General features: G+C 69.3%; 50 protein-coding genes and 4 tRNA genes. 37 read left to right on the top strand and 17 right to left on the bottom strand.

Annotated elements, in window-relative coordinates; all coding sequences use genetic code 11:
* Window positions 1-129 precede the first annotated feature (129 nt).
* Window positions 130-1,551 (bottom strand): sensor histidine kinase, encoded by a 1,422-nt coding sequence (locus ACWCRB_RS24860; RefSeq protein ID WP_450998131.1) that lies wholly within the window; start codon window positions 1,549-1,551, stop codon window positions 130-132.
* Between the two features lie 165 nt (window positions 1,552-1,716).
* Window positions 1,717-2,928 carry a sensor histidine kinase gene (locus ACWCRB_RS24855; RefSeq protein WP_450998130.1) on the bottom strand — a complete coding sequence of 404 codons (1,212 nt, stop codon included), beginning with the start codon at window positions 2,926-2,928 and terminating at the stop codon, window positions 1,717-1,719.
* A gap of 254 nt (window positions 2,929-3,182) precedes the next feature.
* Between ACWCRB_RS24855 and ACWCRB_RS24850 the strand changes: the two genes are divergently transcribed.
* From ACWCRB_RS24850 to ACWCRB_RS24790, 13 genes are all read left to right on the top strand, one after another.
* The gene (locus ACWCRB_RS24850; RefSeq protein ID WP_235475583.1) at window positions 3,183-3,569 is read left to right on the top strand and encodes an NADH-quinone oxidoreductase subunit A; all 387 of its coding nucleotides are present in this window, start codon (window positions 3,183-3,185) and stop codon (window positions 3,567-3,569) included.
* Entirely contained in the window at window positions 3,560-4,180 is a 621-nt protein-coding gene (locus ACWCRB_RS24845; RefSeq protein WP_450998129.1) for an NADH-quinone oxidoreductase subunit B, read from the top strand. Before ACWCRB_RS24850 ends, ACWCRB_RS24845 begins: the two co-directional genes overlap by 10 nt.
* Window positions 4,177-5,355, top strand: a complete 1,179-nt coding sequence (locus ACWCRB_RS24840; RefSeq protein ID WP_450998128.1) for an NADH-quinone oxidoreductase subunit C — start codon at window positions 4,177-4,179, stop codon at window positions 5,353-5,355. Before ACWCRB_RS24845 ends, ACWCRB_RS24840 begins: the two co-directional genes overlap by 4 nt.
* On the top strand, window positions 5,352-6,320 hold the full coding sequence (locus ACWCRB_RS24835) for a complex I subunit 1/NuoH family protein (protein ID WP_235475580.1): 969 nt from the start codon (window positions 5,352-5,354) through the stop codon (window positions 6,318-6,320). The genes ACWCRB_RS24840 and ACWCRB_RS24835 overlap by 4 nt, the downstream gene beginning before the upstream one ends.
* Window positions 6,320-6,901, top strand: coding sequence for a NuoI/complex I 23 kDa subunit family protein (locus ACWCRB_RS24830; RefSeq protein ID WP_450998127.1), 582 nt, complete (start codon window positions 6,320-6,322; stop codon window positions 6,899-6,901). The genes ACWCRB_RS24835 and ACWCRB_RS24830 overlap by 1 nt, the downstream gene beginning before the upstream one ends.
* The gene (locus ACWCRB_RS24825) at window positions 6,898-7,593 is read left to right on the top strand and encodes an NADH-quinone oxidoreductase subunit J family protein (protein WP_450998126.1); all 696 of its coding nucleotides are present in this window, start codon (window positions 6,898-6,900) and stop codon (window positions 7,591-7,593) included. Before ACWCRB_RS24830 ends, ACWCRB_RS24825 begins: the two co-directional genes overlap by 4 nt.
* Entirely contained in the window at window positions 7,593-7,991 is a 399-nt protein-coding gene (gene nuoK / locus ACWCRB_RS24820; protein WP_235475577.1) for an NADH-quinone oxidoreductase subunit NuoK, read from the top strand. The genes ACWCRB_RS24825 and nuoK overlap by 1 nt, the downstream gene beginning before the upstream one ends.
* Window positions 7,988-9,982 carry an NADH-quinone oxidoreductase subunit 5 family protein gene (locus ACWCRB_RS24815; protein ID WP_450998125.1) on the top strand — a complete coding sequence of 665 codons (1,995 nt, stop codon included), beginning with the start codon at window positions 7,988-7,990 and terminating at the stop codon, window positions 9,980-9,982. The genes nuoK and ACWCRB_RS24815 overlap by 4 nt, the downstream gene beginning before the upstream one ends.
* 6 nt (window positions 9,983-9,988) lie before the next feature.
* Window positions 9,989-11,566 carry an NADH-quinone oxidoreductase subunit M gene (locus ACWCRB_RS24810; protein WP_450998124.1) on the top strand — a complete coding sequence of 526 codons (1,578 nt, stop codon included), beginning with the start codon at window positions 9,989-9,991 and terminating at the stop codon, window positions 11,564-11,566.
* Window positions 11,563-13,086, top strand: a complete 1,524-nt coding sequence (locus ACWCRB_RS24805) for an NADH-quinone oxidoreductase subunit N (RefSeq protein WP_450998123.1) — start codon at window positions 11,563-11,565, stop codon at window positions 13,084-13,086. The genes ACWCRB_RS24810 and ACWCRB_RS24805 overlap by 4 nt, the downstream gene beginning before the upstream one ends.
* Before the next feature lie 163 nt (window positions 13,087-13,249).
* On the top strand, window positions 13,250-14,113 hold the full coding sequence (gene htpX, locus ACWCRB_RS24800) for a zinc metalloprotease HtpX (RefSeq protein WP_450998122.1): 864 nt from the start codon (window positions 13,250-13,252) through the stop codon (window positions 14,111-14,113).
* Window positions 14,110-14,505: a YccF domain-containing protein gene (locus ACWCRB_RS24795; RefSeq protein ID WP_235475572.1), complete on the top strand. Its 396-nt coding sequence runs from the start codon at window positions 14,110-14,112 to the stop codon at window positions 14,503-14,505. The genes htpX and ACWCRB_RS24795 overlap by 4 nt, the downstream gene beginning before the upstream one ends.
* Before the next feature lie 131 nt (window positions 14,506-14,636).
* Window positions 14,637-15,215 carry an SMI1/KNR4 family protein gene (locus ACWCRB_RS24790; protein WP_450998121.1) on the top strand — a complete coding sequence of 193 codons (579 nt, stop codon included), beginning with the start codon at window positions 14,637-14,639 and terminating at the stop codon, window positions 15,213-15,215.
* Between the two features lie 51 nt (window positions 15,216-15,266).
* Here ACWCRB_RS24790 and ACWCRB_RS24785 read toward each other — a convergent pair whose 3' ends face one another.
* Window positions 15,267-16,535, bottom strand: coding sequence for an APC family permease (locus ACWCRB_RS24785; RefSeq protein WP_450998120.1), 1,269 nt, complete (start codon window positions 16,533-16,535; stop codon window positions 15,267-15,269).
* A gap of 199 nt (window positions 16,536-16,734) precedes the next feature.
* Between ACWCRB_RS24785 and ACWCRB_RS24780 the strand changes: the two genes are divergently transcribed.
* A complete protein-coding gene (locus ACWCRB_RS24780) occupies window positions 16,735-17,001 on the top strand; it encodes a GlsB/YeaQ/YmgE family stress response membrane protein (RefSeq protein ID WP_450998133.1) in 267 nt (88 codons plus the stop codon).
* Between the two features lie 104 nt (window positions 17,002-17,105).
* Here the strand turns inward: ACWCRB_RS24780 and ACWCRB_RS24775 are convergent, their stop codons facing one another.
* Window positions 17,106-17,594, bottom strand: a complete 489-nt coding sequence (locus ACWCRB_RS24775) for a YajQ family cyclic di-GMP-binding protein (protein ID WP_235475569.1) — start codon at window positions 17,592-17,594, stop codon at window positions 17,106-17,108.
* 235 nt (window positions 17,595-17,829) lie between these two features.
* Between ACWCRB_RS24775 and ACWCRB_RS24770 the strand changes: the two genes are divergently transcribed.
* Both ACWCRB_RS24770 and ACWCRB_RS24765 read left to right on the top strand, forming a co-directional pair.
* Window positions 17,830-17,911, top strand: a tRNA-Tyr gene (locus ACWCRB_RS24770).
* Between the two features lie 101 nt (window positions 17,912-18,012).
* Entirely contained in the window at window positions 18,013-18,246 is a 234-nt protein-coding gene (locus ACWCRB_RS24765; RefSeq protein WP_235479945.1) for a hypothetical protein, read from the top strand.
* A gap of 40 nt (window positions 18,247-18,286) precedes the next feature.
* On the opposite strand, the gene ACWCRB_RS24760 is transcribed toward ACWCRB_RS24765, so the two are convergent.
* A complete protein-coding gene (locus ACWCRB_RS24760; protein ID WP_450998119.1) occupies window positions 18,287-18,943 on the bottom strand; it encodes an SDR family oxidoreductase in 657 nt (218 codons plus the stop codon).
* Between the two features lie 65 nt (window positions 18,944-19,008).
* Window positions 19,009-20,250, bottom strand: coding sequence for an amidohydrolase family protein (locus tag ACWCRB_RS24755; protein WP_450998118.1), 1,242 nt, complete (start codon window positions 20,248-20,250; stop codon window positions 19,009-19,011).
* A 300-nt stretch (window positions 20,251-20,550) separates the two neighbouring features.
* Between ACWCRB_RS24755 and ACWCRB_RS24750 the strand changes: the two genes are divergently transcribed.
* The 8 genes from ACWCRB_RS24750 to ACWCRB_RS24715 all read left to right on the top strand — a co-directional run bounded on the left by ACWCRB_RS24750 (window position 20,551) and on the right by ACWCRB_RS24715 (window position 26,306).
* A tRNA-Thr gene (locus tag ACWCRB_RS24750) sits at window positions 20,551-20,623 on the top strand.
* 46 nt (window positions 20,624-20,669) lie between these two features.
* Window positions 20,670-20,742 (top strand) — tRNA-Met (locus tag ACWCRB_RS24745).
* An 88-nt stretch (window positions 20,743-20,830) separates the two neighbouring features.
* On the top strand, window positions 20,831-20,995 hold the full coding sequence (rpmG, locus tag ACWCRB_RS24740) for a 50S ribosomal protein L33 (protein ID WP_003948671.1): 165 nt from the start codon (window positions 20,831-20,833) through the stop codon (window positions 20,993-20,995).
* Between the two features lie 98 nt (window positions 20,996-21,093).
* A complete protein-coding gene (locus ACWCRB_RS24735; RefSeq protein ID WP_450998117.1) occupies window positions 21,094-21,558 on the top strand; it encodes an FAS1-like dehydratase domain-containing protein in 465 nt (154 codons plus the stop codon).
* Window positions 21,558-21,986: a MaoC family dehydratase gene (locus ACWCRB_RS24730; RefSeq protein ID WP_450998116.1), complete on the top strand. Its 429-nt coding sequence runs from the start codon at window positions 21,558-21,560 to the stop codon at window positions 21,984-21,986. Before ACWCRB_RS24735 ends, ACWCRB_RS24730 begins: the two co-directional genes overlap by 1 nt.
* Window positions 21,987-22,709: 723 nt before the next feature.
* The gene (locus ACWCRB_RS24725) at window positions 22,710-23,270 is read left to right on the top strand and encodes a TetR/AcrR family transcriptional regulator (RefSeq protein ID WP_450998115.1); all 561 of its coding nucleotides are present in this window, start codon (window positions 22,710-22,712) and stop codon (window positions 23,268-23,270) included.
* 113 nt (window positions 23,271-23,383) lie between these two features.
* On the top strand, window positions 23,384-24,847 hold the full coding sequence (locus ACWCRB_RS24720) for an MFS transporter (protein WP_450998114.1): 1,464 nt from the start codon (window positions 23,384-23,386) through the stop codon (window positions 24,845-24,847).
* Window positions 24,848-25,250: 403 nt separating this feature from the next.
* Window positions 25,251-26,306: a UDP-N-acetylmuramate dehydrogenase gene (locus ACWCRB_RS24715; protein ID WP_450998113.1), complete on the top strand. Its 1,056-nt coding sequence runs from the start codon at window positions 25,251-25,253 to the stop codon at window positions 26,304-26,306.
* Between the two features lie 33 nt (window positions 26,307-26,339).
* Here ACWCRB_RS24715 and ACWCRB_RS24710 read toward each other — a convergent pair whose 3' ends face one another.
* Window positions 26,340-26,972 carry an NAD(P)-dependent oxidoreductase gene (locus ACWCRB_RS24710; protein WP_450998112.1) on the bottom strand — a complete coding sequence of 211 codons (633 nt, stop codon included), beginning with the start codon at window positions 26,970-26,972 and terminating at the stop codon, window positions 26,340-26,342.
* A 110-nt stretch (window positions 26,973-27,082) separates the two neighbouring features.
* On the opposite strand from ACWCRB_RS24710, the gene ACWCRB_RS24705 reads away from it, so the two are divergent.
* Window positions 27,083-27,724 (top strand): TetR/AcrR family transcriptional regulator, encoded by a 642-nt coding sequence (locus ACWCRB_RS24705; RefSeq protein WP_450998111.1) that lies wholly within the window; start codon window positions 27,083-27,085, stop codon window positions 27,722-27,724.
* Between the two features lie 111 nt (window positions 27,725-27,835).
* Here the strand turns inward: ACWCRB_RS24705 and ACWCRB_RS24700 are convergent, their stop codons facing one another.
* Together ACWCRB_RS24700 and ACWCRB_RS24695 are read right to left on the bottom strand one after the other, a co-directional pair.
* The gene (locus tag ACWCRB_RS24700) at window positions 27,836-28,876 is read right to left on the bottom strand and encodes an adenosine deaminase (RefSeq protein ID WP_450998110.1); all 1,041 of its coding nucleotides are present in this window, start codon (window positions 28,874-28,876) and stop codon (window positions 27,836-27,838) included.
* A 144-nt stretch (window positions 28,877-29,020) separates the two neighbouring features.
* Complete coding sequence (locus tag ACWCRB_RS24695; protein WP_450998109.1) at window positions 29,021-30,247, bottom strand: pyridoxal phosphate-dependent aminotransferase; 1,227 nt, start codon at window positions 30,245-30,247, stop codon at window positions 29,021-29,023.
* Between the two features lie 307 nt (window positions 30,248-30,554).
* On the opposite strand from ACWCRB_RS24695, the gene ACWCRB_RS24690 reads away from it, so the two are divergent.
* The 11 genes from ACWCRB_RS24690 to ACWCRB_RS24640 all read left to right on the top strand — a co-directional run bounded on the left by ACWCRB_RS24690 (window position 30,555) and on the right by ACWCRB_RS24640 (window position 44,781).
* A tRNA-Trp gene (locus tag ACWCRB_RS24690) sits at window positions 30,555-30,627 on the top strand.
* A gap of 109 nt (window positions 30,628-30,736) precedes the next feature.
* Window positions 30,737-31,024, top strand: coding sequence for a preprotein translocase subunit SecE (secE, locus tag ACWCRB_RS24685; RefSeq protein ID WP_327695295.1), 288 nt, complete (start codon window positions 30,737-30,739; stop codon window positions 31,022-31,024).
* 77 nt (window positions 31,025-31,101) lie between these two features.
* A complete protein-coding gene (gene nusG, locus ACWCRB_RS24680; protein WP_450998108.1) occupies window positions 31,102-31,962 on the top strand; it encodes a transcription termination/antitermination protein NusG in 861 nt (286 codons plus the stop codon).
* Window positions 31,963-32,120: 158 nt separating this feature from the next.
* Window positions 32,121-32,555, top strand: a complete 435-nt coding sequence (gene rplK / locus ACWCRB_RS24675; RefSeq protein ID WP_020132675.1) for a 50S ribosomal protein L11 — start codon at window positions 32,121-32,123, stop codon at window positions 32,553-32,555.
* 84 nt (window positions 32,556-32,639) lie between these two features.
* Window positions 32,640-33,365 carry a 50S ribosomal protein L1 gene (gene rplA, locus ACWCRB_RS24670; protein ID WP_369036424.1) on the top strand — a complete coding sequence of 242 codons (726 nt, stop codon included), beginning with the start codon at window positions 32,640-32,642 and terminating at the stop codon, window positions 33,363-33,365.
* 136 nt (window positions 33,366-33,501) lie between these two features.
* On the top strand, window positions 33,502-34,413 hold the full coding sequence (locus tag ACWCRB_RS24665; protein ID WP_450998107.1) for a hypothetical protein: 912 nt from the start codon (window positions 33,502-33,504) through the stop codon (window positions 34,411-34,413).
* A gap of 57 nt (window positions 34,414-34,470) precedes the next feature.
* Window positions 34,471-35,298, top strand: coding sequence for a LolA-like protein (locus ACWCRB_RS24660; protein WP_369036426.1), 828 nt, complete (start codon window positions 34,471-34,473; stop codon window positions 35,296-35,298).
* A 361-nt stretch (window positions 35,299-35,659) separates the two neighbouring features.
* Window positions 35,660-36,190 carry a 50S ribosomal protein L10 gene (rplJ, locus tag ACWCRB_RS24655; protein ID WP_389352540.1) on the top strand — a complete coding sequence of 177 codons (531 nt, stop codon included), beginning with the start codon at window positions 35,660-35,662 and terminating at the stop codon, window positions 36,188-36,190.
* Window positions 36,191-36,299: 109 nt separating this feature from the next.
* Window positions 36,300-36,686, top strand: coding sequence for a 50S ribosomal protein L7/L12 (rplL, locus tag ACWCRB_RS24650; RefSeq protein WP_389352542.1), 387 nt, complete (start codon window positions 36,300-36,302; stop codon window positions 36,684-36,686).
* Window positions 36,687-37,304: 618 nt separating this feature from the next.
* The gene (rpoB, locus tag ACWCRB_RS24645; protein ID WP_450998106.1) at window positions 37,305-40,787 is read left to right on the top strand and encodes a DNA-directed RNA polymerase subunit beta; all 3,483 of its coding nucleotides are present in this window, start codon (window positions 37,305-37,307) and stop codon (window positions 40,785-40,787) included.
* A gap of 94 nt (window positions 40,788-40,881) precedes the next feature.
* Window positions 40,882-44,781 (top strand): DNA-directed RNA polymerase subunit beta', encoded by a 3,900-nt coding sequence (locus ACWCRB_RS24640; RefSeq protein WP_450998105.1) that lies wholly within the window; start codon window positions 40,882-40,884, stop codon window positions 44,779-44,781.
* A gap of 72 nt (window positions 44,782-44,853) precedes the next feature.
* Here ACWCRB_RS24640 and ACWCRB_RS24635 read toward each other — a convergent pair whose 3' ends face one another.
* Genes ACWCRB_RS24635 through ACWCRB_RS24605 form a run of 7 tightly spaced genes read right to left on the bottom strand, consistent with a single transcriptional unit; the run spans window position 44,854 to window position 52,507 of the window.
* Complete coding sequence (locus tag ACWCRB_RS24635; protein ID WP_450998104.1) at window positions 44,854-45,414, bottom strand: hypothetical protein; 561 nt, start codon at window positions 45,412-45,414, stop codon at window positions 44,854-44,856.
* Window positions 45,414-46,520: a hypothetical protein gene (locus tag ACWCRB_RS24630; protein WP_450998103.1), complete on the bottom strand. Its 1,107-nt coding sequence runs from the start codon at window positions 46,518-46,520 to the stop codon at window positions 45,414-45,416. Before ACWCRB_RS24630 ends, ACWCRB_RS24635 begins: the two co-directional genes overlap by 1 nt.
* A 33-nt stretch (window positions 46,521-46,553) precedes the next feature.
* Window positions 46,554-47,738: a hypothetical protein gene (locus ACWCRB_RS24625; RefSeq protein ID WP_450998102.1), complete on the bottom strand. Its 1,185-nt coding sequence runs from the start codon at window positions 47,736-47,738 to the stop codon at window positions 46,554-46,556.
* A gap of 26 nt (window positions 47,739-47,764) precedes the next feature.
* Complete coding sequence (locus tag ACWCRB_RS24620) at window positions 47,765-48,991, bottom strand: hypothetical protein (RefSeq protein ID WP_450998101.1); 1,227 nt, start codon at window positions 48,989-48,991, stop codon at window positions 47,765-47,767.
* Window positions 48,992-49,045: 54 nt separating this feature from the next.
* Complete coding sequence (locus tag ACWCRB_RS24615) at window positions 49,046-49,990, bottom strand: phage distal tail protein (RefSeq protein WP_450998100.1); 945 nt, start codon at window positions 49,988-49,990, stop codon at window positions 49,046-49,048.
* Between the two features lie 25 nt (window positions 49,991-50,015).
* The gene (locus tag ACWCRB_RS24610) at window positions 50,016-51,302 is read right to left on the bottom strand and encodes a tape-measure protein (protein WP_450998099.1); all 1,287 of its coding nucleotides are present in this window, start codon (window positions 51,300-51,302) and stop codon (window positions 50,016-50,018) included.
* The gene (locus tag ACWCRB_RS24605) at window positions 51,299-52,507 is read right to left on the bottom strand and encodes a phage tail protein (protein ID WP_450998132.1); all 1,209 of its coding nucleotides are present in this window, start codon (window positions 52,505-52,507) and stop codon (window positions 51,299-51,301) included. The genes ACWCRB_RS24610 and ACWCRB_RS24605 overlap by 4 nt, the downstream gene beginning before the upstream one ends.
* A gap of 650 nt (window positions 52,508-53,157) precedes the next feature.
* Between ACWCRB_RS24605 and ACWCRB_RS24600 the strand changes: the two genes are divergently transcribed.
* Window positions 53,158-53,877, top strand: a complete 720-nt coding sequence (locus ACWCRB_RS24600) for a hypothetical protein (RefSeq protein ID WP_450998098.1) — start codon at window positions 53,158-53,160, stop codon at window positions 53,875-53,877.
* A gap of 16 nt (window positions 53,878-53,893) precedes the next feature.
* Here ACWCRB_RS24600 and ACWCRB_RS24595 read toward each other — a convergent pair whose 3' ends face one another.
* Window positions 53,894-54,322: a hypothetical protein gene (locus ACWCRB_RS24595; protein ID WP_450998097.1), complete on the bottom strand. Its 429-nt coding sequence runs from the start codon at window positions 54,320-54,322 to the stop codon at window positions 53,894-53,896.
* Between the last annotated feature and the right edge of the window lie 61 nt (window positions 54,323-54,383).

The following is a 54,383-nucleotide window of genomic DNA, read 5'->3' as shown; positions in this document are numbered from 1 at the left end:
CCCCGCCCGCCCCGCCCGCCCCGCCGGCGGCCAGCCCCCCGCCCCCGGGGGGGGGGGGGGCCCCCCCCCCCCCGGGATGGGAAGGGGTAGGGGCGGCGGGGGCGAAAAAAACCGCCCCCGCACCACCGCTCACCCCCGCCAAGGCAACTCCGCAGTAACCCGAGTAGGCCCCCCCACCGGAGAATCCACCACCAAAATCCCATCCACCGCATCAAGCCGCCCCGCCAACCCGGCCAACCCCGACCCGCCGGAGGCATCCGCCCCGCCCACCCCGTCGTCCACCACCTGCAACATCAACCGGTTCTCCACCCGCCACACATCCACCGACGCCGACGTGGCCGACGCATGCTTGCTCACGTTCTGCAGCAACTCCGACACCGTGAAGTAAGCGATCCCCTCGATCGCGGCAGCAGGCCGCTCCACCAGATCCACCTCCACCTGCACCGGCACCGCACACCGAGAAGCCACCGCCGACAGAGCAGCGTCCAGCCCCCGATCCGTCAGCACCGCCGGATGAATCCCCCGCGCCAGATCCCGCAGCTCCTGCAACGCCGTCTTCACCTCACCGTGCGCCTCGTCCACCATCCGCGCCGCGGCCTGCGGATCCTCCGTGAGCTTCTCCTTCGCGAGCCCCAGATCCATGGCCAGGGCCACCAGCCGCGCCTGCGCCCCGTCATGCAGATCCCGCTCGATCCGCCGCAGATCAGCCGCCGCGGTGTCGACGACGACCCCCCGGTCGGACTCCAGCTCGACGACCCGCGTCGCCAGCCGCGACGGCCCGAGCAGCCCCTGCACCATGACCCGGTCGACCAGGGTCAGTGCCCGCACGATCCAGGGCGTGGCCATGGTGAACAACAGCCCGATCAGCGCGGTCACCGTGACCTCGAACGGGTTGTCGAGGTAGATCCGGTGAGTCTCGTCGCCGTACAGCTGAAGGCCGTCCTGCCCGCCGTACATCGGAAAAACCCAGAACCACAGCGGGTACGTGAGCAGCGCCCACCCATAGACCCAAAAGATCACCGCAACCAGGAACGAGAACATCGCCCAAGGCAGATGCAGCACCGAGAACAGCAGATGCCGCCACGAGGTACCGCTCTTGAGCACACCCCCCATCCAGGCCGCCGCCCCCGACTTCCGGGTCCGCACCGGCTCCGGTTCGGCCACGTCGGCGCCGATCAGCGCCCGCGCCATCTTCCGTTCCAGCACCCCGAACCCCCGGCACCCCGCCAGGCCCACGGCCAGCACCGGAATCCCCAGGAAGGTGATCAGCAGCCCCGCACCGGTGGAGGCCATGGTGACGGCGTACGTGAACACCAGCACGCTGACCGGCAGGCTCAGCAGCACATACGCGAACTCACGCCAGCTGCGCGCCTCGACAGGCGCCCGCAACGCGGCCGGCAACCGAAACCGCCGCCCCCGCCCAGGCCCCTGATCCTCCGCCATTCCCCGCCCCCACTCCCCGAAGCCCCCGGCACCCCCGTCGCCCGTCCCGTGGAATCCGGCCCCGGGCCCGCCCTGCTGCCCGTACCCCTGTCCGTACTCCATGGCCATCGCCCCAGTCCGTCCTACTAGTCCTACGAGTCCCAGTCGGCGCGCCCGCCGCTGCCCTGTTCGCCTGCCATCAGCCTGCTCGCCCCGACCCGCACGGACCATGGAGCACGTAGGCGTCTTCCCCCGGGGGTTTTCCCTACCAAGACCCTGAAAAGAAAGCCCTGCCTACGACTGCTCGACCCGCTCCCGCCAGGGCAACTCGGCCGTGACCGTCGTGGGCCCGCCCTCGGGCGACTCGATGACGAACAGCCCGTCCACCGCGCCCAGCCGGTCCGCGAGCCCCGCCATCCCCGTACCGCCGTCCAGCCGCGCACCACCGCGCCCGTCGTCCCAGACCTGGATCAGCAGCCGGTCCTCGGTACGCCACACGTCGACGGAGGCGCTCCGCGCCCCGCTGTGCTTGCTGATGTTCTGGAGCAGCTCGGAGACCGTGAAGTAGGCGATGCCCTCGATGGCGGCGGCAGGCCTGGCCGGCAGATCGGCCGTGACCTGCACCGGCACCGTGCACCGCGAGGCCACCGAGGACAGCGCCGCGTCCAGCCCCCGGTCCGTCAGCACCGCCGGATGGATCCCGCGCGCCAGATCGCGCAGCTCCTGCAGCGCGAGCTTCACCTCGCCGTGCGCCTCCTCGACCATCGCCGCCACATGTTCGTCGGCCTGGCCCTCCAGCAGCTTCTCCTTGGCCAGCCCGAGCCCCATCGCGAGGTTCACGAGCCGGGCCTGCGCCCCGTCGTGCAGATCGCGCTCGATCCGCCGCAGATCGGCGGCGGCCGTGTCGACCACGACCCCCCGGTCGGACTCCAGTTCAGCGATACGGCGTTCCAGCTCGTCGGAGGGCGACAGCAGCCCGCGCACCATCGCCCGGTCCACGTTGGTGAGCCCCCGCGCCACGAACGGCAGCACCGGCCACAGCACGAACAACGACACGAGCACGACAGTGAAGGTGAGGACGGCCCACGGGAGCCGCACGAAGTCGTACAGGATGGTCCGCCAGCCGACCGGGTCCTTCAACGCCATCCACAACTGCCCGAAGAACCCGAGCTCCTGGCCACGGGCGCCCCGCCCGGCCAGCGGCAGCGGACTCGGCTCGTCCACCCGCACCCCGAGCAGCACCCTGGCCCGCGCCCGCTCGATCCGGCCCAACTGGCGCGCGCCCATCAACCCGGCGGCGAGCAGCGGGACGCCGATCACCGTGAACGTGAGGAAGAACCCCGTCGACACCACGGTCACCACATACACAAAACCGAACAACGCCATCGGCAGGTTGGCCAGGAGATGGGCGATCTCCTTCCAGGTGTGCGGGTCGAGGGCGAAACGGACAGGGGGCAGTCGGTCGCCCTCGGTTCCCGCGCTGGTGGCGGTGATACGTGCGGTCATGTTCGCCAGCCTGCCCGCCGCCGCGCCCCGGCGCCATGAGGCGGACCGCCCGCCGACCCGGGGGAAAACCCCACCTTGCACATCACTTCGGGCATGGCCATGTGTGACGGGCTGCTTACGGTCTCTTTAGCAGGCCCTAGACTCCCGTCCGTACAGATCGCCGAACGCCAGGGGCGAGACGTGACGAGGCCAGGGAGCGAGGGACGGAAGTGCAGGCACCGACCGCTACCGCCACGACGGAGCACACTGAGTACATGGGGTACATCGCGGCGTCGGAGTACTTCCAGTCCTACTCCGTCGTCGGCCTGCTCGCCGTCGTGGGCGTGCTCTTCGTCGCCGTCGCCTTCGGGGCCGGCCGCCTGCTGCGCCCCGTGGTCCCGACCCCCGAGAAGCTCATGACGTACGAGTGCGGTGTCGACCCCGTCGGCGAGGGCTGGGCCCACACCCAGGTCCGCTACTACGTCTACGCCTTCCTCTACGTCATCTTCGCCGTCGACTCGATCTTCCTGTTCCCCTGGGCCACCGTCTTCGCCGCCCCGGGCTACGGCGCGACCACCCTCGTCGAGATGTTCATCTTCCTCGGCTTCCTGGCTGTTGGCCTGCTCTACGCATACAAGAAGGGCGTCCTGACATGGACGTGACGCCAGAAACGAATTCACGGGAATCGGTTCCCGTTCTGCTGCCGGAGCCGAAACGGCTGGGCGCCCTCGCCCGCCTGGCCCCCGAACCGATGAAGGTGGTCCTGAACTGGGGCCGCCGCTACTCGCTCTGGGTCTTCAACTTCGGCCTCGCCTGCTGCGCCATCGAGTTCATCGCCGCGTCCATGGCCCGCCACGACTTCATCCGCCTCGGCGTGATCCCCTTCGCCCCCGGCCCCCGCCAGGCCGACCTGATGGTGGTCTCGGGCACGGTCACGGACAAGATGGCCCCGGCGGTACGCCGCCTCTACGAACAGATGCCCGAGCCGAAGTACGTCATCTCCTTCGGCGCCTGCAGCAACTGCGGCGGCCCCTACTGGGACTCCTACTCCGTGACGAAGGGCGTCGACCAGATCATCCCGGTCGACGTCTACGTCCCCGGCTGCCCGCCCCGCCCCGAGGCCCTCCTCCAGGGCATCCTCAAACTCCAGGAGAAGATCGCCCGCGAGTCCCTGGGCGAGCGGTACGCGTCCGCCCAGTCGACCCGCCCGTCCCCGGCCGCACTCCAGAGCCCCCTGGTGCAGCCGCCGGCCGCAGGGGAGTCGAACAGATGACGGCGACCGGCTGGCTGCCCGCCCCCACCGAGGACCTCTTCGGTACGGAGGCCACCGCCGAGGAGTCCTACGACGTCCTGACCGTCGACGTACCCCCGACCTCCTGGACGGCAGCCCTGGAAACAGCGCGCGACCGTCTCTCCTGCACCTACTTCGACTGGCTCAGCGCGGTCGACGAACCGGGCACCGGCTTCCGCGTCGCAGCCCACGTGGTCGCCCTCTCCCCGGTCCGCCGCCTCCTCGTACGCACGACAGTCCCGCACGAGTCCCCCGTACTCCCTTCCCTCGTGGACGTCTACGCGGGCGCCGCCTGGCACGAGCGCGAGACCCACGAAATGTTCGGCGTACGTTTCGAGGGCCACCCGGGCCTTGACCACCTCCTCCTCCCGGAGACCTTCGAGGGCCACCCCCTCCGCAAGGACTTCGTACTGGCGGCCCGCGTCGCCAAGGCCTGGCCGGGCGCCAAGGAACCGGGGGAGTCGGAGCACGGCGGCCCCAAGCGCCGCCAGATGCTCCCCCCGGGCGTCCCCGACCCCAACGAATGGGGCCCCCTGAAGGGCCAACTCCCCCCGGCCCCGACCCGCCCGGCCCGAGCAACCGCCGGCCGCACGCCCGCCGACCGCCCGGTACGCCGCACCCGCACGGCCTCGGAAGGCTCAGCAAGCCAAGCCCCGGCGGGCCAAGCCCCGGCAAGCCAAGCCCCGGCGGGCCAAGCCCCGGCAGACCCGGCAAGCCAGCCCCCGGCAGACCCATCCCCGGCATCCCCGGCGGGCCAGACCCCGGCAGGCTCGCCCCCGGCAACGGAGGGCACCCCCACGGAGGCCGCCCCGCCGGCCACCCCCCGCCGGTCGCGCAGCGCAAGCCAGGGCTCGGCGTCGCAGCGCCCCCAGACACCGCCGACCGAGGCCGCCGCTCCCGAGCCCCCGCCGACAGAGGCCCCCAAGCCACCCCCCACGGCGGACGCCCCTTGGCACCACGCCCGCCCCGCCTTCGACGAGCCCACTCCGAAGGCCTCCGAACCGACCGACACCCCCGAACCGACCGAGGCCCCTGCACCGGAAGCCCCTGCACCGGAGGCCTCCGCACCAGAAGCACCCGCCCCCGAAACCCCGGCCCCGGACGACCCCGCCCCCGAAAAGGGCACCCCCGAGAACCCCTCAGGAGGCTCGCAGTGAACGACGCGCTCGACGTCGCCCTGCGACTCCTGATCGTCTTCGTCGTCTTCCTCACCTTCCCCCTGATCGTCGGTCAGACCGAGCACAAGGTGATGGCCCACATGCAGGGCCGCCTCGGTCCGATGTACGCCGGTGGCTTCCACGGCTGGGCCCAACTCGTCGCGGACGGCGTCAAGTTCGCCCAGAAGGAAGACATCGTCCCGGCCGGAGCCGACCGCCGTATCTTCCAACTGGCCCCGGCCGTGGCCCTCCTCCCGTACCTCCTCGTCCTCCTCGCCATCCCGATCGGCCCGGGCGAGGGCGCCGTCGGCGAGGTCGTCGACGCGGGTATCTTCTTCGTCCTCGCCGTCATGGGCGTCGGCGTCCTCGGCTCGCTGATGGCCGGCTGGGCGTCGGCCAACAAGTTCTCCCTCCTCGGCGGCCTGCGCACCGCCGCCCAACTCCTCGCCTACGAACTCCCGATGCTGCTGACCGCCGCCTCGGTCGCGATGGCCGCAGGCACGGTCTCGCTCCCCGGCATCGTCGACGCGTTCGAGTGGTGGTGGCTGCCCTGGCAGATCGTCGGCGCGATCGTCTTCTTCGTCGCCGGCCTCGCCGAACTCCAACGGCCCCCCTTCGACATGCCGGTGGCCGACTCGGAGATCATCTTCGGCGCCTACACCGAGTACACCGGCCTCCGCTTCGCCCTCTTCCTCCTCGCCGAGTACGCCGGGATCGTCGTCCTGTGCGGCCTCACCACCGTCCTCTTCCTGGGCGGCTGGCACGGCCCCTGGGCTGCCGACGGCCTCGGCTGGGTCTGGACCCTCCTCAAGACAGCCGTCCTCGCCTTCGTCGTCATCTGGCTGCGCGTCACCTACCCCCGTCTGCGCGAGGACCAGCTCCAAAAGCTCGCCTGGACCCTCCTCGTCCCCCTTTCCCTCGCTCAGATCGCCCTCACCGGCATCGTCAAGGTGGTGATCTCCTAGTGGCCCCCATCCCTGGCTCAGGCCTGGCCAAGGGCCTGGCCGTCACCCTCCGCACGATGACGAAGAAGACCGTCACCGCGCAGTACCCGGACGCCCAGCCCGACCTCCCGCCCCGCAGCCGCGGAGTCATCGGACTCTTCGAGGAGAACTGCACGGTCTGCATGCTGTGCGCCCGCGAGTGCCCGGACTGGTGCATCTACATCGACTCCCACAAGGAGACCGTCCCGGCCGCCGCTCCCGGTGGCCGCGAGCGCAGCCGCAACGTCCTCGACCGTTTCGCCATCGATTTCTCCCTCTGCATGTACTGCGGTATCTGCATCGAGGTGTGCCCCTTCGACGCCCTCTTCTGGTCCCCGGAGTTCGAGTACGCCGAGACCGACATCCACGAACTCACCCACGAACGCGACAAGCTCCGCGAGTGGATGTGGACGGTCCCGGCCCCACCCGCCCTCGACCCCGCAGCCGAGGAACCGAAGGAGATCGCGGCGGCCCGCAAAGCGGCGGAGAAGCTGGCGGCCACCCAGCCCGAGCCGCAGGAGTCCGGACCTCAGCAGCCCGAACCGCAGGAGGGGAACTCGTGAGCCTTGCCGCAGCCGCCGCGACGGCAGCACGCACCACGACCGCCGCCTCCGACACCCACGGCTTCCTCTCCCCGACCGGCGTCGAGATCGCCTTTCTCCTCGTCGGCCTGGTCACCTTCGGCGCCGCGCTCGTCACCGTGACCACCCGGCAGTTGGTGCATGCCGCCCTGTGGCTGGTGGTGACCCTCGGCGGCCTCGCCGTCGAATACCTCCTCCTCACAGCCGAGTTCATCGCCTGGGTACAGGTCCTCATCTACGTCGGTTCCGTCGTCGTCCTCCTTCTCTTCGGTCTGATGCTCACCAGGGCCCCCATCGGCCGCTCCCCGGACGCCGACTCCGGCAACCGCTGGGCCGCCCTCGCCGTGGCCCTCTCCTCGGCCGCCGCCCTGGTCTGGGTCGTCGTCGACGCCTTCCGCACGACCTGGATCGACCTGGACGGTGCCGCCGCCGGCTCCACCGCCGTCACCGGTGCGAGCCTCTTCCAGAACTGGGTCCTGCCCTTCGAGGCCCTCTCCGTCCTTCTCCTCGCGGCCCTGGTCGGGGCGATCGTCCTGTCCCGCAAGACGAAGGCGGAGTCGAGCTCTCCCCCTGTGAACTCCCGAGCCGCGACCGGTAGTTCCCCCTCTGTCCCGGATTCCCGGAATCACCCGATCGAGCGAAACGACCCGGCAGAGCAGGAAGGTGCCCTCTGATGCACCTCGCCTATCCCGCCGTGCTCTCCGCCCTCCTCTTCTCCACCGGCCTCTACGGCGTCCTCGCCCGCCGCAACGCGATCCTGGTCCTGATGTCCGTCGAGCTGATGCTCAACGCCGTCAACCTCAACCTGGTCGCCTTCGACGTCTGGCTCAGCAGGACCGCCCGCGAGACCCTGCACTCCGGCCAGGCCCTCACCCTGTTCACCATCGCCATCGCGGCCGCCGAGATCGGCATCGGCCTGGCGATCGTCCTCGCCGTCCACCGCAACCGCGGCACCGCCGACATCGACAAACTCCGCGACACCGCCGAGCCGCACGGCCCCGACGAAGCCACCGGCACGGACGCCGCAGACGGCACGGAAACGGAAGACGAGAAGGCTGAGGCCACCGCGTGACCACGACCACCCTCGCCGTCCTCGTCCCCCTCCTCCCGTTCCTGGGCGCCGCAGCAGGCCTGCTCCTGGGGCGCACGGCTCCCGGCTTCGTACGCCCCCTCGCCGTACTGCCCACCCTCGCGGCGCTCGCCCTCGCCGTGGTCGTCGCCGTACGCCAGGGCGGCGACCGGGCCGTCGACGCCGCCACCGAGCTGACACCCACCGGCTCGGTCCCCGTCGAACTCGCCCTGCACATCGACGGCTTCGCCGCCCTCGTCGCCGTCCTCGTCGGCCTGGTCGCGACCTGTGTGCAGATCTACTCGACGGGCTATCTGCGCGACGACCCGCGCTACCCCTCGTACGCCGCTCTCGTCTCCCTCTTCACCTCCGCGATGCTGCTCGTCGTCTACTCCGGCGACCTGATGGTGCTGCTGGTCGGCTGGGAGATCATGGGCATCTGCTCGTACTTCCTGGTCGGCCACTACTGGGAGACCCCGGAGGCCCGCGCCGCCTCCCTCAAGGCCTTCCTCGTCACCAAACTCGGTGATGTCCCCTTCCTGATCGGCCTGTTCGCGCTCGCCACCGACGCCGGGTCCTTCCGGATCACGAAGATCCTCGGCACCGTCGCGACCGGCGGCCTCGACCACCCGACACTGGTCGCCCTGCTGCTCCTGGCCGGCGTGGCGGGCAAGTCGGCGCAGTTCCCGCTGCACACCTGGCTCCCTGACGCGATGGCGGGCCCCACCCCCGTCTCCGCGCTGATCCACGCCGCGACGATGGTCGCCGCCGGTGTCTACTTCGTCGCCCGGCTCCTCCCGGTCTTCGCGGCCTCCTCGGCCGCACTGGTCGTCCTCGCCGTCATGGCCGCCGTCACGATGGCCGGCTCCGCCCTCGCCGCCCTCGCCCAGGACGACATCAAGCGCGTCCTCGCCTACTCGACGATCGGCCAGCTCGGCTACATGACCGGCGCCCTCGCCGTCGGCGACCGCGGTGCCGCCGTCTTCCACCTCCTCACCCACGGCGCCTTCAAGGCGCTGCTGTTCCTCGCGGCCGGCGTGATCATCCACGCAGCCGGCACCAACTCACTGGCCGCCATGTCCCGCATGGGCAACCTGCGCGCCCGGGTCCCCGACGCCTACTGGACGATGACCGTGGCGCTCCTCGCGCTCGCCGCGATCCCGCCCTTCAGCGGCTTCTTCTCCAAGGAGTCCGTCCTTGGCGCCGCCGAACACGTCTCCACCGGCCACGCCGAGGGCATCCCGGGCGCCGCCGGCTGGATCGTCCTCGTCGCCGGTCTGGTCTCGGCCCTGCTCACCGCCGCCTACGCGACCCGCCTGTGGCTGCTCGCCTTCCGCGGCCGCGGCGCCGAAGCCCCCGACCACGGCAGGCAGCCCGTCGCGATGACCGCCGTGCTCTGGGTGCTCGCGATCCCCTCCCTCGCCCTGGGCGGGTTCGCCTACGGCAGGCTGCCCGACTGGTTCGACGGCCACGACCTGACCCCGACCCTCACCACGTCCGTCCTCGGCACGGGAGTGGCCCTGGTCGGCGGCATCGTCACCTACGGAGCCTGGCGTCACACCACGGCCCTGGCGGCCCGCGTCTCCCTGGGCGCCGTCGCGGCCCACCCGGACGCGGACGGCGGCCTGGTCGAGGCCGAGGCCATCGCCACCCACACCCCCGCCTACGGAGACATGGCCGGCGCACCCGACCCGGCGGACCCCGGCCGACTCCTGCTCGGCCCGCTGCACCGCCACGCGGCCGTCGGCTTCCACCTGGACGCCCTGTACACGGCGCTGTTCGTCCGCCCGGTCCAGGCCGGCGCCACCCTCGTCCGGTTCCTCGACCGAGAGGTCGTCGACACCTATGTACGCGGCGCGAGCGCCGTGCCCCGCCTGCTGGGTGCCGCCGTACGGCGCGCCCAGACCGGCAACGTACAGACCTATGTGAGCGCGCTGCTCGCCGGCACCGTCGTCCTGGTGGTCGCCGTCCTCCTCGTCGCCACGGGAGCGTGAGCAGGCGTGATCGATATCAACGAGTCAGTGATGCAGTTCCTTCTGGCATTCCTCGTCGTGGGCCCGCTCATCGGGGCCGTCGCCGCTCTCCTGCCGGCCCCGCCCGGACTGAAGGGGAAGTCGCCCGAGCAGGCCGTCCTGCGGCACGGCGTGACCGTCACCGGTGCGGTGCTCATCGCCGCCATCGCCCTGGCGCTCGGCTTCGACCACGACCATCCGTCGAAGATGCAGGCCACGACCGACATCAGCTGGATCCCGGCACTCGACGTGCGGATCCACCTCGGCGTCGACGGCATTTCCCTCCCCCTTCTGGTCCTGACCGCGCTCCTGACCTTCCTCTGCGCGCTCTACTCCTACTTCAAGCTCCCCGCAGGCCCGTCCCCGAAGGCCTTCGTCGCACTCCTCCTCGTCCTGGAGTCCGGCACCCTCGCGACCTTCGCCGTCCTCGACCTGCTGCTCTTCTTCCTCGCCTTCGAGATGGTGCTCATCCCGATGTACTTCCTCATCGCCCGCTGGGGCGGCGAGCAACGGACCCGGGCGGCCTGGAAGTTCATCCTCTACACCCTGCTCGGATCCGTCGTCATGCTGCTGGGCCTGCTCCTGATCGGGATCAAGGCGGACACGTTCGACATCATGGCACTCACCACTGACAACGGCCCCGGACTGAGCACATCCGTGCAGGTCACCGCCGCTTTGGCGATCGGGATCGGACTCGCGGTGAAGACGCCGATGTGGCCGCTGCACAGCTGGCTGCCGGACGCCCACACCGCCGCCCCGACCGTCGGCTCGGTCCTGCTGGCGGGCGTCCTGCTCAAGATGGGCACGTACGGGTTCGTGCGCATCCTGCTGCCGATCACACCCGACGGATTCCGGACCTTCGCGCCCTACCTCGCCGCCTTCGCCGTCGTCGGGATCATCTACGGCTCCCTGGCCTGCCTGGCCCTGGCCCGGCAGGGCGCGAAGGGCGACCTCAAGCGGCTCATCGCCTACTCCTCCGTGGGCCACATGGGCTTCGTGCTCCTCGGCATCTCGACCATGACCCCGACCGGCGTCAACGGCGCGCTCTTCGCCAACATCGCCCACGGCCTCATCACCGGCCTCCTCTTCTTCCTGGTCGGCGCGCTGAAGGACCGCACGGGCACCTCCGACCTCGACACCCTCGCCGACCGCACCGGCGCGGCCCTCTACGGCCGGGCCCCGCGCCTCGGCGGCCTCGTGGCCTTCGCCGCTGTCGCCTCGCTAGGCCTCCCCGGCCTCGCCGGGTTCTGGGGCGAGATGCTGGCCCTGTTCGGCGCGTTCGACCCCGCCGACGACCTCAGCCGCCCCGCCTTCCTCACCTTCACGGCGATCGCCGCGTTCGGCACCCTGCTCACCGCCGCATACATGCTCGTCGTCGTACGCCGCGTCTGCATGGGCGCCGCCCCGCAACCGGACGCCCCCCAGCTCGCCGACGTACAGACATACGAATTCGCGGCCTGGACCCCGCTCGTCGCCCTCACCGTCGTCGCCGGACTGTGGCCGAAGGCCCTCCTCGGGCTGACCGACCCGGCCGTGCAGCAGCTCCTTTCCGGAGGCCCCCGATGAGCGCCCTGGCCCAGTCCACGGCTCAGTCCGTCGTCCAGTCCGTCGACTGGCTCGCCATCGCACCGCCCACCCTCGCGGCCGTCGTTGGGCTCGCCGTGCTGGTCGCCGACCTGTTCATCGGCGGCAACAAGAAGGCGGTCCTCGGCTGGACCTCGGTCGCCGGCCTCGCCGCCTCCGCACTCCTCCTGCTGCCCCTCCTGGACGGCGACCGCGCCACCTTCTGCCTCACCGGCAGCACGGACGCCTGCAGCTACACGGCGGACCGCTTCACCCTCGTCATCCAGTTCCTGGTGCTCGGCGGCGCGCTGCTCGCAGCCCTCCTCTCGGTCACCGCCCTCAAGGACGCCGACCGAGGACTCCCCGAAGGGGAGTACTGGTTCCTGCTGCTGTCCTCCGCCGCCGGAGCGGCCCTCCTGCCCGCCTCCCGCGACCTCGCGACCCTGATCGTCGCCCTGGAGGTCGCCTCCCTGCCCGCCTTCGCTCTCGTCGGGATCCGGCACGGTGACCGCAAGTCCTCCGAAGCGGCCCTGAAGTTCTTCCTGTCCTCCGTGACGGCGACCGCGGTCAGCCTCATGGGCATCAGCTTCGTGTACGCGTCCACCGGCACCCTCTACCTCACCGAGATCGCCGACCGCATCCAGGACGTCGACCCACAACTCCACACCCTCGCCCAAGCGGGCGTCGTCCTCACCCTCATCGGCTTCGCCTTCAAGACAGCCGCAGTGCCCTTCCACTTCTGGGTACCCGACACCTACGTGGGAGCGCCCCTCCCGATCGCCGCCTACCTCTCGGTCGTCGGCAAGGCCGTCGGCTTCTCCGGCCTGATCCTTGTCACCGTCGTCGCCTTCCCGTCGTACGCCGACGTCTGGGGCCCCGCACTGGCAGCCCTGGCCGCACTCACCATGACCGTCGGCAACGTCGGCGCCCTGCGCCAGCAGGCCACGCGCGCGTACAGCGCGGTACGCCTGCTCGCCTGGTCCTCCGTCGGCCAGGCCGGCTACCTCCTGGTGCCGATCGCCGCCGCCGCGTACTCCGACGACCCCCAGAAGTCCATCGGCTCCACCGTCGCGTACGTCCTCATGTACGCCGCCGTGAACCTCGGCGCCTTCGCGGTGGCGGCCCTGGTGGCCCGTACGAAGCCCCTGAACCGCGTCAGCGACTACCGCGGCCTGTACGCCACCCGCCCCCTGGCAGCGCTCGTCCTGGGCTTCTTCCTGCTGTGCCTCGCCGGACTGCCGCCGGGCATCATCGGCCTCTTCGCGAAGGTCACCGTCTTCTCCGCGGCCGTCGACGCCGGACTCGGCTGGCTGGCCGTGATCATGGCCGTCAACGTGGTGATCGCCCTCTTCTACTACCTCCAGTGGACGGCCCTCCTCTTCCGCGCCCCCGAGGGAGCCGAGGAACGCCATCGTGCCCCGGCCCCCCTCACGGCCGCGATCGCCCTGACCGCCGTCCTTGGCATCGCCCTCTCCGGCGCACCCCAATTGGTGCTGCGCTTCGCCGACACCGGACTCTTCTGACCCGTCGCGACCGCACGCGCGCGTGGCCCCTCACCCGAACGGCCCACCCGCGCCTGCGCGCACGCAAGGGAACTGCGAACCCTCGCCTGGCGTTGACCAGTACAGAAGGGTCCACTGGACCTGACACCAGGGTTCCCCTGCCGCACCACTTGGAGGGCGTACCGTGCACCGCCGGCACAACGGGCTCAGGACAGCCGTACTCCTCGGGGGACTGTCCGCACTCATCATCGTCATCGGCAGCTTCTTCGGCCGTACGGGCCTAGTGATCGCACTCTTCATCGCGATCGGCACGAACGCGTACGCGTACTGGAACAGCGACAAGCTGGCTCTACGCGCGATGCGCGCCCGCCCGGTGAGCGAATTCGAGGCCCCGGCCCTGTACCGCATGGTCCGCGACCTCTCCACCCAGGCCCGCCAGCCCATGCCGCGCCTGTACATCTCGCCGACCGAGGCACCGAACGCGTTCGCGACGGGCCGCAACCCGCGCAACGCGGCCGTGTGCTGCACCGAAGGCATCCTGCACATCCTGGACGAGCGTGAGCTGCGCGGCGTCATCGGCCATGAGCTGAGCCATGTCTACAACCGCGACATCCTCATCTCGTCGGTCGCCGGCGCCCTGGCCTCCGTGATCATGTTCCTGGTCAACTTCGCCTGGCTGATCCCGATCGGCCGCTCGAACGACGACGACGGCCCCGGCATCCTCGGCATGCTGTTGATCATGATCCTGGGCCCGCTCGCGGCGAGCCTCATCCAACTGGCCATCAGCCGCTCCAGAGAGTACGAGGCCGACGCGTCGGGCGCCCAGCTCACCGGCGACCCGCTGGCCCTAGCGAGCGCCCTGCGTAAACTGGAAGCGGGCACGAAACAACTCCCGTTGCCCCCCGAGCCGCGGATCGAGACCGCGAGCCACATGATGATCGCGAACCCCTTCCGCCCAGGCCAGGGACTCTCCAAGATGTTCTCCACGCACCCGCCGATGGCGGAGCGCATCGCCCGGCTCGAAAAGATGGCAGGTCGCCCCCAGTGAAGACAATCCTCAACATCATCTGGCTCGTCCTGAGCGGCTTCTGGCTGTTCCTCGGCTATGTGCTGGCGGGCGCGCTGCTCTGCATCACGGTCATCGGCATTCCTTTTGGCATCGCCGCTTTCCGTATCGGCGTGTACGCCCTCTGGCCCTTCGGCCGCACGACGGTCGAGCGCCGCGACGCGGGTGCCCCCTCGTGCGTCGGCAACGTGCTGTGGCTGGTCCTCGCGGGCTGGTGGCTCGCGCTGGCCCATGTCGTCACCGGCGTTCTGCTGTGCATCACGATCATCGGTATCCCGTTCGGCTTCGCCAACTTCAAGCTCATCCCGGTCTCGCTGATGCCGCTCGGCCGCGAAATCGTGCCGACGGACCAGCCGTTCAGCTCGCGCTGGTAGTCCGGCCGGGGAGGGGAAGCGGTCGGCGCCCTACCCGACCGTTTTCCACAGGCTGCCGGCGGGTTCTCGTCCCGGCCCGCCGGTTATCCACAGGCCGCCCGATTGTCAGTGGCGGCCTGCATGATGAATCCATGACCGAGATCGAGCAGTTGCTGACACGGGTGGCGGCCGAGGCCCGCAACACCCGGCCGTGGGGCTGGCCTTCACTTCCCGCCCCCGTGGACACGGCCACGCTCGACCGCGCCGAGACCGCCCTCGGCTTCTCCCTGCCACCGCTCCTGGCCGCGCTCTATCTCCGGATAGGAGACGGCGGATTCGGTCCGGAGTACGGCCTGTTGCCCCTGCTCGACAGTGCGCCCGCAGGGGAGCCTGCCGTCGTCGCCCAGTACCTCGCCAACCGCGAGGAGGCCCGCAAGGACCCGGACTGGCCCTGGCCCGAGGGCATGCTGCCGATATCCCACTGGGGCTGCGGAATGTACGCGTGCGTGGACTGCCGTACGCCTGAAGGCACCGTCCTGCTCTTCGAGCCGAACGCCGACGACGCCGACCACGCGTGGTATACCGACGCCCCGGGCCTCGCGGAGTGGCTGCGGGCCTGGCTCGACGGCACGGGCTGGTACGAGGAACTCAACGCCGACATGGACCTGGAGCCCTGGCCCGACCTCCGCATACGCACGGCGACAGCGACACCGCCGGTCCAGGCTCCGTAACCGAGTAACCGAGTAACCGAGTAACCGGCACGAGTTCCGTCAGCGGTGAGGTCAGGCCGACGACCCCGAAGCCGGCCGCCACCGTCGCACGCCGTACACGACCGCCCCCAGACCCAGCACACCCGCGCCCACGACCACCGACACCCCCGGAAGCGCGAACGCCAGCGTCACGCAGCCGAGAAACCCCACCGCCGGAACCATCCGTGACGCCGGCGCCGAACTCAGTGTCCAGGCGGAGGCGTTGGCCACCGCGTAGTACGCCAGCACCCCGAAGGAGGAGAAGCCGACAGCACCCCGTACGTCCACCGTCGCGGCCAGCACCGCGACCACCGCACCCACGGCCAACTCGGCCCGGTGAGGCACCTGGAAGCGCGGATGCACGGCGGCCAGGGCACCGGGCAGATGACGGTCACGGGCCATGGCCAGCGTCGTCCGTGAGACGCCCAGGATCAGGGCGAGCAGCGAGCCGAGCGCGGCCACGGCGGCACCCACCCGTACGACAGGAACCAGCCCCGGCACGCCCGCCGCCCGGACCGCGTCGGCCAGTGGAGCGGTCGCCTGCCCGAGACCGCCCGACCCCAGCACGGAAAGGACAGCCACCGCCACCGCCGTGTACACCACCAGCGTGATGCCCAGCGCCGAGGGGATCGCGCGGGGGATGGTGCGCGCGGGATCCCGGACCTCCTCGCCGAGGGTCGCGATCCGGGCGTACCCGGCGAACGCGAAGAACAGCAGCCCGGCCGCCTCAAGCACTCCGCCCACACCACCGGACGCCCCGACGTCCAGCCGGCCGGCGTCGGAGGCGTCCGAGCCCAGGCACACCACTACGACGGAAGCGAGGACAGCGAGGACCACCGCCACGATCGTCCGCGTCAGCCAGGCGGCCTTCTGGACGCCGAGGTAGTTCACCGCGGTCAGCGCCACCACGGCCGCGACCGCCACCGCGTGCGCCTGACCCGGCCAGACGTACGCGCCCACGGTGAGCGCCATAGCCGCACAGGAGGCCGTTTTCCCGACGACGAACGACCAGCCCGCGAGATAGCCCCAGAAGTCGCCGAGCCGCTCACGCCCGTACACATAGGTGCCACCCGAGGCGGGGTAGCGGGCGGCCAGCCGGGCGGACGACATGGCGTTGCAATAGGCGACCACGGCCGCCGCGCCGAGCCCGAGCAGCAGCCCGGACCCGGCCGCGTGTGCCGCGGGTCCCAGGGCTGCGAAGACGCCGGCCCCGATCATCGAACCGAGCCCGATGACCACGGCGTCCCCGACGCCAAGGGTGCGTCTCAGTTCGGCGGACGATTCCGCTCCGGGCTGTGTCATGGGCCGCACCCTACTGACCGGTGCAACCGCCGGGCAGCGCGTTGACGTCGTGTACAGCAACGCGACACCAACAATGCACCAACACGAACGCACCGGCACCAGCCCGGCGAAGTCGACCGGCGGTATCACGCCACCCAAGGTCGACGAAGTCACAGTGCCGGGACAGTTCGAGCACAGCACAGAGGGGCAGGTTCACGGCATGAGCATCATCGGCTGGATCATCCTGGGGCTGTTGGCCGGGGCCATCGCCAAGTTCCTGCTGCCGGGGCGCGACCCGGGCGGCTTCATCGGCACGACGGTCATCGGCGTCGCGGGCGCGTTCATCGGTGGCTGGATCTCGGCGCGCTTCCTCGACCACCCCATCAGTAAGGACTTCTACGACGGCACCACATGGGCGGCGGCTATCGGCGGCTCGTTCGTGCTGCTGGTCGCCTACCGCATCCTGTTCGGCAACTCGCGCGACTGAGCGCACACCGGGTCCGCAGCCGGCAATGAGGGAAAAGAGGGAGGGGTGGGCGCCCTGGAGCGCCCACCCCTCTTCACCTCGTCAGTCCATCAACCACTCGTGGACTACCGATAGTTCACGAACTGCAGCGCGAAGTCGAAGTCCTTGCCCTTGAGAAGTGCCTGCACGGCCTGAAGGTCGTCGCGGCTCTTCGAGCTGACGCGCAGCTCGTCGCCCTGGACCTGGGCCTTCACGCCCTTGGGGCCCTCATCGCGGATGATCTTCGCGACCTTCTTCGCGTTGTCCTGGGAGATGCCCTCCTCGATCGAGGCGAAGAGCTTGTACTCCTTGCCGGAGAGCTGCGGCTCACCGGCGTCCAGGGCCTTCAGCGAGATGCCGCGCTTGATCAGCTTGGTCTCGAACACGTCGAGGACCGCTTTGACCCGCTCCTCGGAGTTCGCCTCCATGAGGATCTTCTCGCCGGACCACGAGATCGAGGCACCCACGCCCTTGAAGTCGTAGCGCTGGGAGATCTCCTTGGCGGCCTGGTTGAGGGCGTTGTCGACCTCCTGCCGCTCGACCTTCGAGACGATGTCGAAACTGGAGTCGGCCATGTCCTGTGGCTCCTTGTATGGGGTGCTTGTCGGGATCTCTGGGTTGCGATTCGGCATGCGTGGGGGCAGCAGCCGAGCCCGGCGTACGTCCCGGGCCGCATCCGCATAAGCCTAGCCACCCCCTACCCCCCGAGCGCCGCTCAATCGAGTGGCGAAGCACCCCTGTGCATCGGGTATCGTTTACGTCGTTGCCACGGAGCACCGCCGAAAAGCGGTTCGAAGGGCAGCAAACCTTGGCGGTGTGCCCGAGCGGCCAAAGGGAGCAGACTGTAAATCTGCCGGCTCAGCCTACCCAGGTTCGAACCCTGGCGCCGCCACGTTGAAGGCCCTCTTTTCTCTGCGGGAACGTAGAGAAAAGAGGGCCTTTTCGTTGTCGGCGCGTGCCTGGGTCATGAGGGAGAGTGGCCCCATGTCATCGATGTCACGACCGTCGTTCGCGTCGTCGTCCCGTCGCCGTCACTGTCCCGAGTGCCGGCGGGAGATCGCTGTCGTCGCCGGGAGATTCGCTCGGCACGATCCGCCGGGGGCCCGGGGGAGTGGCGAACTCGTCTCGTGCCCCGGGTCTCGGCGGCAGGCGGAACTCGGGGCGGCCCAGCCCGCGTTGGACGGGTACGTCGTCCCGGAATTCCCCGGCCAGCTGCCCCTCTTCTGACCTGTCACCCGCTTCTCTCTTCTGCCCCCTCGCCCACTCCTCAGTTGCCGGCCACCGACTTCACCGCCACCGAGACCGGCATCGAGCCGCCGATCAGCTCCAGGGTCAGGCCCGCCGTCGCCGGGGTGTCCAGGAGTTCCGTGAGGACGGCGGCCACGTCGTCCCGGGGGATCGCGCCGCGACCCGTGTCCGCCTCCAGGCGTACGCGGCCCGTGCCGGCGTCGTTGGTCAGGGCGCCGGGGCGCAGGATCGTCCAGTCGAGCGCGTCCAGGCCGCTGACGTACGCGTCCGCCTCGCCCTTCGCGCGCTGGTAGACGTCGAAGACGTCGTCGCCCGGGTGGGCCGGGTCCGCGCCCATCGACGACACGACCAGGTGCCTGCGTACCCCCGCCCGGACCGCCGCGTCCGCGAACAGCACCGCCGCTCCCCGGTCCACCGTGTCCTTGCGGGCCGTGCCGCTGCCCGGGCCCGCGCCTGCCGCGAAGACCGCCGCGTCGGCGCCCCGCAGCAGCTCCGCGACCTCCTCCACCGACGCCGACTCCAGGTCGCACACGACCGGTTCCGCGCCGGCCGCCCGCAGGTCGTCGCCCTGTTCGGGGCGGCGGACGATGCCCGCGACCTCGTCACCGCGCGCGGCGAGCAGACGCTCCAGCCGCAGCGCGATCTGACCATGACCTCCAGCTATGACAATGCGCATGCCTTCGACCGTACGCCCGGACGGACCCGTTCGCCGCACAGCTCCCACAGGGGCCCGCACTCACCTCACGACAGCTCCGTACGCCCCTGCCTCGGCAGATCCAGGGCCGCCGCTGCCGGGGTGTTGCGGTACTCCCGTACCGCGCTCGTCCGTGCCACAACGCGCCCCCTGTGCACCACGATTCGGCTGTAGGCCAGGGACAGCGCGCCGGCCAGGCGGTCGCCCCGGACCGCGAGGAGTTCCGCCGGGAAGCCCGCCTCCACGCGGACCTCCGGCAGGCCGAGCACGGCCCGCGCAGACGTGCTCACGGCGTCGTACGCCTCCTCCGGGCGCAGACCGTGACGGGAGGCGAGCAGGTACGCCGCCTCCAGGGGGTCCCCGCGGCCCACCGGGTTCGCCACGTCCCGCAGCGCGCCGCTGCCCGCCGCCACCCGGACCCCGGCCGCCCGCAGCAGTCGTACCGGAGCTGTCGCACGGCGCTCGGCGCCCCCGCAGCCGCCCTGCGGGAGGCACGCCACCGTCACGCCCGCCGCCGCGAGCTGGTCCGCGGCTCGCGAGGCCACCTCGGCGGGCAGCCGGCCGAGGCCGCCGCAGGGGCCGATCGTCACACCGGGACGCAGACCGCCCGCCATCGCGGCGAGGCGGGCCAGCCGGGCCGGGTCGTCACCGTCCGTGTGCAGATCGACCGGGCAGCCGTGCTCGGAGGCGACCTCCAAGACCGCCTCGACATAGCCGGTTGGGTCGGGGTCGCGGTCCGGGCAGCCGCCCACCACCGACGCGCCCATCTTCACCGCGTCCCGCAGCATCGCCAGCCCGTCCGCCCCGGCGGCGCCGGTCAGCACCCGCGGCATGGCCACCGCCGACAGCTCGGCGAGGCCGCGCAGCGCCCGCCGCGCCTGCAGTACGGCGGCCAGCGCGCCAAGGCCGGGTACGTCGCCGATCCGCACGTGTGAGCGCGACGCCGTGGCCCCGTGGCCGAGTTGGAGCAGCGCGGCCTCGGTGGCCCGGCGCTGGACGTCCTGCGGGTCGTACGAGACCGGGCCGTCGGCGTCGGCGGACAGGGCCGTGTCGCCGTGGGCGTGCGGCTCGGCGGGGGCCGGCAGGAGGAGGTAGCCGCTGAGGTCCACGCGGGTGGCGTACGCGCTGAGGCTGCCGACCGTGCCGACCGCCTCGATACGACCGCCGCCCAGCCGTACGTCCACGGTCCGGCCGTCGGTGAGACGCGCGCCGCAGAGGAGGAGCGCCGCCGGATCGCCCGAGGAAGCGGGCGACGAGGAGTGGGGCGGCTGCGGCTGGCTGTCGGGCATCGCGCTCCTGTGCTCGGGGGCGGCTGCGCGCAAGAGGGGACACAAGATCACGCAGAGTGAGTCGAGCCTAGGGCGGGCATCCGTCCGTGTTGCGGAGGAGCGGAATAGTCGTACCGGTGTGGTCCGCCGGATGGGAAAGATCCCTGGCGAGGGGGTGTGGGAGCGGTTTCGGGAGGGGGCCTCGGGGCTGTTGGGGGAGGGGTTTTCGGCGTGCGGAACAGGGGCCGGAACAGGGCGGGACGGGGGCCGCGAAACGGATTTGGGTGAACGGCAGCCGAGCGTGTAATGTCTTCATCGCTCGCCCCAATAGCTCAGTCGGTAGAGCATCTCCATGGTAAGGAGAAGGTCTACGGTTCGATTCCGTATTGGGGCTCTGGTGTGAGAGGCCCCCGTCGCAAGGCGGGGTCCGATCGCATCACAGCGGTGTAGCTCAGTCGGTAGAGCAAGCGGCTCATAATCGCTGTGTCACCGGTTCAAGTCCGGTCACCGCTACTGACAGTAGCCGATTGCGGGGTCGGTCCTTCGATCGGCTACTCTTTTATGCGTTCATCGTCCCATCCGTTCGTCAAGGAGCACTCCTGTGGCTGCCACCGACGTCCGCCCGAAGATCACGCTGGCCTGCGTGGAGTGCAAGGAGCGGAACTACATCACCAAGAAGAACCGGCGTAACAACCCGGACCGACTGGAGATGAAGAAGCACTGCCCGCGTTGCAATGCGCACACCGCGCATCGCGAAACGCGATAGTTACATCAGGCTCGTACGTCGAGGCCGTCCCCTGTTGGTTGGGGGGCGGCCTCGCGTCGTTGCATCACTCAGGACATCACTCAGGAGGTGCCGAGTACATGGCGCTCGACCAGTCCTTCGTCGGGCGGTCCTACCCGCCCACCGAGCCCTATGAGGTCGGCCGGGAGAAGATCCGCGAGTTCGCGGTGGCGGTGGGTGACACCAACCCCGTGTACACGGACCCCGAGGCCGCCAAGGCCTTCGGTCACCCCGATGTGATCGCCCCGCCCACTTTTGTGTTCGCCATCACCTTCAAGGCGGCGGGTGACGTCGTGGCGGACCCGCGGCTCGGCCTGGACTACAGCCGGGTGGTGCACGGCGACCAGAAGTTCGCCTACGTCCGCCCTGTTCGCGCGGGCGACCGGCTCATCGTCACGTCGACCATCGAGACCATCAAGTCCATGGCCGGCAACGAGATCATCGACATCCGCGGCGAGGTCCACGACGAGGCGGGCGAGCACGTCGTGACCGCCTGGACCAAGCTCGTCGCGCGCGCGGCGGACCCCGAGGAGGGCGAGGCCTGATGGCGACGCAGATCGCTTACGACGAGGTCGAGGTCGGCACCGAGCTGCCCGCGCAGACCTTCCCCGTGACCCGCGCCACCCTCGTCCAGTACGCGGGCGCCTCCGGGGACTTCAACCCCATCCACTGGAACGAGAAGTTCGCGGTCGAGGTCGGTCTGCCCGACGTCATCGCGCACGGCATGTTCACCATGGCCGAGGCGATCCGCGTCGTCACCGACTGGGTCGGCGACCCGGGCGCGGTCGTCGAGTACGGCGTCCGCTTCACCAAGCCGGTCGTCGTCCCCAACGACGACCAGGGCGCCACCATCGAGGTCAGCGCCAAGGTCGGCGCCAAGCTCGACGACAACAAGGTCCGCGTCGACCTACTCGCCATGTGCGCGGGACAGAAGGTGCTGGGCATGTCCCGGGCCGTTGTCCGGCTGGGCTGAGTACGGCAGTTCGCGGGATTTCTTTCTGGTAAGGGGCGTTCGCCATGGCAGGCGCCCCTTACCCGGCCTCTTCTTTAAGAGGGCCCCTGGGAAGCCTCCCGGCATGAGTTCCTGATTCTGCGAACAGCCTCGGTACGAGCGCGAACAGGGCCAGCACCGCAAACCGCTCCACTCCCGTCCACTCCCGCCGCTGTCATGAGCGCCCCCGGCAGCGACCAGGCGGCCGCGGCCCGGCGACCGCGGCGCCCACCGCGAACCCGGTGATCTTCGGTGATCTTCAAGCTGACCCCGTCGTGAAGATCGGCCCACGCAGCCGCTCCGACGCCTCCCGGTGGCGTACCGCGAACAGAGCGGTGAGCTGTGGCCCTTCACCGACTCCGGCGACCAGTCGACCAGCACGGCGGCCAGGGCGAGGTGCGACGGGACCCGTCGCCGCCGGCGCCGGCGCCGCAGCCTGGGGAGATCGGCGGCCACTGAGCCCCCGATCCGTCCGACAACTCCGGCTGCCACTCCCGTGACTTCGGCGACTTGGGGTTCCTTCTGCCCGGTCGACCGCACGGCGTTCTTGGCAGCCTCCATGCCACAGGCAGCGCCGGCCCGATCAACGTGACGGACACCGCCACCTCCACCGGCGCCGCTCATCGCCGGGCTTCGTTCCGGGGGCAGGGAGGGCGTGACCCCGACCCCTTGACGTAGTTAGTGATTGAGTACTAACTTACGAGCATGGTCAGGATGAGCGCAGAAGAGCGACGCGAGAGCGTCATTCGCGCGGCGATCGCCGAGTTCGCGCAGAAGGGCTTCTACGGCACTTCCACCGAGGTGATCGCCAAGCGGGTGGGCGTCTCGCAGCCGTATCTCTTCCGGCTCTTCCCGGGCAAGAAGGCGATCTTCGCCGCCGCCTCCCAGCGGTGCATGGGCGATGTGTGCCGGGTCTTCGAGGAGGCGGCCAAGGGGCTGGAGGGCGATGAAGCCCTGCATGCCATGGCGAACGCGTACACGCGGCTGATCACCGAGCACCCCGAGCGGCTGCAGATGCAGATGCAGACGTACGTCACCGTCGCCGCCGCCGAGGCCGAGGGTGACCATGAGTTCGGCGAGGCCGTGCGGGCCGGCTGGATGAGGCTCTGGGACGCCGTGCAGGTGCCCATCGGGGACGAGACGACGACCTTCCTGGCGTACGGGATGCTGATCAACACCCTTGCGGCCATGGGGTTTCCGTCTGGGCATCGGGTCTGGCAGGGGATGTACCCCTCGGCGCAGATCAAGGGGCGGACCGAAGCCTGAGGGTCATGGGCCAGTGCTCATGGCCTTGGTCTGCCCACAGAAGTTAGTGATCAATAACTAAATCTGCATCACCTCACCGAAACCGCCGACAGCGAGCATCCCCAGGGGGAGCGATGTCACAGCAGGAGAGCAAGCCGCGCGAGCAGGGCCGGGTCGACGCACCACGTGGCGGAGCCGTCTGGGCCCTCGTCATCACCAGCGTCGCCGGATTCATGGCGTCCCTCGACAACCTCGTCGTCACCACCGCACTGCCCTCCATCCGCAAGGATCTCGGGGGAGGGCTGGACGACCTGGAATGGACCGTGAGCGCCTACACGCTCACCTTCGCCGTGCTGCTGATGTTCGGCGCGGCCCTCGGTGACCGCTTCGGCCGGCGTCGGCTCTTCCTCGCCGGGCTCACCGTCTTCACCGGCGCCTCCGCCGCCGCGGCCATGGCACCCGGCATCGACTCGCTGATCGCGGCCCGCGCGGTCCAGGGCGTCGGTGCGGCGATCATGATGCCGTTGACGCTGACCCTGCTCACGGCCGCCGTCCCGGTCGCCAAACGCGGGATGGCGTACGGCATCTGGGGTGCCGTGAACGGGCTGGCCGTGGCCTCCGGGCCGCTCATCGGCGGCAGCCTCACCGAGCACATCTCCTGGCACTGGATCTTCTGGCTGAACGTTCCGCTCGGCCTCGCCCTGCTGCCGCTCGCCCGGCTGCGCCTCGCCGAGTCGCACGGCACCGGCGCCCCGCTCGACGTCATCGGCACCCTGCTGGCCAGCAGCGGCCTCTTCGGCATCGTCTACGGGCTCGTGCGCGGACCGGCCGACGGCTGGACCAGCTCCTACGTCCTGACCGGGCTGATCGCGGGCGGCGCGCTCCTCGTCGCCTTCGTCGTCCACGGCATCCGGGCGAAGAACCCGATGCTGCCCATGCGGCTCTTCCGCTCCCGCGCCTTCGCCGGGATCAACGCGGCCTCCCTGCTGATGTTCCTCGGGATGTTCGGGTCGATCTTCCTGCTCAGCCAGTACATGCAGGGCGTGCTCGGTTACTCGCCCACCGAGGCGGGCTTGCGGATGCTGCCCTGGACCGGTATGCCGATGCTCGTCGCGCCGATCGCCGGCATCCTCTCCGACCGGATCGGCGGCCGGCCGGTCGTCGCCACCGGCCTCTTCCTCCAGGCCGCCGGCCTCGGCTACCTCGCCTCCGTGGTCACCGCGGACGCCTCCTACGCCATCCAGCTGCCCGGCCTGATCATCAGCGGCATCGGCATGGCCCTGTACTTCGCCCCGGCCGCCAACCTGGTGATGTCCAGCGTCCGGCCGAGCGAACAGGGCATCGCCTCCGGCGCCAACAACGCCCTGCGCGAGGTCGGCGGCGCCCTCGGCATCGCCGTCATGGCGTCGATCTTCGCGGCCCAGGGCGGCTACGAGACCGGCCAGACCTTCGTCGACGGCCTGCGGCCCGCGCTGGTCACGGGCGCGGCGGTGGTCGCCGTCGCGGGATTCGCGGCCCTGCTGATTCCCTCACGGAAGCGTCCCTCGGAGCCGGCCTCGGCCGAGCCGACGCCGGTTCTGGAGACCGTCGTGGGCTGACCTCGGCGGACGGCGGCGGCTCCGTCCGAGAGGGCGGGGCCGTTCGTGTGTGTGCGGGCGCCATCTGGGGTGCCGCGTGAGGTCGTCGTGCGTCTGCGGGTGCGTCGTGGCTGGTCGCGCAGTTCCCCGCGCCCCTGAGGAACGCTGCCGCAGCCGCCGACGGCGAGAACCCGGCGTGGGCGTGGGCGTCAACCGCGTACGGCGAGCAGGGGACGTGCCGGGGGGTGTCCGCCCGCAGCGGCGGGCGTCCATCACCGAGTACTGCTGGAGAGACAGCACCGCCCGACCGAGGACGGACACCCCCGGCGCGGCCCCGACCCACCCACCGGACCGAACGCGCTGCGCCCGCCCCACCACACCCGCACAGGCCGCCGCAGGCAGCTCGCCCCGTACTCTTGACCGCGTGCAGGAACGACACGACGCCCCCCTCGCCCCCCTGACGACCTTCCGCCTGGGCGGCCCCGCGACCCGGCTGGTCACCGCCACGACCGACGCGGAGGTGATCGAAGCGGTCCGCGAGGCCGACGACACCGGCACGCCCCTCCTGGTCATCGGCGGCGGCTCCAACCTGGTCATCGGAGACAAGGGCTTCGCAGGCACCGCCCTCGAAATCGCCACCAAGGGCGTCACCCTCGACGGCGCCCACCTGGAGCTGGCCGCCGGCGAGGTCTGGACCGACGCCGTCGCCCGCACCGTGGAAGCCGGACTCGCCGGCGTCGAGTGCCTCGCCGGCATCCCCGGCTCCGCAGGCGCGACCCCCATCCAGAACGTCGGCGCGTACGGCCAGGAGGTCTCGTCGACGATCACCGAGGTCGTCGCCTACGACCGCACGACCCGCGAAACGGTCACCATCCCGAACGCGGACTGCGCCTTCTCCTACCGCCACAGCCGCTTCAAGTCCGACCCCGAGCGATACGTCGTCCTCCGCGTCCGCTTCCGGCTGGAGGACGCCGAAGGCCTCTCCGCCCCCCTCAGGTACGCCGAGACGGCCCGAGCCCTCGGAGTCGAACCAGGCGACCGCGTCCCCCTCGCCAGGGCCCGCGAGACCGTACTGAAGCTGCGCTCCGGCAAGGGCATGGTCCTGGACCCCGAGGACCACGACACCTGGTCCGCCGGATCGTTCTTCACCAACCCGATCCTCAGCGACGAGCAGTTCACCGCCTTCCACGCGCGCGTGAAGCAGCGACTCGGCTCGGACGTGGAGCCGCCCGCCTACCCGGCGGGGGAGGGCCACACCAAGACCTCCGCCGCCTGGCTCATCGACAAGGCGGGCTTCACCAAGGGCTACGGCACCGGCCCGGCCCGCATCTCCACGAAGCACACGCTCGCGCTCACCAACAGGGGAGAGGCAACCACGGAGGACCTCCTCACCCTGGCCCGCGAGGTCGTGGCCGGCGTCCGCAACGCCTTCGGGATCACCCTGGTCAACGAGCCCGTGACGGTCGGCGTAGCCCTGTAGCCCTGTAGCCGGCAGGCCGGGCCCACGCCGTGGTCAGTAGGCCAGGCCCACCCCCTGCTTCACCACCCCCGGATCGCCCGCCATCGCCAGCATCGCGTGCGCCACATCGGCCCGTGCGATGAACCGCCCCTTGAGCGGGAAGCCCCCGACCACCATCCGGTACGCCCCGGTGGACGGCTTGTTCTGCAGTCGCGGCGGCCGTACGACGGTCCAGTCCGTGGCGCTGCGGGCCAACTCGGCCTCCATCTCCAGCAGGTCGGCGTAGACGTCCTTGAGGAGCGCGGAGACGATCCCCCGCACGGCCCGGTCAAGAGCGGTGTCACCCCCCGGCGCGGGCCCGACCGGTCCGGCGCTCACCACCAGCAACCGCCGCGCCCCCTCCGCCTCCATGGCGTCGATCACCGTACGGGTCAGCCGAGCCGCCACCCCGGCGTCCTTTCGACTGCGCGCACCCAGCCCCGACAGAACGGCGTCCCGCCCGGCCACCGCGGCCCGCACGGCATCCGGATCGCTCAGATCGGCCCGGAACACCTCCAGCAGGTCTCCGCTCACACCGAGCCGGGCAGGATCCCGCACCACGGCCGTGACCGCGTGCCCCGCCTCCAGACCCTGCCGGACGATCTCCCGTCCTATGCCACCCGTGGCACCGAAAACGGTGAGTTTCATGGGCACTCCCGTGCTCGAAAGTGGTGGGTGAGTATTCACTCACCCCTACCTCTTCTAGAGTGGGTAAGCACTCACCCACCCGTCAAGCCCGTTGTCCCGATCGGAGCCCCATGCAGCAGAATCCAGAGCCGAAACCAGAGCCCAAGCCGGCCCCCGCCAGGATCCGCATCCTCGACGCCGCCCACGAGCTGATGCTCACCGTCGGACTGGCACGCGCCACGACCAAGGAGATCGCCAAGGCGGCCGGCTGCTCGGAGGCCGCGCTCTACAAGTACTTCGCGAGCAAGGAGGACCTGTTCATCACAGTCCTCACCGAACGGCTGCCCCAGTTGGGCCCGCTGCTGCGAAGCCTGGCGGCCGAGCCGGGACAGGGAACCCTGGAGGGGAACCTGACCGAGATCGCCCGGCAGGCCGCACTGTTCTACGAGCAGAGCTTCCCGATCGCCGCGTCGCTGTACGCGGAGACACAGCTGAAGCGGCGCCACGACGAGGCGATGCGGAAGGTGGGGGCGGGACCGCACAGGCCGATCGAGCAGCTGGACGCGTACCTGCGGGCGGAGCAAGGAACGGGACGGGTACGAAAGGAGGCCGACACGTTCGCCGCGGCCTCCCTGCTCCTCGGCGCCTGCGCGCAGAGAGCATTCGCGTACGACATGACACCGACCGGCGCCCGCCCCCCGGTGGACGACTTCGCCCCCCGGCTGGCGCGGACCGTACTGGGCGGAATCTCCGTTGCGGACCCCACCCGGTGAGCGCCACCCTCACCCCATGAGACGCCGCTCCCGAGGCCGCAGCGGTACGGCCTCCTCCTGGCCCACCCACCCCGCCAGCCGTCCGCACCGACGAGGCCCGCAAGGCCCCCCTCAGGCGGCCGGGCCGCTGAGCCAGTCGTCGATCCCGGACATCAGCTTGGCCTTCACGCCCTCCGGCGCCGCCGAACCCCGTACCGACTGCCGGGCCAGTTCCGCCAGTTCCGCGTCGGTGAAGGCGTGGTACTGGCGGGCGATCTCGTACTGGGCCGCCAGGCGGGAACCGAAGAGGAGCGGGTCGTCGGCGCCCAGGGCCAGTGGCACGCCCGCCTCGAAGAGCTTCCGCAGCGGCACGTCCTCGGGCTTCTCGTACACGCCCAGGGCGACGTTCGACGCCGGGCAGACCTCGCAGGTGATCTGGCGGTCCGCGAGGCGCTTCAGCAGACGCGGGTCCTCCGCCGCCCGTACGCCGTGGCCGATCCGGGACGCGTGCAGGTCGTCCAGGCAGTCGCGGACCGACGCCGGGCCCGTCAGCTCACCGCCGTGCGGGGCCGACAGCAGGCCCCCCTCGCGCGCGATGGCGAACGCCCGGTCGAAGTCCCGGGCCATGCCCCGCCGTTCGTCGTTCGAGAGCCCGAAGCCCACGACACCCCGGTCCGCGTACCGCACGGCCAGCCGGGCCAGCGTGCGCGCGTCCAAGGGATGCTTCATGCGGTTCGCGGCCACCAGGACCCGCATCCCGATCCCGGTCTCCCGGCCCGCGGTCTCCACCGCGTCCAGGATGACCTCCAGCGCCGGGATGAGACCGCCCAGCCGAGGGGCGTACGACGTCGGGTCGACCTGGATCTCCAGCCAGCCCGAGCCGTCCTTGGCGTCCTCCTCGGCGGCCTCGCGGACCAGCCGCTGGATGTCCTCGGGCTCGCGCAGACAGGACCGGGCCGCGTCATAGAGCCGCTGGAAGCGGAACCAGCCCCGCTCGTCGGTCGCCCGGAGTTTCGGCGGTTCGCCGCTGGTGAGGGCGTCGGTCAGCGCCTCGGGCAGCCGCACACCGTACTTGTCGGCCAGTTCCAGCAGGGTCGCGGACCGCATCGACCCGGTGAAGTGCAGGTGCAGATGGGCTTTCGGCAGTTCAGAGACATCACGTACGTGCTCCATTCCAGGATCCTGCCGTACGTCCGGCTCCTATCGGTAGCGCTTTCCCTGAACGTGGTCTTGCTCGCACTAAGAGACGACTGTGGGACGACTCGCGGACGAAAAAGGCCGCTTCCCCGAAGGGAAGCGGCCTTCTCGTCAGAACTCTCAGTCCGTCGCCTCGGCCAGCAGCTTCTGTACGCGGCTGACGCCCTCGACGAGGTCCTCGTCGCCCAGGGCGTACGACAGGCGCAGGTAGCCCGGTGTGCCGAACGCCTCACCCGGTACGACGGCCACCTCGACCTCGTCCAGGATCAGCGCGGCCAGCTCGACCGAGTCCTGCGGGCGCTTGCCGCGGATCTCCTTGCCCAGGAGGGCCTTCACCGAGGGGTACACGTAGAAGGCGCCCTCGGGCTCCGGGCAGACCACGCCGTCGATCTCGTTGAGCATGCGCACGATGGTGTGGCGGCGGCGGTCGAAGGCCACGCGCATCTCCGCGACGGCGTCCAGGTTCCCGGAGACGGCGGCGAGGGCGGCGATCTGCGCCACGTTGGAGACGTTCGAGGTGGCATGCGACTGGAGGTTCGTCGCCGCCTTGACGACGTCCTTCGGGCCGATGATCCAGCCGACCCGCCAGCCCGTCATGGCGTACGTCTTGGCGACGCCGTTGACGACGATGCACTTGTCGCGCAGCTCGGGGAGGATCGCGGGGAGCGAGGTGAACTTGGCGTCGCCGTAGACGAGGTGCTCGTAGATCTCGTCCGTCAGCACCCACAGGCCGTGCTCCACGGCCCAGCGGCCGATCGCCTCGGTGTCCTCGGCGCTGTAGACCGCGCCGGTCGGGTTGGAGGGGGAGACGAACAGGACGACCTTCGTCCGCTCGGTGCGGGCCGCCTCCAGCTGCTCCACGCTGACCCGGTAGCCGGTGGTCTCGTCCGCGACGACCTCGACCGGGACACCGCCGGCGAGACGGATCGACTCCGGGTACGTCGTCCAGTACGGGGCCGGGACGATGACCTCGTCGCCCGGGTCGAGGATCGCGGCGAAGGCGTTGTAGATGGCCTGCTTGCCGCCGTTGGTGATCAGGACCTGGGAGGCGTCCACCTCGTAGTTCGAGTCGCGGAGCGTCTTGGCGACGATCGCGGCCTTCAGCTCGGGGAGACCACCGGCCGGCGTGTAGCGGTGGTACTTCGGGTTCGAGCAGGCCTCGACGGCGGCCTGGACGATGTAGTCCGGGGTCGGGAAGTCCGGTTCACCGGCGCCGAAGCCGATCACCGGGCGCCCGGCGGCCTTCAGGGCCTTGGCCTTGGCGTCCACGGCGAGGGTGGCGGACTCGGAGATCGCGCCGACTCGGGCGGAGACCCGGCGCTCGGTGGAAGGGGTTGCAGCGCTCATGGTGCCCATCGTTTCAGACCGGAAACCTCCACGGCACACGGGTTTCACGTATTGGTCAGACCGGATACCGGAGTGGATCACCCAGGGGGAGAAGAACAGGTGCCGGGCGGGGCGGAAGGCTGAACAAGCGTCCGGATCCGGGGGCTGGGCTGGGCGATCTTCCGTCGGCAACGCCCCAGCGGGCGCTTTCTGTTCGACGATCGTCGCTGGAGCACGTACACTCTCACCTCGTTGGCCTTCACCGGCCCGCGCTCATCCGGTGCACACCGAGCTTCCGGGCGAGTACGGTACGTTGGAGTAACCACAAAGGGTCGTAGCTCAATTGGTAGAGCACTGGTCTCCAAAACCAGCGGTTGGGGGTTCAAGTCCCTCCGGCCCTGCTACACACGCCTGTCACCAGGCTGTGTGCGCATGTACGTACTGCATTGCATCGCCGTGCGGCTCAGACCGGGCGCGGCACGGCCACGACCCGGGAACAGGTGAGGATGAATGGCGGACGCCGTGGGCTCCATCGACATGCCTGATGCCCAGGACGAGGCGCCCGAGTCGGACAAGAAGACTCGCAAGGGCGGCAAGCGTGCCAAGAAGGGTCCGCTGAAGCGTCTCGCGGTCTTCTACCGCCAGATCGTCGCGGAACTTCGCAAGGTCGTCTGGCCTACGCGTAACCAGCTGACGACGTACACGACCGTGGTGATCGTCTTTGTGATCGTCATGATCGGCCTGGTGACTGTGATTGACTTTGGCCTCGACAAAGCCGCCAAGTACGTCTTCGGCTGAGCCAAGAGCGAAGGGCGCCGGGTGCGGCGCCCCTTTCGCATGTTCCACCCACATGTATCCAGGAAGAAGCAGCCACCGTGTCTGACCCGAACCTGAACGACGCCATCGTGCCGGACGAGTCCGTGGATGACGAGCTGGACATCGTCGAGGGCGCCGATGAGGTCGAGGACGAGGTCGACGCTGCCGACGCCGCCGTGGGGGAGCCCGCCGAGGAAGACGCCATCCACATCGAGGACGATGAGGACGACGACGTCACCGAGGTCGAGGACGAGACCGACGACGAGGCCGCGGCTGAGGAAGCCGAAGAAGAGGCCGAGCCCGTCGACCCCGTCGAGGCCCTCCGCGAGGAACTGCGCACGCTCCCCGGCGAGTGGTACGTCATCCACACGTACGCCGGTTACGAGAACCGTGTGAAGACCAACCTCGAACAGCGTGCCGTCTCGCTCAACGTCGAGGACTTCATCTTCGCGGCCGAGGTGCCGCAGGAAGAGGTCGCGCAGATCAAGAACGGCGAGCGCAAGACGGTCCGCCAGAACAAGCTGCCCGGGTACGTTCTCGTCCGCATGGACCTGACGAACGAGTCCTGGGGCGTCGTCCGCAACACCCCCGGTGTCACCGGCTTCGTGGGCAACGCGTACGACCCGTACCCGCTGACCCTCGACGAGATCGTCAAGATGCTCGCGCCGGAGGCCGAGGAGAAGGCCGCTCGTGAGGCCGCCGAGGCCGAGGGCAGGCCCGCTCCGGCCCGCAAGCTCGAAGTGCAGGTCCTGGACTTCGAGGTCGGCGACTCGGTCACCGTCACCGACGGCCCGTTCGCGACGCTGCAGGCGACCATCAACGAGATCAACGCCGACTCGAAGAAGGTCAAGGGCCTCGTCGAGATCTTCGGCCGCGAGACCCCGGTCGAGCTGTCGTTCGACCAGATCCAGAAGAACTAGCACGCCAACAGCTTCCGTCCAGGTCAGGTCGGCTCTCTCGGAGCTGGCCTGACCTGCTCGGTTTCACGCCTCGCCACGGTGTCCCTTATCGTGGTGCGGTTGCCTGGCTTCTGTCGGGTACAGCGAAGACCGAAGAAAACGAAGATAGAGGACCCGGAATGCCTCCCAAGAAGAAGAAGGTCACGGGGCTTATCAAGCTCCAGATCAACGCCGGTGCGGCGAACCCCGCCCCGCCGGTCGGCCCCGCGCTCGGTCAGCACGGCGTCAACATCATGGAGTTCTGCAAGGCGTACAACGCCGCGACCGAGTCGCAGCGTGGCTGGGTGATCCCGGTGGAGATCACGGTCTACGAGGACCGCTCCTTCACCTTCATCACCAAGACGCCGCCGGCCGCGAAGATGATCCTCAAGGCCGCGGGTGTCGAGAAGGGCTCCGGCGAGCCGCACAAGACCAAGGTCGCCAAGATCACCGAGGCGCAGGTCCGCGAGATCGCCACGACCAAGCTTCCCGACCTGAACGCCAACGACCTGGACGCCGCGTCGAAGATCATCGCCGGCACCGCCCGTTCCATGGGCATCACGGTCGAGGGCTGAGCCCCAACCTCGTAAGCCAGTAGTACGTGGCAGGGCCTGCTCGGTCCGTTACCACGACTCCTCAGAACAACATCAGGAGCAGTAGTGAGCAAGCGCAGCAAGTCTCTCCGCGCTGCGGACGCCAAGGTCGACCGGGACAAGCTCTACGCCCCGCTCGAAGCCGTGCGTCTCGCCAAGGAGACCTCCACGAGCAAGTTCGACGGCACCGTCGAGGTCGCCTTCCGCCTGGGTGTAGACCCGCGCAAGGCCGACCAGATGGTCCGTGGCACCGTGAACCTCCCGCACGGCACCGGTAAGACCGCCCGGGTCCTGGTCTTCGCGACCGGTGACCGTGCCGAGGCCGCGACCGCCGCTGGCGCCGACATCGTCGGCTCCGACGAACTCATCGACGAGGTGGCGAAGGGTCGGCTGGACTTCGACGCCGTCGTCGCCACCCCGGACCTCATGGGCAAGGTCGGCCGCCTCGGCCGCGTCCTCGGCCCGCGTGGTCTGATGCCGAACCCGAAGACGGGCACCGTGACCCCGGACGTGGCCAAGGCCGTGACCGAGATCAAGGGCGGCAAGATCGAGTTCCGCGTCGACAAGCACTCGAACCTGCACTTCATCATCGGCAAGACGTCGTTCGACGACACCAAGCTGGTGGAGAACTACGGCGCGGCGCTGGAGGAGATCCTCCGTCTGAAGCCGTCCGCCGCCAAGGGTCGTTACATCAAGAAGGCCGCGATCAGCACGACGATCGGCCCCGGCGTTCCGCTCGACCCCAACCGCACCCGCAACCTCCTCGTCGAGGAGGACCCGGCCGCCGTCTGAGCCCTCCGCTCACCCCGGTAGCCGCGCGTACGCGTTCTGTACAACGGGCCCCGCAACCTTTCGAGGTGCGGGGCCCGTTGTCGTAGGGACGGGTTAGCGTGAAGATCACGGGGTGTACTAGGGGGTAGGGGTGCGGATGAGGCACAGCGGTGTACGGGGGATACGAGGCGTACGGCGGACGGTCCGGCCGGTCGCGGTGACCGCCGCGCTCGTGGTGGTGGGCGTGGCCATGTCGGCGTGCAGTTTCTCCGGTGACCCCGACGGCGGGGACGCCGAGCAGCCCCGGGGCACGGCCAGCCTGGACGCCCGTACGGCCGCCGCGCTGCACGCCGTCGAGAAGGCCACCGACCTGGCCGGTTCCGCCCGGGTCAGCTCGTCCTCCGTGATGGGCGACCTGCTCTCCATGCGGACGGCCGGTGTCCTCGGCTGGGCCGGTGAGCCGGTCGGCAAGCTCAGCATCACCTACACCGGCGGTGAGCTGGCCGACTCCATGCGGGCGCTCAACAGCTCCTCCATGGAGGCCCGGCTGCTGCCCGACGCCTACTACGCCAAGGTCGGCGACAAGTTCGCCGCCCAGATGCAGGGCAAGCACTGGATCCGCTACGACTACGACGACCTGGCGGACCTGCCCGGCGGCTCCGGGACGTATCTGAAGGACCAGCTGCGCAACACCGCCCCCGTGCAGCCGGTGAAGCTCCTGCTGGCCTCCGGGGACGCCCACAGGGCCGGGACGGAAACAGTGCGTGGTGAACGTACGACGCACTACTCGGGCACGGTGGACGTGGCGGCACTCGCCGACTCCGCCCTCAAGGAGCAGCTCGTCCAGGCCGGAGTCGCCACCGAGACGGTCGACATCTGGGTCAATGAGCGGAATCTGCTGGTCAAGAAGGTCGAGCAGGGTGAGCTGTCGAGCGGGCGGATGTCGTCGACGGCGTACTACAGCGCGTACGGCGTGAAGGCGGAGGTGGTGGCTCCGGAAGGCAGGGACACCGCGGACTTCAAGGAGCTGTTGGGGAATTCAGGAGCCTCATCCGCCTCACCGGGTTAGGCTCACGGTCGTTTCTGTGAATCGACCGTGTGTTCACAAAGTTCCTTGGGGGGAATCGTGAGTGCTTCTTCTTCCGTACGTGTCGGGCTCGCCGTGCTGCTGCTCGGCACCGGTGCTGTCGCCTGTTCCGAGGGGGCTTCGGAGGAGTCGCCGAAGATGACGCCGGCGGCGGCTGTCGCCAAGGCGGCGAAGAACGTGGAGGACATCACCTCCCTCAGCTACCGGATGACCGGCCGCACGCCCGAGGAAGGGCGCGTCAAGGCCGACGCCAAGATGCGGCTCAAGCCCGACGTGGCCATGAGCATGAAGATCACGGCCCTCGACCAGGGCGCGGACGGCACCGCCGAGATACGTCTCGTCGACAAGGCGATGTTCATAGGCGGGGGTGCGGCGGCCGCCGCCGAGATGGACGGCAAGAGCTGGATCAAGTTCGACCTGTCCGCGCTGGGCGCTGGTGCCGGCGAGTCGCTGGGGGCGGCCGGACAGGCCGACAAGAACCCCGCCCAGGAGTCCACCTTCCTCACCGGGTCCAAGGACGTGAAGGAGGTCGGCACGGAGACCGTGGACGGGGTGAAGACCACCCACTACGCGGGCACGGTCACCCTCGACGAGTTCCGGGACTCCCTCAAGAAGGAGACCAAGGCGACTCGTGAGACGCGCGAGAAGAGCCTTGAGCAGTACGAGAAGCTGGGGATCGAGAAGTTCACGATGGATCTGTGGGTCGGTGAGGACGAGCTGACCAAGCAGTTCCGGATGCGGGGGGCGGCTGACAAGGGGCCGCTGGACATGACGATCACCTTTGACGACTTCAACAAGCCGGTGAGTATTGCTGCGCCGGCTGCCAAGGATGTTGCTGACCTGGCTGAGATGTTGAAGGGGGCCTGAGCGGGTTTGGTTGTTGGCTGCGGGTCCGGTGGGGGCTTGTCGCGCAGTTCCCCGCGCCCCTGAGGAGGGCCTGCGGCCCTCCCCGTGGCGGGATTTGCCTGGTTGTTGGTCCCTCGCGTACTCTCCTCTTGAAGCCAAAGACCGCTGGTCGTTGCTGTGTCCTCGTTCGAGGGCTCGGTGGCCGAAGGATCCGCTGAACTGCGGACGACCCGCGTAGGTGACTGTGGAAGTGCTCCTGGACGGAATCCGCTCACGGAATTCGTTTGGTCGAGTTCACGCCCCGTGCGCCTGCGCCGGGGCGTTTCGTTTTCCTCAGCCCCTTCCGAGCGGTCCTCATCACCCGGAAGGAGGCCGACGCTCTATGGCAAGGCCCGACAAGGCTGCCGCGGTGGCCGAGCTCGCGGAGCAGTTCCGCAGCTCGAACGCCGCCGTGCTGACCGAGTACCGGGGTCTCACCGTGGCGCAGCTCAAGACGCTGCGTCGTTCGCTCGGTGAGAACGCCCAGTACGCCGTGGTGAAGAACACGCTGACCAAGATTGCGGCCAACGAGGCCGGGATCTCTACGCTCGACGACCTGTTCAACGGTCCGACGGCGGTCGCCTTCGTCACCGGTGACCCGGTGGAGTCGGCGAAGGGTCTTCGTGACTTCGCCAAGGACAACCCGAACCTCATCATCAAGGGCGGTGTCCTTGACGGTAAGGCGCTGTCCGCCGATGAGATCAAGAAGCTTGCGGACCTCGAGTCCCGCGAGGTTCTGCTCAGCAAGCTGGCCGGTGCTTTCAAGGGCAAGCAGTCTCAGGCTGCCTCGCTCTTCCAGGCGCTGCCGTCGAAGTTCGTCCGCACCGCGGAGGCGCTTCGCGTCAAGCTCGCCGAGCAGGGCGGTGCCGAGTAATTCGGCTCGCACTTTGACCGCCGCCTGACGCGGTGGTCGACGCGGGCCGAACGTACGCCCGCCGACACGTAATCGGCACCTGCCGAATTGACTGGAAGGATCGCCCATCATGGCGACGAAGCTGTCCCAGGAAGAGCTGCTCGAGCAGTTCGAGTCCCTCACCCTCATCGAGCTCTCCGAGTTCGTGAAGGCGTTCGAGGAGAAGTTCGACGTCACCGCGGCCGCGGCCGTCGCCGTCGCGGGCCCGGCCGGTCCGGCCGCCGCCGCCGAGGCCGTCGAGGAGCAGGACGAGTTCGACGTCATCCTCACGGGTGCCGGCGAGAAGAAGATCCAGGTCATCAAGGTCGTGCGTGAGCTGACCTCCCTGGGTCTGAAGGAGGCCAAGGACCTCGTGGACGGCGCCCCGAAGCCCGTTCTCGAGAAGGTCACCAAGGAGGCCGCCGAGAAGGCTGCCGAGTCCCTCAAGGCCGCCGGCGCGGGCGTCGAGGTCAAGTGACCCCACTGAGGGCCCGCTGAGGGCTCTCGTGGCAGCTGACGTGGGGCTTCTGAGAGCCCTGTAACGCTGACGCAGTGAAGAGCGATCATCCATCTGGGTGGTCGCTCTTCGGCGTTCGAGGGGTCGGGTCGTGGCTGCCTTGCAGGCTCGGTGACGGCGAGTAAGGTGATCTTCGTCGTGCCTCCGAACGACCCTGGTGACGTCCCGCACGTGACGATGGCAGCACCGGGTCGGGGCCTGGAGGCCTTGACGAACTGCACGTAGCGCGCAATTCTCAGGACGCGTCGCCACATCGATCCGAATCCGAGGCATGGATCGGTGGCGAAGAGGGCAGTATCGAGGTGCATCGAGGGCGTGGCTTGCAGCAGGGGTTGAGAACAACGAGGGTCTTCAAAAACCCGAACTGGACATCAGTGGGCCTAGTGGCTACACTGACCCTTTGCGCTGCCTGTTAGCTGCCTCCTGCCCGTCACCAGGGGCATGCCCTCGCTTGAGCACCGACGATCGGACCTTCTCCGACCTGGCCTTTTACGGCTGGATCGCGGAGCGCCTGTCTCTGTGCCCCGGTGAGGGGCCGGTACGCGCGTAGTGAGTCCGAGCCCTCGGAAGGACCCCCTCTTGGCCGCCTCGCGCACTGCCTCCGCGAATACGAACCACGGCGCCAGCACTGCCCCGCTGCGCATCTCTTTTGCAAAGATCAAGGAGCCCCTCGAGGTTCCGAACCTCCTTGCGCTGCAAACCGAGAGCTTCGACTGGCTGCTCGGTAACGCCGCGTGGAAGGCTCGTGTCGAGGCTGCTCTGGACAGCGGACAGGACGTCCCCACCAAGTCCGGTCTGGAGGAGATCTTCGAGGAGATCTCCCCGATCGAGGACTTCTCCGGGTCGATGTCCCTGACGTTCCGCGACCACCGTTTCGAGCCTCCGAAGAACTCGATCGACGAGTGCAAGGAGCGCGACTTCACGTACTCCGCGCCCCTCTTCGTCACGGCCGAGTTCACCAACAACGAGACCGGCGAGATCAAGTCCCAGACGGTCTTCATGGGCGACTTCCCGCTCATGACCAACAAGGGCACCTTCGTCATCAACGGCACCGAGCGTGTCGTGGTGTCGCAGCTGGTCCGTTCGCCGGGTGTCTACTTCGACTCCTCCATCGACAAGACGTCCGACAAGGACATCTTCTCCTCCAAGGTGATCCCCTCCCGGGGCGCCTGGCTGGAGATGGAGATCGACAAGCGCGACATGGTCGGTGTCCGCATCGACCGCAAGCGCAAGCAGTCCGTGACCGTTCTGCTGAAGGCTCTCGGTTGGACGACCGAGCAGATCCTTGAGGAGTTCGGCGAGTACGAGTCGATGCGCGCCACCCTGGAGAAGGACCACACCCAGGGCCAGGACGACGCGCTGCTCGACATCTACCGCAAGCTCCGTCCGGGCGAGCCGCCGACCCGTGAGGCCGCGCAGACGCTTCTGGAGAACCTGTACTTCAACCCGAAGCGCTACGACCTCGCCAAGGTCGGCCGTTACAAGGTCAACAAGAAGCTGGGCGGCGAGGCCCCGCTGGACGCCGGTGTGCTGACCGTCGAGGACATCATCTCGACGATCAAGTACCTGGTGAAGCTGCACGCCGGTGAGACCGAGACCGTTGGCGACAACGGCACGTCGATCGTCGTCGAGACCGACGACATCGACCACTTCGGCAACCGTCGTCTGCGCAACGTCGGCGAGCTCATCCAGAACCAGGTCCGTACGGGTCTGGCTCGTATGGAGCGCGTCGTCCGCGAGCGCATGACGACCCAGGACGTCGAGGCGATCACGCCGCAGACCCTGATCAACATCCGGCCGGTCGTCGCCTCCATCAAGGAGTTCTTCGGCACCAGCCAGCTGTCGCAGTTCATGGACCAGAACAACCCGCTGTCGGGTCTCACCCACAAGCGCCGTCTGTCGGCGCTTGGCCCGGGTGGTCTCTCCCGTGAGCGGGCCGGCTTCGAGGTCCGTGACGTGCACCCCTCGCACTACGGCCGCATGTGTCCGATCGAGACCCCTGAAGGCCCGAACATCGGTCTGATCGGCTCGCTCGCCTCCTACGGCCGGGTCAACGCGTTCGGGTTCGTCGAGACCCCGTACCGCAAGGTCGTCGAGGGTGTCGTCACCGACGACGTCGACTACCTGACCGCCGACGAAGAAGACCGCTTCGTGATCGCCCAGGCGAACGCGATCCTCTCCGAGGACATGCGCTTCGAGGAGTCCCGCGTTCTCGTCCGCCGCCGTGGCGGCGAGATCGACTACATCCCCGGCGACGACGTCGACTACATGGACGTCTCCCCGCGCCAGATGGTGTCCGTCGCGACCGCGATGATCCCCTTCCTGGAGCACGACGACGCCAACCGTGCCCTCATGGGCGCGAACATGATGCGCCAGGCCGTGCCGCTGATCACCGCCGAGGCCCCCCTCGTCGGTACGGGCATGGAGTACCGCTGCGCCGTCGACGCCGGCGACGTCATCAAGGCCGAGAAGGCGGGTGTCGTCCAGGAGGTCTCCGCGGACTACATCACCGTCGCCAACGACGACGGTACGTACACCACGTACCGCGTCGCGAAGTTCTCGCGCTCCAACCAGGGCACCTCGGTCAACCAGAAGGTTGTCGTGGACGAGGGCGACCGGATCGTCGAGAACCAGGTTCTCGCCGACGGGCCGGCCACCCAGGAAGGTGAGATGGCGCTGGGCAAGAACCTGCTCGTCGCCTTCATGCCGTGGGAGGGTCACAACTACGAGGACGCGATCATCCTGTCGCAGCGCCTCGTGCAGGACGATGTCCTCTCCTCGATCCACATCGAGGAGCACGAGGTCGACGCCCGTGACACCAAGCTCGGCCCCGAGGAGATCACCCGGGACATCCCGAACGTCTCCGAGGAGGTCCTCGCCGACCTCGACGAGCGCGGCATCATCCGTATCGGTGCCGAGGTCGTCGCCGGTGACATCCTCGTCGGCAAGGTCACGCCCAAGGGTGAGACCGAGCTGACCCCCGAGGAGCGCCTGCTCCGCGCGATCTTCGGTGAGAAGGCGCGCGAGGTCCGCGACACCTCGCTGAAGGTGCCGCACGGCGAGATCGGCAAGGTCATCGGCGTCCGCGTCTTCGACCGTGAGGAGGGCGACGAGCTGCCGCCGGGCGTGAACCAGCTGGTTCGGGTCTACGTGGCGCAGAAGCGCAAGATCACGGACGGTGACAAGCTCGCCGGCCGCCACGGCAACAAGGGTGTTATCTCGAAGATCCTTCCGATCGAGGACATGCCGTTCCTCGAGGACGGAACTCCGGTCGACATCATCCTCAACCCGCTGGGTGTCCCGTCCCGAATGAACCCGGGACAGGTCCTGGAGATCCACCTCGGCTGGCTCGCCAGCCGCGGCTGGGACGTCTCCGGCCTCGCGGACGACTGGGCACAGCGCCTCCAGGCCATCGAGGCCGACGTGGTCGCCCCCGGCACGAACGTCGCCACCCCCGTCTTCGACGGTGCGCGTGAGGACGAGCTGGCCGGTCTGCTCAACCACACGATCCCGAACCGCGACGGCGAGCGCATGGTGCTCCCGACCGGCAAGGCACCGCTGTTCGACGGCCGCTCCGGCGAGCCGTTCCCGGAGCCGATCTCGGTCGGCTACATGTACATCCTCAAGCTCCACCACCTGGTCGACGACAAGCTGCACGCGCGTTCGACCGGTCCGTACTCGATGATCACCCAGCAGCCGCTGGGTGGTAAGGCCCAGTTCGGTGGCCAGCGCTTCGGAGAGATGGAGGTGTGGGCGCTGGAGGCTTATGGCGCCGCGTACGCCCTCCAGGAGCTGCTGACCATCAAGTCCGACGACGTCACCGGCCGCGTGAAGGTCTACGAGGCCATCGTCAAGGGCGAGAACATCCCCGAGCCCGGCATCCCCGAGTCCTTCAAGGTGCTCATCAAGGAGATGCAGTCTCTCTGCCTCAACGTGGAGGTGCTGTCCAGTGACGGTATGTCCATCGAAATGCGTGACACCGACGAGGACGTCTTCCGCGCGGCGGAGGAGCTCGGCATCGACCTGTCCCGGCGTGAGCCGAGCAGCGTCGAAGAGGTCTGACGGGAGTTCGGAGGCCTTCGCGATGAAGGCCTCCGGCCCCAGGACCCCCGTATCAGACCCCATGACTTACAACCCTGAGAGGGATTGACGCATAGTGCTCGACGTCAACTTCTTCGACGAGCTCCGGATCGGTCTGGCCACCGCTGACGACATCCGTCAGTGGAGCCACGGCGAGGTCAAGAAGCCCGAGACGATCAACTACCGCACGCTCAAGCCCGAAAAGGACGGACTCTTCTGCGAGAAGATCTTCGGTCCGACCCGGGACTGGGAGTGCTACTGCGGCAAGTACAAGCGTGTCCGCTTCAAGGGCATCATCTGTGAGCGCTGTGGCGTCGAGGTCACTCGCGCCAAGGTGCGCCGTGAGCGGATGGGCCACATCGAGCTGGCCGCTCCCGTCACCCACATCTGGTACTTCAAGGGCGTTCCGTCGCGTCTGGGCTACCTGCTCGACCTCGCCCCGAAGGACCTCGAGAAGGTCATCTACTTCGCGGCGTACATGATCACGTACGTCGACGACGAGCGCCGTACCCGTGACCTGCCCTCGCTGGAGGCGCATGTCTCGGTCGAGCGGCAGCAGATCGAGAACCGGCGTGACTCCGACCTCGAAGCCCGCGCCAAGAAGCTGGAAAGCGACCTGGGCGAGCTGGAGGCCGAGGGCGCCAAGGCCGACGTACGCCGCAAGGTGCGCGAAGGTGCCGAGCGGGAGATGAAGCAGCTGCGGGACCGTTCGCAGCGCGAGATCGACCGCCTCGACGAGGTGTGGACCCGGTTCAAGAACCTCAAGGTCCAGGACCTGGAGGGCGACGAGCTGCTCTACCGCGAGCTGCGCGACCGCTTCGGGACCTACTTCGACGGTTCGATGGGTGCCGCGGCGCTGCAGAAGCGCCTGGAGTCCTTCGACCTGGAGGAGGAGGCCGAGCGCCTCCGCGAGATCATCCGTACCGGCAAGGGCCAGAAGAAGACCCGCGCCCTGAAGCGGCTGAAGGTCGTGTCTGCGTTCCTGCAGACCTCCAACAGCCCCAAGGGCATGGTTCTCGACTGCGTCCCGGTCATTCCGCCGGACCTTCGCCCGATGGTGCAGCTGGACGGTGGCCGCTTCGCGACCTCCGACCTGAACGACCTGTACCGCCGTGTGATCAACCGGAACAACCGTCTGAAGCGGCTTCTCGACCTCGGTGCTCCCGAGATCATCGTCAACAACGAGAAGCGCATGCTTCAGGAGGCCGTTGACGCGCTGTTCGACAACGGCCGTCGTGGCCGTCCGGTCACCGGTCCCGGTAACCGCCCGCTGAAGTCCCTGAGCGACATGCTCAAGGGCAAGCAGGGTCGATTCCGTCAGAACCTGCTCGGCAAGCGTGTGGACTACTCCGCGCGTTCCGTGATCGTCGTCGGTCCGCAGCTGAAGCTGCACCAGTGCGGTCTGCCGAAGGCGATGGCGCTGGAGCTGTTCAAGCCGTTCGTCATGAAGCGGCTGGTCGACCTCAACCACGCGCAGAACATCAAGAGCGCGAAGCGCATGGTCGAGCGTGGCCGGACCGTCGTGTACGACGTGCTGGAAGAGGTCATCGCTGAGCACCCGGTTCTGCTGAACCGTGCGCCCACGCTGCACCGCCTCGGCATCCAGGCCTTCGAGCCGCAGCTGGTCGAGGGCAAGGCCATCCAGATCCACCCGCTCGTCTGCACCGCGTTCAACGCGGACTTCGACGGTGACCAGATGGCCGTCCACCTGCCGCTCTCCGCGGAGGCGCAGGCCGAGGCCCGCATCCTGATGCTGTCCTCGAACAACATCCTCAAGCCCGCCGACGGCCGTCCGGTGACGATGCCGACCCAGGACATGGTCCTCGGTCTGTTCTTCCTCACCACCGACGGCGAACTGCGTGACGTCAAGGGCGAGGGCCGTGCGTTCGGCTCCTCGGCCGAGGCGACCATGGCGTTCGACAACGGTGAGCTGGCGCTGCAGTCGGCCGTCGACATCCGCTTCCCGGTGGGCACCATCCCGCCGCGCGGCTGGACCCCGCCGGCCCGCGAGGAGGGCGAGCCCGAGTGGCAGCAGGGGGACTCGTTCCGTCTGCGCACCACGCTGGGCCGCGCGCTCTTCAACGAGCTGCTGCCCGAGGACTACCCGTTCGTCGACTACTCGGTCGGCAAGAAGCAGCTCTCCGAGATCGTCAACGACCTCGCCGAGCGCTACCCCAAGGTCATCGTGGCGGCGACGCTCGACAACCTGAAGGCGGCCGGCTTCTTCTGGGCGACCCGCTCCGGTGTCACCGTGGCCATCTCCGACGTCGTCGTTCCCGAGGCGAAGAAGGAGATCGTCAAGGGCTACGAGGCGCTGGACGAGAAGGTCCAGAAGCAGTACGAGCGCGGTCTGATCACCAAGGACGAGCGCACGCAGGAGCTCATTGCGATCTGGACCAAGGCGACCAACGAGGTTGCCGAGGCGATGAACGCGAACTTCCCCAAGACGAACCCCATCTTCATGATGGTTGACTCGGGTGCCCGAGGAAACATGATGCAGATGCGGCAGATCGCCGGTATGCGTGGTCTGGTGTCGAACGCCAAGAACGAGACGATCCCGCGTCCGATCAAGGCCTCCTTCCGTGAGGGCCTGTCGGTGCTGGAGTACTTCATCTCGACTCACGGTGCCCGTAAGGGTCTCGCCGACACCGCCCTGCGTACCGCCGACTCGGGTTACCTCACCCGTCGTCTGGTGGACGTCTCGCAGGACGTCATCATTCGCGAAGAGGACTGCGGCACCGACCGCGGCCTCAAGCTGGCCATCGCCGAGCGCGACGAGGCCGGCGTGCTCCGCAAGACCGAGAACGTCGAGACGTCGGTGTACGCCCGTGCGCTGGCTGAGGACATCACCATCGACGGACGTGTGCTGGCCCCGGCCAACACCGACCTCGGTGACGTCCTCATCGACGAGCTGGTCAAGCACGGCGTCGAGGAGGTCAAGACCCGCTCGGTCCTGACCTGCGAGTCCGCCGTCGGCACCTGCGCCATGTGCTACGGCCGTTCGCTGGCCACCGGCAAGCTGGTCGACATCGGTGAGGCGGTCGGCATCATCGCCGCCCAGTCCATCGGTGAGCCCGGCACCCAGCTGACGATGCGTACCTTCCACACCGGTGGTGTGGCCGGTGACGACATCACCCAGGGTCTGCCCCGTGTCGTCGAGCTCTTCGAGGCTCGTACGCCCAAGGGTGTCGCCCCGATCTCGGAGGCGGCCGGCCGCGTCCGTATCGAGGAGACCGAGAAGACCAAGAAGATCGTCATCACCCCGGACGACGGCAGCGACGAGACGGCGTTCCCGATCTCGAAGCGCGCCAAGGTCATGGTGCGTGAGGGTGACCACGTCGAGGTGGGCCAGAAGCTCACCTTCGGTGCCACCAACCCGCACGACGTGCTGCGGATCCTCGGTCAGCGCGCGGTCCAGGTCCACCTGGTCGGCGAGGTCCAGAAGGTCTACAACTCGCAGGGTGTGTCGATCCACGACAAGCACATCGAGATCATCATCCGGCAGATGCTTCGCCGGGTGACGATCATCGAGTCCGGCGACGCCGAGCTGCTGCCCGGCGAGCTGGTCGAGCGTGGCAAGTTCGAGACCGAGAACCGTCGTGTGGTCCAGGAAGGCGGCCACCCGGCCTCCGGCCGTCCGCAGCTGATGGGTATCACCAAGGCCTCGCTGGCGACGGAGTCCTGGCTGTCGGCCGCCTCCTTCCAGGAGACGACCCGAGTCCTGACGGATGCGGCGATCAACGCCAAGTCCGACAGCCTCATCGGCCTCAAGGAGAACGTCATCATCGGTAAGCTCATCCCGGCCGGTACGGGTCTGTCCCGCTACCGCAACATCCGGGTGGAGCCGACCGAGGAAGCGAAGGCCGCGATGTACTCGGCCGTCGGCTACGACGACATCGACTACTCGCCGTTCGGCACGGGCTCCGGCCAGGCCGTTCCGCTGGAGGACTACGACTACGGTCCGTACAACCAGTAAGCGGTAGTTGTCTGTACGAAGGGCGGTCATCCCGGGTTCGGGGTGGCCGCCCTTCGGCGTTGCCGGTGGCCGTCAGTCCCCGCAGCCGTACATGAGCTGAGGCTGGGCGTAGACCGTCCCGGAGGTGCTCGTCACCATCGCCTGGATCTCGACCGTGAGCAGGGTGCCGAAGTCTTCGGCGACGGCGACGGCGGCGGTGTGGTCGAAGTCCGCGCCCGCGGCGACCTCCGGGCCCCACTGGGTGCCGGCCACGAGCACGCGGACCGCACCGGTGGTGCCCGTGGCGGCCCTGGTCTCCAGGTGGAGGCGCATCTGCGGCTGCCACAGCGGGTTGGACGACACCGCGATCGTCGTCCACGCGGTCGCGGTGGTCTGCGGCCAGCGGGTGACCGTCGTGTCCTGCGGGGGCAGCATCGTCAGCCAGGGGCGTGCCAGGCCTCCGGCGCCGACGGAGAAGACGGCGGGGTCGCCCGACGACGGCAGTACGTGGAGCCAGCCGCCGTCGGTGATCTCGACCCCGCCGCCGGACACCTTGTTGAGCGCGGGCCGCGAGTTGACGGCGGTGGACAGCTGCTGGATCCGGCGTTCCATCGCGGTGAGCCGGTCGATGATGTCCTCGGGCAGCTGGGGCATCAGGCTTCCTCCAGGTACAGCTCGGCGGTGTCTGGGCGGCCGCGCTGCGCCGGGTCGACCTTGACGCCGATGATCCGGTAGCGGACGTCCAGGCCCTCGGGCCACCACTCGTCGGTGATGCGGATACGGGCGGTCCGCCCGAGCAGCGCGGGTGGCACCAGGTCGTCGAGGCGGACGCTGATCTCGGGGATCACCACCGCTCCGGCGGCCGTGGCGAGTTCGGCGGTGGCCAGGGAGCGCAGCGTGTCGACGTCGGTGACCGTGTTGTGGTCCGAGGTCAGGTCGATGAGCGGATATCCGGCGTCGATCAGGGCCGTGGCCGGTGGGGCGTCGGCGTACAGCGGGCGGGACTCCTCGGCCTGGTTGTCGTTGACGGAGGCCCCGCGGGCGCGGGCGGTGGTGCCGCCGCGGGTGGCGTCGCGCGGGAAGGAGTACGACAGGATCGCGCCGGGACGGTCCATCACCAGGTCCGTCGTACCGGTACGGATCCTCGGGCTGCCCAACCGCAGCCGACGGATCCGTTCGCCGGTGGCCGGGTCGCGGTAGACGGCGATGTGGTGCTCGAAGCCGTTGTCCATCGCGGCGAGCGCGTCGAGTGCTTCGGAGTAGACGATCTCGTCGCCGTCGCGGTAGGAGACGGTCCGGGTCGCCGAGGAGGTCTCGGTGCCGTAGGTGACACGGATGTCGCCACCCGGGAGCGACGTCTGCATGTGCCGCCACAGGTTGCGGGCGAGCGCCAGCTGGTCGGTGTCCGTGTAGCCGAGGTCGGCGCGGATCCGGCGGCGGCCCGCGTACGAGTCGAAGGTCGCCGCCTGGATGCCGAGGGTGAGCACGCCCCGATCGCTGCTCTGCAGGGTGCTGGTCCAGATGATCCCGCCCCACCACAGGTCGCCGCCGCGCTCCAGGTAGACCGCGGTGCGGCCCTCCTCGATACGGCGGACCCGGGCGGCGAGGGCCGCGGTGGGGACGGGGATCGTGCCGGAGAACGAACCGGCCTTGCCTATGTAGTCGTCTACGGTGACGTCCCGTACAGGGAGGATGTCGATGGTGCGGTCGGTGCGCAGGTCGCAGAAGATCGCGCGGTACGGGGTGGTGATGGTCGCCATACGGCGGTCAACTCCTGTGTCGCGGTGGGGTGTTCAGGCCAGCGGGTCGACGCGCAGAAACGCGTTGGCGAACCAGCAGGCGACGCCCGAGGTGGTGGACCTGTGCATCGCCGTGACCGTGTAGGTGGCTCCGGCGGTCAGTGAGCCCAGCCGGACGGTGGTCGACACCGAGGCGCCGGGGGAGCCCGAGTACACCGCGGCGTTCTGGTCCACCGCCGTCCAGATGACGGTGCTCCCCTGGGTGACCTGCGGGGTCAGGTACGCGGACGCAGTCGTGCTGCCGGGGGTCTCCATCCGCGAGCCGAGGCCGAGGAGGACCGCGCCGGACGGCGGAGCGGTGAAGTTGAGGGTCAGCGCGGTGACGGGCGTGCCGGTGAGCGCGGCCGTGTACGTCGTCGAGGATGTGTACCCGGCGTTGAACGAGTTGACGAACACCGGGCCCGGCACGGCGGGCGCCCAGGCCGAGCCGTTCCAGCGCTGGAGCTGGCCGTTCGGGCCGTCCCGGTACTGGCCGGCGTAACTGCCGGTGGCGAGGGCGCCGCCCGGGGCGATGCCGCCGGTCTCCCGGGGGTACGGGATCCAGACCGTGCCGTTCCAGCGTTGCAGGGCAGTGGTGGTGTCGCGGTACTGGCCGGGGTAGGCGCCGGTGCCGGTGTCGCCGTACGTCGGGAGGATGCCGCCGACGGCGACGACGGTGGTGCGCCGGTCGGTGAGGGTCCAGGCGAGGCCGCCGCTGCCCGCGCTCGCGTTCGCCGGGACGGTCACCGCGTACAGGGGCAGTGCGGCGGCGGGGGTCGCGGGCTCGGCCGGTGTCGCGGAGACGGCCTCGCCCTTGACGACCTCGACGACGGCTTCGGTGCGGCCCGATGCGTCGTACTGGTCGTCGTAGATCCGCAGGACGACGAGGTCCTTGCGGGGGTGCTGCTGGTCGCCGTCCTCGAAGGTGAGCGTGAGCGGTTCGGTGACGGCCACCGGGTAGGCGCCCCGGGCGGACGCCGCCTGCACGATGGCCCGGCCGGGGCCGACGGTGGCGGTCATGCCGCCCTGGGCGCCGGTGAACGCGAAGCCCGTGATCCGGTCGGACCCGGTCGGGGAGCCGGGGAGGATGCCGGACCGGCCCCCGATGTTGTCGGCGGGCGTCACGGCTCCGAACTGGGTGACGCGCGTGTCCTCGCGGGTCTGGCCGGTCGGGGACAGCCAGGCGGAGCGTGTGTTCATGAGGTCCCCCTCCTCGGGAACGGACGTCAGGACGCGGACTGGTAGGTGCCCGAGATCGACAGGACGGAGTTGGTGACCCAGGGGAAGGGGTTGGCCTTGTTCCACGAGGTCGCGGTGGTGCCCAACGTGGTGGTGAACCGGCCCACCACGCCGACGCCGTCGGTGTTGGTGGCCAGTTGGCATGCGCCCTGGAAGAACTTGAAGCCACCGTCGCCGTTGAAACCGACCACGTTCAGCACGATGTCGGTCATCCAGCCGAGGGCCGGGGGAGCGGGCAGGGAGAAGGACCAGGCGGCGGCGGCGTCCTGGGCCGCGATGTTGGTCGTCGTCCCGATCGCCAGACGGAGCCGGAGATGGACGACCGTGCCGATCTTGGCGTAGTTGGCGTTCAGCGTGCCGTTCCCGATGACCGGGGCGACGCCCGTGCTGGCGTACCAGACGGGTGTGTACGTCTGCCAGGTGGGGACCTGCTGGTAGGAGACCCACGTGCTGCCGTTCCAGCGCTGGAGCAGGCCGTTCGGGCCGTCGCGGTGCTGGCCGACGTAGCTGCCGTTGCCGACGGCGCCGCCCGGGGCGATGCCGCCGGTCTCCCTGGGGTAGGCGACCCAGGCGGTGCCGTTCCAGCGTTGCAGGGTGTTGCTGGTGTCGCGGTACTGGCCGGGGTAGGCGCCGGTGCGGGAGTCGTTCTCCGTCGGGAGGATGCCGCCGACGGCCACGACACTGACGCGCAGGTCGGTGACGGTGGCGGCGGAGGCCCAGATGATCCCTCCGTTGCCCGCGCTCGCGTTCGCCGGGACCAGGACGGTGTACAGGGGCAGGGCGGCGGCGGGGGTCGCGGGCGGGACCGGGTCGGTGGCGGTGGGGGTGCCCTGGATGACCTCGACGACTGCTTCGGTGCGGCCGGACGCGTCGTACTGGTCGTCGTAGATCCGCAGGACGACGAGATCCCTGCGGCTCTGGTCCGTGCCGCCGCCGAACGTGAGGGTGACCGGCTCGGTGACGGCCACCGGGTAGGCGCCCTGGTCGTCCTCGGCCTGCACCACACCCCGGCCGACCCCCACGGTGGCGGTCATACCGCCGGAGGTTCCGGTCAGCGCGAAGCCCGTGACCCGGAAGGCCCCGTCGGACGAGCCCGGGAAGATGCCGGAGCGGCCCCGGATGTTGGTGGCGGGGGTGACGGCACCGGTCTGCGCGACGCGGGTGTCCTCCCGGGTCTGGCCGTTCGGGGACAGCCAGGCGGAGCGTGCGTTCATACCAAGTCCTTCTGTGGATGGCGGGAGTTGGAGGAGTCGGGAAGTCCGGTGCGGTCACCACTCCGCGCTGCGCCAGCGCACCGACATCTGCGCGCCGGAGCCGAAGTCGTCGGGGCGGAAGGCCAGTTGGGCGCGTCCGGGGGCGAGAGCGAACAGTTCCTCCGGGCCGCTGTCCGGGGCGGCGGTGTGCCGGCGGGAGGCGGTGCCGTTGAGGGTGACCGTGCCGGCGCCGGTGTCGACGACGAGCTGGTCGCCCGCAGCGAGGCGGATCGTGTAGCGCAGCCGGCGGCCGGTGGTGCGGTCGGTCACCGTGGGGTTGACGCAGGGGCCGCTGAAGGTGATCACCGGGTGGGTGGGCGCGGAGCCGTCGTTCGCGGCGACGACATCGCCGGTGGAGACGGTCTGGCCCCAGTACAGCGGCCAGGTCAGCGGCCAGCTCAGTCCGCTCTCCGGCTGCGGGGGCCCGGTGACCGCGGTCTGCTCGGCGACCAGGTAGCGGCGCGGGTCGGTGGCGTACCACTGCACGGCCGCCTTGGAGACGCCCTGGGTGGCGTAGACCCGGTCGGCGGCCAGGACGCGCTGGCTGACCCGGGCCCGTACGGCCAGGGTCTCGCCGTGCAACCGGACCGCGAGCCAGCGCTCCTCGTCGGCGAGCAGCAGGGCCTGGCGCAGGACACGGGTCGCGGTCAGTGCGGACTGGGGGTCGCCCACCGTCGCCGGTACGGTCCACACCGTGCCGCCGATCCTGCGGGGCTTGGCGTAGCGGGCGCCCGCCCAGGCGCCGTGGGCGGTGGGATGGTCGGCGTCGCCGGTGTCGAAGTCCGGGAGGTCCTCCCAGCCGGTGAGTCCGCCGCGGTCGATGCCGTACGCCGTGCCGGGGCCCATCAGCAGTCCGGCCCACTGGAGCTGCCCTTCGCGGGTGATGAGCGAGCCGGGGGCCGGGTCCGGGTCCGTGGTGGAGTCGGTGTACGTGATTGTCTCGGCCGTTGTCGGTGCCATGGGGCCGTCACCTCGCTGTCGGGGTTCATGGGTGTGCGTGGGCCGCGGAGAGGAAGAGCAGGTCCTCGGCGGTGGCCCTGGCGCCCGCGCTCTCGTCCTCGCGGAACTCGGCCATCCGGTACGGCGAGGGCGACGGGGCTCTGGTTCGGCTCGTGAGGGCCCGCTGCCGCTCCAGGGCGGTGAGCGGCAGCACCTTGCCCGCGCGGCGGGTGATTCCGGGTACGGCGACACCGCCCTCGGCGAGCATCGGGATCTTGGGGATGTTGATGCCGAACTTCTTGCCGAGGATGGAGACGCTGAGCGAGTTGAGGCCGTCGATGATCCAGTTGGCGAAGGAGATCAGGCCGTTGATCGGGGCCTTGACCAGGCCGGCGACCATCTCGACCCCCGTACTGACGAACCTGCCGATCCCGCCGAGCGTGCTCGACATGGCGCCCTTGATCCGCTGGAACATGTCCGGGATCGCCCGGGTGATCCAGCCGACGGCGGACTCCAGGACGCCCTTGAAGCCGCGCCACACGGCGTCGACCTTCTCGCGCAGCGCCTCCACGTTTCCGGTGGTGATCGCGCGCAGCACGGCGAAGCCGGTGCCGACCACCGCGCCGACGACGGAGAGGACGGTCGTGACGACGGTGAGGATCGCGCCGAAGTACGTGCTCACCAGCGTCCCGATGAACTGGAGGACCGGGGTGATGATGGCGAGGACGCTCTCGATGTACGTCAGCACGATCTTCGCGAGCTGCTCGATGATCCGCTGTCCGGCCTCGGAGTTCACGGCGAGGTCGATCAGCCATCCGGCGACGGGCAGGAGCAGGCCGAGGACGAAGCCGAGCGGGCTGGCGCGGGTGAGGAGGTTGATGACCGTCACCACCCCGGCGCCGATGGTCATGGCCAGGCCGAAGGCGCCCATCAGATTGCCTATGACGGCCATGGTGCCGGCGAAGCCCACGATGAGCGTGGCCACGGTGGCGAGCCCGGCCTTGAGGAGGCCGACGGAACGGCCGGCGTTCCTGGCCCGGTCGCCGAACGACTTCACGCCCCTGGCGGCGGTCGCGGCCGACTGACCGGCCTCGGCGACGGAGCGCGCGGTGGCGTCGGCGCCGGACTTGACCCGGCTCACGGCCTGGCTGCCCGGGGTGAGGGAGGCGCGGATGCCACCGGTGGCCGTGGCGGCGCTCCTGATCCGGGCGGCGAGCCCTCGCACGGCGGCGCCGCCCTGCGCCGCCTGGGTCCGGAAGGTGCGCAGCGCGGGCACGACCGAGGCGGACAGGTCGGGGGCTGCCGGGCCCGCTGCCGCCGCCGCGGCACTCATCCCCGCCACCCGCGTGCCTTGGCCAGGAACATCAGCGCGTCGGCGGTCCGCTGGGGGTCACTGGAGGAGGCCGCGTAGTAGTTCTCGATCCGCAGGGCCCCGCCCGTACCGGTGGCCCCGTCGCCGCCGATCCTGCCCTGCGCGGCAGCTGTCCTGAGCATGCGGTCCAACTTGCTCAACGGCAGTACGGCTTCCGCTTCTCCGGCCTCGGCGAGGATCGCCGGTACGCCGCCGGAGCGGGGCAGTACGACACCGCCGGTCGCCAGCGTGGGGATCTTCGGCAGGCTGAGGCCGAAGGTCTTGCCGCCGACGAAGGGCACCCAGCCCGGGATCGTCACCTTGATGCTGTTGAGCTTGCCGATCGCGGAGTTGATGAGGCCGATGACCGCGTTGATCGGTGCCTTCACGGCGTTCTTGATGCCGTCGAACGCGCGGCCCGCGATGTCCTTGAGTCCGTTCCAGGCGCTGGTGAGCTTGTCCTTGACGGCCTGGAAGGCGTTCGGGATCACCGACTTGACCCAGTTGACGACGGGTGTGATCACGGCCTTGATGCCGTTCCATACGCCGCTGACCACGCTTTTGATCGCGTTGAGGACGGTGGTGATGATGGTCTTCCAGATGTTGAAGTACGTCCGGATGACCGTGGCCACCGCCTGCACGACGGTGGATATCGCTGTTTTGATCCCGTCCCAGATCTTCTTTATCAGATCGGCCGCGGTCTTCATGATCGGCCCGATGGCCTTCATGACGTTGCCTATGACGGACTTGATGACCTCGAACGCGGTCTTAAGGATCTTCTGCATGGTCTTCGACTGGGTGGCCATGTCGATGACCTTCGCGATGAGCGGTGCCAGGGCGAGCATGAGGATGCCGAAGAGGTTGCCCTTCATCGACTTGTTCATCTTGTCCTGACCCTTGGCGGCCTTGTTGGTCCCGGCCTCGTATTTCGTGAAGTTGGTGCCGGCGGTCTGGGCTGACTTGCCTGTTTTGGTGAGGGACTTCTCGGCCTGGTCGGAGGCGGTCTTTATGGTCCGCAGTGGGGTTGTCGCGCCTTGGGCCGCCGTCGCCAGTGATCTCATCTGGCCTGCGGTCTTCTGCGTCGCACTGTTCAGCTTGGTCACGGCCGACGCGGCGCTGTCCGCGGCCGACTTGAGGGTCCGCAGCGATGCGGTGACTGTCTTCAGTTGGCCGGTGAGCGGTTGCAGAGTGCGGTCGAGCTCTGTGATGGCCTTCTTCAGTCGGCCGACTGCCTCGGTGGTCTTCGTGAACTCGGCCGGTTTGGGGGCGCTGGGGGAGGGGGTACCTGCATTTCCTGAGTTCGCGGGCCTTCCACCGCCCCCGGGCGGTGTGGAGCCGTTCCCGTTCCCGCCTTCGCGTCCTGCCTTTTTCTCGGCACGAATCTTCTTGAGGTCGTCGTGCAAAACACGGAGGGTCGCGGCCGTCACCAAAACGTTCAGGAACAGAGCTGCGCCGGAAAGCCAGCCATCGGCCTTGAGGGCCAATATGACTTCCTTGCCGAAGGGAAGGTTGGCGACGGCGGTCTTCAAGTCCGTGGCCTTGTCATTCGGCCCTTTTTCGATGGCCGTCTTGAGGTCGCCCACCTTGGCGTTGAACTCGTTCACCTTGGCGATGAACTGGTCTGCGGTGACACCCTGGCTGGAGAGTTTGTCAATCTTTGTCTCGATCGAGGTCGCTTTGTCGTACACCTCGTCGGTCGTGTGGTTGGCCACTTTCGTCGACCTTCCTTGCCCGTTGTGGTGGAGCGGTGAAGAACTTGTCGGGGGTTTCGGGTCACGATCCGGCTGCGATCCGTCGCAGGTGAGCGGCCGGTGAACTACCGTGTTGTTGAAGGGACTTGACGCGCGAGGGCAAGGCCAGTGGGGTGGACGGGGAAGCGAGCAGAGTTCGGCGTGACCATGTGATCGACTGGCTCGACCAGTCGCAGGACCTGGCTCATCTGATCGCCCGTGTGACCGAACTCGTCGTCCGGCTGGGCTACGACCCCGAAGACCTCGTCGTGATGCCCCGTGCCGAACTCGACCGGCGTGAACTGACCGCATACAGCGCCGGCTGGGCGGACGTGGTCTCCGAGCAGCTTCCCGGGATACGGCGCGAGTACGAGGTCCGGATCACCGCCGCGTACCTCCAGGGCCAGGAGGACGCGCGCACCGGGCGCCGACCGCGCCGGACGGGACCGTCGCAGAGGGCCGAGGGTGAACGCGACGGCGAGGTCATTCCGCTGCCGTACGTCCAACTCCTCGAACCCCCGCCCGCGGTGACCGGCGTGGAGCAGCGGGGCGAGCGGGAGCGGGCCGTGGCCGACCGGGAACCCGGAACGGAGGCCGATCCGGGCGCCGATGCCTCGCCCGATCCCCGGGCCGAGATCCTGCTCTCGGCCCGTGAGGTGCGGGAGCGCCGTGCGGAACGGGACCGGCGCAAAGTGGTCCGGCGCAAGGGGCGGCCCAGTGTGCCCCCGCTCGACGACAGGCCGGCCGGGGAGACACCCCCGGCGTCGGACCGGCAGGACGCCCCGGGACGGAGGGAGGGGGACGTCCCGGACGGGCACCCTTCCTGAAGGTCGGCAACCCCGGTCATCCGAAGAAGCGGGCGACCTGTGTCGGGGTCGCTGTCGTTGATGTGGACAGTGGTGCACTCGCGTCGGCGGGCGAGTCGTCCCCTGCGTCGCCGTCCTCCTCGTACCTGTCCCCGGTCGCCCACCCCGCTCCCCCCAGCCTCGCGTCGTCCGGCCGCGGCACCGGCACCGGCAGCTCCGGCGGATCCGCGTCCTCGGCCGAGTTGACGGAGGCGAACATCCAGTTGGCGGCGGCGAGATGGTCCACGGTGGCGGCCAGCAGATGGTCGGTCACCGTCCACTCGGCGGCCTCGCCGTGGAGTTCGCGGTTCAGGGCGCAGTCGCGCGGCAGGTGTTTGACGAGCACCGCGAGCCGTCGGGAGGAGAGCCGGCCGCGGTGCCAGTCGAGCAGGTCGGTGCCGTAGTAGCGGAGCAGGTCGGCTTCCATCACGGTCACCGCGCCCGGCGCGATCACCCTCTCGCCCGGCGACTACAACATCCACACCAGC

The organism is Streptomyces sp. NPDC002156, from assembly GCF_053593675.1.
Note: the sequence above shows the minus strand (reverse complement) of the source record. Positions and strands in the feature narration are given on the sequence as shown.

Excerpts from the sequence above, each read along its gene's own strand:
- ACWCRB_RS24860 (WP_450998131.1), bottom strand. The coding sequence starts at position 1,551 with ATGGCCATGGAGTACGGACAGGGGTACGGGCAGCAGGGCGGGCCCGGG.
- ACWCRB_RS24855 (WP_450998130.1), bottom strand. The coding sequence starts at position 2,928 with ATGACCGCACGTATCACCGCCACCAGCGCGGGAACCGAGGGCGACCGA.
- ACWCRB_RS24850 (WP_235475583.1), top strand. The coding sequence starts at position 3,183 with ATGGGGTACATCGCGGCGTCGGAGTACTTCCAGTCCTACTCCGTCGTC.
- ACWCRB_RS24845 (WP_450998129.1), top strand. The coding sequence starts at position 3,560 with ATGGACGTGACGCCAGAAACGAATTCACGGGAATCGGTTCCCGTTCTG.
- ACWCRB_RS24840 (WP_450998128.1), top strand. The coding sequence starts at position 4,177 with ATGACGGCGACCGGCTGGCTGCCCGCCCCCACCGAGGACCTCTTCGGT.
- nuoK (WP_235475577.1), top strand. The coding sequence starts at position 7,593 with ATGCACCTCGCCTATCCCGCCGTGCTCTCCGCCCTCCTCTTCTCCACC.
- ACWCRB_RS24805 (WP_450998123.1), top strand. The coding sequence starts at position 11,563 with ATGAGCGCCCTGGCCCAGTCCACGGCTCAGTCCGTCGTCCAGTCCGTC.
- ACWCRB_RS24790 (WP_450998121.1), top strand. The coding sequence starts at position 14,637 with ATGACCGAGATCGAGCAGTTGCTGACACGGGTGGCGGCCGAGGCCCGC.
- ACWCRB_RS24785 (WP_450998120.1), bottom strand. The coding sequence starts at position 16,535 with ATGACACAGCCCGGAGCGGAATCGTCCGCCGAACTGAGACGCACCCTT.
- ACWCRB_RS24780 (WP_450998133.1), top strand. The coding sequence starts at position 16,735 with ATGAGCATCATCGGCTGGATCATCCTGGGGCTGTTGGCCGGGGCCATC.
- ACWCRB_RS24775 (WP_235475569.1), bottom strand. The coding sequence starts at position 17,594 with ATGGCCGACTCCAGTTTCGACATCGTCTCGAAGGTCGAGCGGCAGGAG.
- ACWCRB_RS24765 (WP_235479945.1), top strand. The coding sequence starts at position 18,013 with ATGTCACGACCGTCGTTCGCGTCGTCGTCCCGTCGCCGTCACTGTCCC.
- ACWCRB_RS24760 (WP_450998119.1), bottom strand. The coding sequence starts at position 18,943 with ATGCGCATTGTCATAGCTGGAGGTCATGGTCAGATCGCGCTGCGGCTG.
- ACWCRB_RS24755 (WP_450998118.1), bottom strand. The coding sequence starts at position 20,250 with ATGCCCGACAGCCAGCCGCAGCCGCCCCACTCCTCGTCGCCCGCTTCC.
- ACWCRB_RS24735 (WP_450998117.1), top strand. The coding sequence starts at position 21,094 with ATGGCGCTCGACCAGTCCTTCGTCGGGCGGTCCTACCCGCCCACCGAG.
- ACWCRB_RS24730 (WP_450998116.1), top strand. The coding sequence starts at position 21,558 with ATGGCGACGCAGATCGCTTACGACGAGGTCGAGGTCGGCACCGAGCTG.
- ACWCRB_RS24725 (WP_450998115.1), top strand. The coding sequence starts at position 22,710 with ATGGTCAGGATGAGCGCAGAAGAGCGACGCGAGAGCGTCATTCGCGCG.
- ACWCRB_RS24720 (WP_450998114.1), top strand. The coding sequence starts at position 23,384 with ATGTCACAGCAGGAGAGCAAGCCGCGCGAGCAGGGCCGGGTCGACGCA.
- ACWCRB_RS24710 (WP_450998112.1), bottom strand. The coding sequence starts at position 26,972 with ATGAAACTCACCGTTTTCGGTGCCACGGGTGGCATAGGACGGGAGATC.
- ACWCRB_RS24705 (WP_450998111.1), top strand. The coding sequence starts at position 27,083 with ATGCAGCAGAATCCAGAGCCGAAACCAGAGCCCAAGCCGGCCCCCGCC.
- ACWCRB_RS24700 (WP_450998110.1), bottom strand. The coding sequence starts at position 28,876 with ATGGAGCACGTACGTGATGTCTCTGAACTGCCGAAAGCCCATCTGCAC.
- ACWCRB_RS24695 (WP_450998109.1), bottom strand. The coding sequence starts at position 30,247 with ATGAGCGCTGCAACCCCTTCCACCGAGCGCCGGGTCTCCGCCCGAGTC.
- secE (WP_327695295.1), top strand. The coding sequence starts at position 30,737 with ATGGCGGACGCCGTGGGCTCCATCGACATGCCTGATGCCCAGGACGAG.
- rplK (WP_020132675.1), top strand. The coding sequence starts at position 32,121 with ATGCCTCCCAAGAAGAAGAAGGTCACGGGGCTTATCAAGCTCCAGATC.
- ACWCRB_RS24665 (WP_450998107.1), top strand. The coding sequence starts at position 33,502 with ATGAGGCACAGCGGTGTACGGGGGATACGAGGCGTACGGCGGACGGTC.
- rplJ (WP_389352540.1), top strand. The coding sequence starts at position 35,660 with ATGGCAAGGCCCGACAAGGCTGCCGCGGTGGCCGAGCTCGCGGAGCAG.
- rplL (WP_389352542.1), top strand. The coding sequence starts at position 36,300 with ATGGCGACGAAGCTGTCCCAGGAAGAGCTGCTCGAGCAGTTCGAGTCC.
- ACWCRB_RS24635 (WP_450998104.1), bottom strand. The coding sequence starts at position 45,414 with ATGCCCCAGCTGCCCGAGGACATCATCGACCGGCTCACCGCGATGGAA.
- ACWCRB_RS24630 (WP_450998103.1), bottom strand. The coding sequence starts at position 46,520 with ATGGCGACCATCACCACCCCGTACCGCGCGATCTTCTGCGACCTGCGC.
- ACWCRB_RS24625 (WP_450998102.1), bottom strand. The coding sequence starts at position 47,738 with ATGAACACACGCTCCGCCTGGCTGTCCCCGACCGGCCAGACCCGCGAG.
- ACWCRB_RS24620 (WP_450998101.1), bottom strand. The coding sequence starts at position 48,991 with ATGAACGCACGCTCCGCCTGGCTGTCCCCGAACGGCCAGACCCGGGAG.
- ACWCRB_RS24615 (WP_450998100.1), bottom strand. The coding sequence starts at position 49,990 with ATGGCACCGACAACGGCCGAGACAATCACGTACACCGACTCCACCACG.
- ACWCRB_RS24610 (WP_450998099.1), bottom strand. The coding sequence starts at position 51,302 with ATGAGTGCCGCGGCGGCGGCAGCGGGCCCGGCAGCCCCCGACCTGTCC.
- ACWCRB_RS24595 (WP_450998097.1), bottom strand. The coding sequence starts at position 54,322 with ATGGAAGCCGACCTGCTCCGCTACTACGGCACCGACCTGCTCGACTGG.